Raw genomic sequence first — 57,671 nt, 5'->3', positions numbered from 1 at the left:
CTGATGAAGAATATTTGGAGCTCGTAGACAAAGCTCAGAAACACTGCAAAAGAGGCGATGTGTTTCAATTGGTTTTGAGCAGAAGATTTGAGCAGAAGTTTAAAGGAGACGAGTTTAATGTATATCGTGCTTTGAGAAATATCAATCCATCCCCTTATTTATTCTTTTTCGATTACGGAAATTACAAATTATTTGGTTCAAGCCCTGAAAGTCAATTAATTATTAAAAACAACAAAGCCATCATCCACCCTATTGCGGGAACTTTTAAAAGAAGCGGAGATTTTGAAACCGATTTACAATCTGCAGAAGCTTTAAAAAAAGACCCGAAAGAAAATGCTGAACATACGATGTTGGTAGATTTAGCCCGAAATGATTTAGGGAAAAAAGGGAAAAATGTGACTGTAACCAAACTGAAAGAAATTCAGCTTTTCTCTCACGTTATTCACATGGTAAGTGAAGTTACTGCTGAATTGGAGGAAAATACCAATCCTTTTGATATTGTTTCTGATACTTTCCCACAGGGAACTTTAAGCGGAGCACCAAAATACAAAGCCCTTCAGCTTATTAATGAATACGAAAAAGATTCGCGCGGCTATTACGGCGGTTGCATCGGGATGATTGGTTTAAATGGCGACTGTAATCAGGCCATTATGATCCGAACATTTTTAAGCAAAAACAACACTTTATTTTATCAGGCTGGAGCTGGTTTGGTTGCAAAATCAATTCCTCAAAATGAGCTGGAAGAAGTGAATAACAAGTTGAATGCACTCAAAAAAGCGGTTGAGAAAGCAGAGAAATTGTAAAAATATTTTGTCATTCTGAACGAAGCGCAGCAAAGTGAAGAATCTCTGAGATTCCTCGTTCCTCGGAATGACAAAGAAAAAATATAGAAAAAATGACAAATATAAACCCATCAACCAAAGTCCTCGTATTCGATAACTACGACAGCTTTACCTACAATTTGGTTCAAATGATTGAGCAAATTACAGGCGAAAAAGTAGATGTCGTTCGAAACGACCAAATCGCACTTGAAGACATTCAAAAATACGATAAAATCATTCTTTCTCCAGGACCAGGAATTCCTGAAGAAGCCGGAATTTTATTAGATGTAATTAAAAAATACGCTCCAACAAAAAGTATTCTTGGCGTTTGTCTTGGTCAACAGGCAATTGCAGAAGCTTTTGGCGGAAGCTTAATCAATCTCACCGAAATTTATCATGGTGTTGCAACGGAAGCAATCCAAATCAGCAAGCATAAAATTTTCAATGATTTACCTCCAACTTTAGAAGTTGGCAGATATCACAGCTGGGCAGTTAATCCTGAAAATTTCCCCGAAGAATTGGAAATTACCAGTACAGACAGCAAAGGAATGATTATGAGCCTAAAACATAGAACATTTGATGTTCACGGCGTTCAATACCACCCTGAAAGCATATTAACTCCCGATGGAGAAACCATTATTAGAAATTTTTTAATTGGTTAATAGATTTTAGTTGATAGTTGATAGTTGATAGAAAATTATTCTAAAAATACTTTAAAACTAACAACCAATTACTAACAACCAGCAACCACTTACCATTATGAAAGAAATATTAGAATATCTATTCAATCACCATACTTTGTCAAAATCGCAGGCAAAAGCTATTATGATTGAGATTGCTCAAAATAAATTTAATGCTACTGAAGTCACAGCTTTTATCAGTATTTTTCTGATGCGGAATATTACTTTAGATGAACTGAAAGGTTTCAGAGAAGCACTTCTTCAAATGGCTGTTCCCGTTAATTTGAATACTAACGATAGCATTGACATTGTGGGAACTGGTGGTGACGGAAAAAATACCATCAATATTTCTACTTTGGCGAGTTTTGTTGTTGCAGGAACCGGACAAAAAGTAACCAAACACGGAAATTATGGTGCGTCAACCATTACAGGTTCATCCAATGTTTTAGAGGCTTTAGGCTATCAGTTCAAAAAAACATCAGACGAACTTAATCAGGATTTAGAGAAGGCAAATATCTGTTTTCTTCACGCTCCGTATTTTCATCCGGCATTACAGTCTGTAGGTACATTGCGAAAATCTTTAGGGTTGCGAACTTTTTTTAATTTACTTGGTCCGTTGGTAAACCCTGCAAAACCGCAGTTTTCTGTGATTGGAGTTTATAATCTGGAGATTGCAAGACTCTATCAATATTTGCTTCAGAAAGAAAATCAGGATTTTGTTTTAGTTCACGGAATGGATGGATACGACGAAATCAGCCTTACTCAAGACAGTAAAATCATCACAAAAAGCGGTGAAAATATTTATTCGGCAGAAGATTTAGGTTTTAAACCGGTTGATTCTGAAAACATAAAAGCAGGAGAAACGATTGAAGAAACTGCACAAATTTTCAAAAATATATTAGAAGGAAATGGTACCGAATCACAAAATGCAGTAGTTTTAGTTAATGCAGCGGTTGCTTTATTGCACACCCAGAAATATGGAACTTATGATGATTGTTTGACTTTAGCAAAAGAAAGTTTGTTTGAAGGAAAAGCGTTGAATAGCTTACAGTTATTAGTTGATGGTTGATAGTTTTTTTATGCTACAAAAGTCCATCAACTAACAACCATTAACCATCAACCTAACAGAATGAATATTTTAGATAAAATCATAGAAAGAAAAAAACAGGAAATAAAAGATTCAAAATCTAAAACTTCTGTGGCGCAACTTAAAGATTCAGAATTTTTTGGAAGAAAAACTTTTTCCCTGAAAGAAACTTTAGCATCAAAATCAGGAATTATTGCTGAATTTAAAAGACAGTCACCTTCAAAAGGTATTATTAATAATCAAATTTCGACTTTAGAAGTTGCTTCCGATTATGAAAAATTTGGAGCAAGCGGAATTTCTATCCTTACCGATAAAGATTTTTTCGGCGGAAGTTTTGATGATATTTTAAGTGTAAGAAATCATATCCAAATTCCGATTCTACGAAAAGATTTTATGGTTGATGAATATCAGTTTTATGAAGCAAAATCAATCGGCGCTGATGTTATTTTATTGATTGCTGCTTGCCTTTCGCCAACTCAGATTCAGGAATTTACAGAACTTTCTCATAAATTAGGATTAGAAGTTTTATTGGAAATCCACACTGAAAAAGAGCTTCAACACATCAATAAAAGCATTGATTTTGTAGGAATTAACAACAGAAATTTAAAAGATTTTAAAGTTGATTTACAACATTCTGTCAATCTAAAAAATCAGCTTCCTGAAAATATTTTATCCATTGCCGAAAGCGGAATTTACAACGAAGATGATTTTAAATATTTAAAAGAAAAGGGATTCAACGGTTTTTTAATGGGCGAATATTTTATGAAAAATGAAAACCCCGGAAACAAATTTTCTGAATTCGTTTCTAATGTAAAAATATAACAGTTTACCAATTTAGCAATGATTGAACGCCAAAAACCATCAACCGAAAATCCTCAACCAAAACTCAAAGTTTGCGGTTTGACACAGCTCAGCCAAATTCGTGAATTAGTGGCATTAAAAATTGATTTTCTAGGCTTCATCTTCTACGAAAAATCACCAAGATATGTTCTGAATCATTTAGGCTTAGATGAAATATCAGAAATAAATCATCAAGGAAAAGTTGGGGTTTTTGTGAATGAAGATTTAGAAAAAATAATAGAAATTGCTGAAAAATCAGATTTAAATTTTATTCAACTTCACGGAGATGAAAGTGATGATTTTATTTTGGAATTGAGAAAAAAACTAAAATCTAAAGTTGGAATCATAAAAGTCATTAGAATCGGAAACCAAGAGTCGGAAGTAAGAAGAAAAATTGAAAAAGTATTCGACTCTGCTCAGACTGACAACCAACAACCAACAACGATTAACTATCTCTTATTTGATAAAGATTCAAAAGCATTTGGCGGAACTGGAATAACTTTCGATTGGAATATCCTCAACGAAATTGAAATCCCTCTTCCCTATTTTTTAAGTGGTGGAATTTCTTTGGAAAACTTCCATCAACTAAAAACAATCAACCAACAACCATTTGCTTTAGATATCAACTCAAAATTTGAAATTGAGCCTGGAATTAAAGATTTAGAAAAAATAAAAGAATTTATAAATAAATATAAAAGTCCCAAAGGGACGACTTAACAAAGGATAGGATGCAATCCTATCAAAAACAAACAATAAAAAACACAAAGAAATGCCACAATCCTTAGTCAAAAACTACGTCCATATCATTTTCAGCACAAAGCACAGAAATGATTTTATTGATGAGAGTATAGAAAAAGAATTGTTCTCATATATTGCTGCATTATGCAAAGATTTTGAAAGCACAGCATTGCAAATAGGAGGAACAGACAATCATATCCATATTCTCTGTCTGTTGTCTAGGAAAATTGCTTTGATGAAATTGGTTCAGGAAATAAAAGCAGTTTCATCAAAGTGGATAAAGACGAAAGGAAAAAAATATGAAGATTTCTTTTGGCAGGAAGGTTATGGAGCTTTTTCAGTGAGTCCAAATAACATTTTTCCAGTTTCTGAATATGTTAAAAATCAAAGAGAACATCATAAAGAATTTGATTTCAAACATGAGATGATTAATTATTACAAAAAATACAAAATAGATTATGATGAAAAATATATTTGGGATTAATGTTATTTAAACAATTGTTAGATTCATAGGAGTGAATTCCTATGCTTTGTTAAATCGTCCCTTTGGGACTCTTTTAAACTTAAAATATTTCATATGAAAAACCATCAATACAAATCAAAAATAAAATGGACGGGAAACACTGGTGAATCCACAAAAAATTATCGTTCGTATGAAAGAAGCTATATCATATCGGTTGATGGAAAAGCTGAAATCGAAGGTTCTTCAGACCCTGCATTTTTAGGCAATCCTGAACTTCATAATCCTGAAGATTTGTTGTTAGCTTCCGTTTCTTCGTGTCATCTTTTGTGGTATTTACATTTTTGTTCGGTCAATAATATTCTGGTTTTAGAATATCTAGATTTTGCAGAAGGAACAATGATAGAAAGCGAAAACGGAAGTGGAAAGTTCACAGCAATTATCTTAAAACCTAAAATTTTGGTTGCAGAAAAAAATATGATTGTAAAAGCAATCGAACTTCATCAGAAAGCAAATGAATATTGCTTTATTGCCAATTCATTGAATTTTGAAATAAAACATCAACCTGAAATCAATTACAAAAATGATTAAAACAAAATATAAAAACCCAGACAAACAAGGATATTATGGAGAATTTGGTGGAGCCTTTATCCCCGAAATGCTCTATCCGAATGTAGAAGAACTGCAAAAAAACTATCTTGAAATCATAGAATCAGAAGATTTTCAGAATGAATATCAGGATTTGTTGAAAAACTATGTAGGTCGTGCTACTCCGTTATATTTGGCGAAAAATTTAAGCGAAAAATACAATACTAAAATATATTTAAAAAGAGAAGACCTCAACCATACCGGAGCGCATAAAATTAACAATGCTTTAGGACAGGTTTTATTGGCAAAACGTCTCGGAAAACATAGAATAATCGCAGAAACCGGAGCAGGACAACACGGTGTCGCAACCGCAACAGCTTGTGCGCTTCTTGGTTTGGAATGTATCGTTTACATGGGCGAAATCGACATTGCAAGACAGGCTCCGAATGTGGCAAGGATGAAAATGTTGGGCGCAGAAGTTATCCCTGCAACTTCTGGCTCAAAAACTTTGAAAGACGCTGTAAATGAAGCATTAAGAGACTGGATTAACAATTCAACAACAACACATTACGTTATCGGAAGTGTGGTTGGTCCTCATCCGTTTCCAGATTTGGTGGCGAGATTTCAATCTGTGATTTCAAAAGAAATTAAAGAACAGCTTCACGAGCAAATTGGTCGTTCAACTCCTGATTATGTCATTGCTTGTGTTGGTGGAGGAAGCAATGCTGCAGGAACTTTCTATCATTTTGTAGAGGAAGAAAATGTAAAAATTATCGCTGCTGAAGCCGGAGGTTTTGGAATCGATTCAGGGAAATCGGCAGCCACAACTTTTCTGGGAACTTTAGGCGTTTTACACGGAAGTAAAAGCTTGGTTATGCAGACCCAAGACGGACAGGTTATTGAACCCCACTCTATATCTGCAGGTTTAGATTACCCCGGAATAGGGCCTTTTCATGCACATTTATTTAAAGAAAACCGAGCAGAATTTTTCAGCATTAATGATGACGAAGCTTTGCAATCTGCTTTTGAACTAACCAAATTGGAAGGAATTATCCCCGCTTTGGAAAGCGCCCATGCTTTAGCCGTTTTAGATAAAAAGAAATTCAACGAAAATGATATTGTAGTGATTTGTCTTTCTGGTCGTGGTGATAAGGATATGGAAACGTATTTGAAAGTGCTGGATGATGGAAGTCAGAAGATGGATGCTTAAAGATTCGTCTTTAAAATCAAACTGAAATTTGTTCATTAAAAAAAATTAAATCTTAACTAAATCTAAATTTATGCACCAAAATAACACCCAACTTCCTGCTTCCAACACCCAAACTAAACTCCTCAACATCTACTTCACAGCAGGAATTCCACAACTGGAAGATACCTCTGAAATTATAAAACTTATTCAAGATTCCGGAGCCGAAATGATGGAAATCGGGATGCCCTATTCTGATCCTGTCGCCGATGGCCCTGTCATTCAAAAAGCGCACGAACTGGCTTTAAATAATGGAATGACAATTTCAACTTTACTTTCTCAACTGAAATCTGTTAAAAACGAAATCAGAATTCCAATTATATTAATGGGATACATCAATCCGGTTTTGAGTTTCGGGTTTGAAAATTTTTGCAGAGAATGTTCTGAAAGTGGAGTTTCAGGTTTAATTATTCCTGATTTACCGCCGATTGAATTTGAGAAAAATTATCAGCAAATCTTAGAAAAGTACAATTTGAATTTTACGTTTTTGGTAACTCCCGAAACGTCAGATGAAAGAATTTTGCACCTCGATTCTTTAAGTTCAGGATTTCTGTATGCGGTAAGTTCTTCATCTACAACAGGAAATGAGAATGCTGTTTTAAATAATCAAGACTATCTTTCCCGACTTGCCTCTCTCCCACTGAAAAATCCTGTAATGATAGGTTTTGGAATTAAATCTAAAGAAGATTTTGAAAATGTTACCCAAAAAGCAGACGGCGGAATCATTGGTACTGCCTTCGTCAACATCTTGCTCAACGATAAAGATTGGAGAATAAAAGCCATAGATTTTATTAATTCTATAAAAAATTAAAAATCACTAAATTTGTTCGTTAACAAAAGGTATGAATACACATCAAAATAAAGTCGTAGAATTTGAAGATTTAGGCGTTAAAGAATATCAACCATCATGGGATTATCAGGAGACGTTGATGAAAAACATTATTGATCTGAAAATCAAAAATCGCGACTTGCCTGTCGACGAGCAATATACAACCTCCAATCATTTTCTTTTGGTAGAGCATCCTCATGTTTACACTCTTGGAAAAAGTGGTCACGAAGAAAATATGCTTGCCGGAATCGATAAACTGAAGGAGATAGATGCCACGTTCGTAAAAGTAAATCGTGGCGGAGATATTACCTATCACGGTTACGGACAAATTGTGGGTTACCCTATTTTAGATCTTGAAAATTTCTTCACAGATATTCACAAGTACATGAGAAATCTTGAAGAAGTGATCATCAGAACTATTGCCGAATACGGATTGAAAGGCGAGCGTTCTCCCGGAGAAACAGGAGTCTGGCTGGATGTCGGAAAACCTTACGCCAGAAAAATCTGTGCGATGGGGGTAAAAGCTTCGCGTTGGGTTACGCTTCACGGTTTTGCCTTAAACATCAATACCGATATGCGTTATTTTGAATACATCATTCCATGTGGTATTAAAGATAAACAGGTAACTTCTTTGAAAAGAGAGTTGGAAAGAGAACTTACTCCCGAAGAAATGGAAGATATTAAAGCGAAAATCAGGAAGCATTTTGTGGATGTCTTTGAGGCGGAATTGGTGAGTAAATAATATTGATAATTGTGTAATATTATCACTGAAAATTATAGCAAAAAATAAAATTGTTTTGCATTATTAAAGCTGAAGTGAGAACTTCAGCTTTTTTCATTTTTAAATGAATATAACTGCTTTAGCGAAATATCTTTTGACAATATATATTAAAATTACACTCATATCATAAATTTAAACAATAGCAAATGATTGAATTTCTAAATTCTTTTTCAACAGAGAAATTTCTATTCTTTTTTGGACTACAATTACTTTTTCAATTCTAATATTCATAGCAAAAAATGAGTTCTTTAATGTTTTAAAAGCTTTCTTCATTATAAAATACTTACCCTAGCTAGTGCGAGCGTCCCACTCGTATTAGCAACAAAAACAAAAGCATGATTCTTGCGAAAGCAAAGAAAATAGTAAATGTAAAACCTCGCTCCAATAAAGTTCTCTCATAAAAGATCACAATACCCATTCTTTTCTATCTGAAAAAAATCTATATTTGTTACACTAACAAACTAAACACAAATGACTTATGGCATCAACCACAGAAACCGGTCATGCAAAGAACATTGCAAATTTTCAGACCATGATCGAATTTTTAACGGGCTACGGCTCATCCTACAATCCCTCAAAGAGCAACTTGCGGTTACCTGCACTCATAGCTTTGAAAGATTCTGCCGAACTTGCTTTAGCAGATGTTTTATCTAATAATACGATCTACAATGGGAAAGTAAGCGAAAGACAGGTCGCTTTCAGCGGCATCAAAATAATGTCGACAAGATTCGTCAATGCGATACAGGTTTCAGACGCATCTGAAGGCAGTATTAAAGAAGCAAAATTCCACAATCGAAAATTACAGGGCAAAAGAGCATCTCCTCCAAAGACTCCTGTCAATCCCGGGGAAACGGCTACCGCTACTATTTCTGCGAGCCAGCAATCTTATGACCAGCTCATTCAGCATTTATCAGGGCTAAAAACGGTCCTGGACAATGAGCCCGATTATCAACCCCATGAGCCGGAATTGCTTGTAGATACCCTTGTCTCAACCATCACAGATCTACAAAATAAAAATCTGGAGGTAGCAAGAACTTATGCCAATCTCAGTAATGCAAGAATCGCAAGAAACAAACTTTTGTACGGTGATGAGATCGGGATTTGCGAGACTGCTTCAGACGTTAAAAAATACATCAAGGCTATATTCGGAGCTACCAGTCCTGAGTTTGCACAGATAAAAGGTTTAGAATTCGTTAAAATTAAAAATTAAAACCGTCAGTTCTTTTTCTCTTTAAGGAAAATAAGATCCTAAAAATAAGATCCGCTTTTAATGCAAGAGGATTTTTCGTATCAGAAATAAAAATAAAGCTACTTCAGAAAGAGTTTAAATAACTTGAAAAAGAATTATCCCTACTAAAAAAAGAAATAAGACAACTAAAAAAAGAATTTTGCTCACTCTAGAAAGACATTTTATAATCTGGAAAACAATTATATCAATTCAAATTAGAAATGGAACAACTTAAAGCCTATTAAAATTTTAAGTTTAATTTTTAATGCTTGCCCACAGTTCCTCATATTTTTATGACTTTTTGTATTTCTTTGCTAGGTTTACGCCTTTGTATAACTTTAAAACAGTCAAATTTTTAATATTCTTTGTTTGCCTTTGTGTTAAATTATAGCTTATTAGTAAAAACGGATAGACATAATTTTTATCCATAAAAACTATAAAAAATCCTTTCAAAAAAATTGAAAGGATTTCCTTTGATACAATATGAATTAAACTAAGTGTGCTCTATTTTACTGAACAATAATTTTAAAATTGCTATTCAATTCCTCTCCTGAAACATTCAGAAAATAATTTCCTGAAACTTTTTTACCGGCAATATTTAAATTAAATACTCCGTTTCCATTAGCATTTAATTTCTCTTTAACGATTACTTTTCCCGTCATATCTAAAATTGTGGCAGTTAAACTTGATTTTTTATATTCAGGAAGCTTAATGAAAATCTGATCTTTTACAGGATTCGGATAAACCGTTCCCACATTTTTACTGATACTGAATTCTGCATTGCTCAACACCGCCTGATTGTACAAAGCAGATATTTCCGTCGGAGATAATGCATAATTATACATTTTAAGTTCATCAAAAGCACCTTTATAAGGAGCTGGAGAATTGGTCGTTGATAAAAACTCAAGTTCACCAATATTTCCGATGATTAGATCACTTGCTTCACCAATTCCTGTAACCGCGGTTTCGTCTCCTTCAGCACTTAAAACACCATTCGTATAAATTCTCATTTTATGCGCTGTAATATCCCTCTGAATTACAACATGTACCCAGTTATTGGTAAAATAATTGGCAATGGGTGAGGTGATTTCCTTTTTCGTAACGTCATCATCGATGGCATATCGCAGCTGGCCGCCTTTTATTTCTACGTTAAAACGCTTTCCTGTAGCTCCTGTTGCCGTATTTTTAGTAAACGAACCTTTACACAGAACATACAGACTGGTTGCCGAAGACGATGGGATCATACTTGTCGGAGCTTTCATCCAGTACGAAACCGTAAAAGAATTAGTATTAAATAAAATCTGATCCTGATGCGGAATACTCGCTATGTACGGCGTATTGGGTGAAGTTGCCAAATCTAGGGCATAATTTTCTTTTCCTGTAACTCTCACATTAGCATTATCATAGGCTACATTTAATGTTCCGTGATTGGCATAAGACGTTAAATCTGCAATCTGCTCACCAGATAAGGGAGCTTCTGAGAATGGCCAGTTCCCAACAAGACTAGGCGTCAATGCACGGAAACTCCAAACATCTCCTGTTACAGAACCTAATGCATTAGACGAATCAATTCTCCAGTAATAATTAGTTGCCGTATTTAAATTACTCAACTGATACGATGGTGTTGCAGCATAAGGAACTGTAGCCACATTGCTTAAATTTTGAGGATCGGTTCCAAAATAAACGGTGTAGGTAGTAGTGTTGGAACTTCCTGTCCATTTTAAAAGTAAATTTCCATTGGTCAGCTGTACGTCATTAAATCCATTGGCAGGATTTGGATTAGCTGCTTTGGTAGGCGCTGACGGAACAGGCGGTGTAGTGATTGAAGCATTTGAAGTATACACAGAAGATTCTGTGGCACTCACCGCTTTCACTCTGTAATAATATTGAGTGTTGGGCGTTAAACCCGTTTCATTATAAGTCGTTGTATTCGCAGGCAATGTTGCAATGACTGTAAACGCTGTGCCATTGGGAGAACGTTCCAATACATAATTTGTTTCATTGGTTGCATTATCACTCCAGTTAACCGTTAATGAGCTTGAAGCCGGAGTTCCCGTTGTCACTGGATTTGTGAAATTTAAATTGGATGGCGGAATAATAAAATCCGGAGCTGCTGTATTATGCAGACCATTAATATATACCTCAATATTCAGATATGGAGCATGCGTTGTACTTACTGCCAAAGCATCAAAAACATTAGGATTCAGTCCGTTTGCAGTTTCCCAAGCATCGGGCATTCCGTCATTATCGGTATCTAAAGGAGCCGGAGCGCCATAAACGTGACCTGCTCCGCCATTGGTAAACCCGAATTGAGTTGTTAAATCGCTTTGTACATAAACATAAGTTGCGGTTGTTCCTTTCGACATCAGATCTGAAATCATCAACTGATCCACCTGATCACGCCTTGGATAGGAAGCGCCTACTTTTGAAACAATATTATCAAAAGCTCCTTGTGCAGTCAAGGTCGGGTTTTTCATCGGATAATCATACGAAGTTGTTTGAATCGCATTGATATCTCCAACAGGATATCCTGTTAAATTCTCAGGAACTAAAGTTCCGTCCAAAACTCCGTTTTTATTGTTGTCGAAATAATTTCCGGAACCATATAAATTAAAGTTGGCATTTCCTACGCTGAAAGGGGTAGAAACCGTACCGCTCGTATTGGGCCCTCCGATAAAATAATTGTTGATGATATTGGCATACGAAGCACCTGCAGAATCTCCACCCATAATATATGCTTCTCCAGATTGGGTGTGGCCATAGGTATTTCCATAATTCCCCCAATTGTACACCACATTGTTTACAAACTCGTTGATGCCTTTTATTTTATTATTACGGGTTTTATTACAGATATATAAATTTCCTATCAGACTGATTTTTCCACCTGCTGGAGGTTGCATTAATCCTCCTGCGGAATGATTGTGACGGTGCATTCCCTGTCCGATAATCGAGTTTTGAATTGTAATGTTATCAGGACTTGTTCCGTTATTATCCCAGTTTACAGAAAATACCTCATCTGTACCCCATGTAAAAGTCATGTGATCTAAAATGATATTCGCTCCGTTGGCAATTCCTGACGCATCCTGATTTTGAGAAGTTCCTCCATAACGGATACGCAGATATCTCGCAATCGTATTGTTGGCTCCGGTAAATGAAACTCTCGGACCGAGAAATAAAATCCCTTCTCCAGGAGCAGTCTGTCCTGCAATTGTAGTATTGGCTGCGACAGCAACCACAGATTGTAAATTAACAATACCTCCTACTTTAAAAATAACAAAACGCCCCGGTTGACTTACCGCATCACGAAAAGAACCGGCACCGCTGTCATTCAAATTAGTCACCAAATAGATTTGAGGATTGGCTGCACCTCTCGCTCCTGTAGTAAATCGACCAAAACCGGTAGCTTCCGGAAATGCCAATGTCTGAGCATCTAAGCCAGCAGCGGATAAGGTCAATCCACCTAACAACAATGTTTTTAAAGCCTGCTTAATCAGTAAAGATTTATTTTTCATAAATATTAATTTTGTGTTAACCAAGCTAAACACAAACGTAAATATGAGCATCCTGCACAATCCTGCTGGTTACTATAAATCAATAAAGTAGCTCAAAATTTCATTAAAATAATTTGATTAATATATATTGAAATTGAAGAGTGATCACTTTTTAATACAACAAAGACACAGTCGGAAAATTTGACTCAGAAAAGAAATAATTCTTTAGGGGAAGGAAAGTAATATGCACCCAAATAACTATGTGAAGAATAATAAATAATAGCTGAAAATTAGCGAACTATATAAATTATTCTTATCTTTTTAAACATAAAACACAACACATATGACTAAAAAATTACTACTTAGCTATTTTTTAATGATAGCATTTTTCCTCGTTTCGTGTGGAAAAGAATACACTACAACAAGTGAAATTTCAATCAAAACAGTATCAATTATTACTTTTATTTTTGGAGGAATTATAATGTTAATTGTCTTTACTTCCAAAAAAAGGTAATTTAAAATTTGAATAAAAAAATCCCTTTCAAAAACTGAAAGGGATTAATTATATAAAAAAACTTTTAATTACATATAAGCTTCAATCGGCTCACAAGTACAAACTAAGTTTCTGTCTCCGTAAGCTTCATCAACTCTGGAAACTGAAGCAAAGAATTTGTGATCTCTCACCCAATCCAAAGGATAAGCGGCTTTCTCTCTGCTGTATGGTTTATCCCAAGAATCAGAAATAACCAATTGCTCAGTGTGAGGAGCATTTTTCAATACGTTGTTTGCCTGATCAGCTTCACCGTTAGCAATCTCATCGATCTCATGTCTGATCGCAATAAGAGCTTCTGCAAAACGGTCGATTTCAGACTTGCTTTCAGATTCTGTTGGCTCGATCATCAATGTTCCTGCAACCGGGAAAGAAACCGTTGGTGCGTGGAAACCATAATCCATCAATCTTTTTGCAACATCAGCCACTTCAATTCCTAAAGATTTGAACTGACGGAAATCTACGATACACTCGTGCGCTACTCTACCTTCTGTATTTGAATATAAAATAGGGAAATGCTCTGCTAATATTTCTTTTAAATAGTTTGCATTTAAAATTGCGTGCTCAGTAGCTTTTTTCAAACCTGAAGTTCCCAACATTTTGATGTAAGCGTAAGAAATATTTAGGATCAATCCGGAACCGTAAGGTGCAGCAGAAATACCTTCAATTGCTTCTTTAGAACCAACTTTAATGTTTGCATTGGTAGGTAAGAAAGGAACTAAATGCTTAGCAACACAGATCGGACCAACTCCAGGACCTCCGCCTCCGTGAGGAATAGCGAAAGTTTTGTGAAGATTAAGGTGACAAACGTCTGCCCCGATGTTTCCAGGACTTGTATATCCTACCTGAGCATTCATGTTGGCACCGTCCATATAAACCTGTCCGCCATGATCGTGAACCAATTGAGTAATTTCTTTAATGTTAGCATCAAAGAATCCGTACGTTGACGGATACGTGATCATTACACAAGAAAGATTTTCAGAATGCTGCTCTGTTTTCGCTTTGAAGTCTTCGAAATCAATTTCTCCGCTTTCAAGGTTTTTAACAACAACAATCTTCATTCCTGCCATTGCTGCAGAAGCGGGGTTTGTTCCATGTGCAGACTGAGGAATCAACACCACATTTCTGTGACCTTCGCCTCTTGAGATATGATATTCTCTGATTACCATCAATCCTGCATATTCTCCCTGCGCTCCTGAATTTGGCTGAAGAGAAGTTCCTGCAAATCCTGTGATTTCAGAAAGATCTTTCTCCAATTCTTTGATCATTTCCTGATAACCTCCTGCCTGATTTACCGGTACAAATGGGTGAATACTTCCCCATTCTGCCCAAGAAAGCGGCAACATCTGAGTCGCAGCATTTAGCTTCATGGTACAAGAACCAAGAGAGATCATTGAATGTGTTAATGATAAATCTTTTCTTTCAAGACGTTTGATGTAACGCATCAATTCGGTCTCTGTATGGTATTTGTTGAATACTTCTTCCGTCAGAATCTCATCTTTTCGAAGATTTTCTTCAGGAATGCTGTATCCTTCTTTTATTTCTAATTTAAATGTCTGCTTATCTTTAAACTGAGCAAAAGAAGCCATCAAAACATTTAGTTTTTCAAGCGTCGTGCTTTCGTTGATTGCAATGCTCACAACTCCTTCTGTAAAGTAGTTAAGATTCAATTTGTGATCAAGCATCATTCTGCATAATCTTGTTTTCTCATCTTCACTCATCACAATTTTTACAGTGTCAAAGATGGGCTCTTCAACCGTCTGATAACCTAAAGCTTTTAATCCTCCTTTTAATGCATTCGCTTTAAAGTGAATCTGGTCAGCGATATAGTTTAATCCTTTCGGACCGTGATAAACTGCATACATACCTGCCATTACAGCTAAAAGAACCTGAGCAGTACAAATATTTGAAGTCGCTCTTTCTCTTTTTATATGTTGCTCTCTTGTTTGTAAAGCCATTCTCAATGCACGTTTTCCGTACATATCCTGAGAAACCCCGATGATTCTTCCCGGAATATCTCTTTTGTAATCTTCTCTGCAAGAGAAAAATGCAGCGTGAGGACCACCATATCCCAATGGAATACCAAATCTCTGAGAAGTACCAACAGCACAGTCAGCGCCCATTGAAGCCGGAGATTTCAATTTAACCAAAGCCATAGGATCACAAGCTACAACAACCTGCAAGTCTAATTTTTTGTACTCAACGATGTCTTCCGTATAATCTAAAACAATTCCGTTTTTACCAGGATATTGCAATAAAACTCCGTAATAAGATTCGTCGAACGGGTGAGTTTTGTGATCACCAACTACAATTTCGATTGCTAAACCTTCAGCTTTTGTTTTAAGAACAGAAACGGTTTGAGGTAAAACCAAATCAGAAATAAAGAACTTATTAGCTCCTGCTTTCTTCTGATCTTTTGTCCTGTTGTTGAAGAACATGTGCATTGCTTCTGCAGCTGCTGTAGATTCGTCCAATAAAGATGCGTTTGCCAAAGCAAAACCTGTCAAATCGCACACAACAGTTTGATAATTAAGCAAAGCTTCTAATCTTCCCTGAGCGATCTCTGCCTGATAAGGCGTGTACGCTGTGTACCAGCTAGGGTTTTCAAAGATATTTCTCTGAATTGCCGATGGCAACAAGGTATTGTGATATCCAAAACCGATATAGCTTGTATAATCCGTGTTTTTCGATGCCAATTCTTTCGAATGATTCAACATTTGATACTCCGAAAGTGGCTCTGAAATGTTCAGATCATTTTCTAAACGAATCGATGATGGAATGGTTTGAGAAATTAATTCTTCGATACTTGAAACGCCAACTTTTTCCAACATCGCCTGTTTGTCGGCTTCGTTTAGGGAGATGTGACGGCTCACAAACTGTTCTGTATTCATTTTTTATATTAGATTTTGTTTGTAAAAAAAGATTCGTAAAATTACGATTTTTAAAATGATTTTGCAACCTAAGTAACAATCGGAAATTGGCTTTTTGCAATTGGCTTTAAAATATGGGTTTTGAAACTTCATAATGTGTGATCACAGGCGATAATTTGAATTTATTTAAATCTTCTATGGACGTGATATACCTTCAACTTTCTTATATTTATTTTGTTAGTATGTTAATTTTAAAAGATGAGTACTGATAACTTTCTTAAAAAATCCACAGAAAAAATTTTGAATACATTTTTCTTTTCCCAAACCCTAAAGGCCGGAAAAATGAATTGAAAATTTCCTCAAAATTACTCCCTTTAGGGTCGGGGAAATAATTTTGAGAAAATTTTCATGCACTTAGTTTTTTTATACTACTAACTTTCTTATGATTCATAAAGCCGTTTGACTTCGTTTAATCTTCGATTTCACTTTTTAAAGCTCACACGGTATTTCGGGTAAGGTAATGATGCCAATTTCGAGTAAAACAGCACAAAAAACCTTTAAAACCATCTACTATCAGCATTTCAAGAAAGTTTAAATTTTATTATCTATATTTATTCTAAATTAATATATTTGCAGTATGAATATCATCACTCCTTTTAAAGTACCGCCATTATCTCCGGCATTTTCTTTCAAGAATGAAGAAATGTTCTGTGGTGACAAAAAATCTTGTTGCAAAAAATTTAAGAAAGGGAAAAGGTGTAAAAAATGCCCGGGAAATAAGAAATTGGCGTAGTTAGTTAGTTAGTTAGTTAGTTAGTTAGTTAGTTAGTTAGACTACTGATTAAAAAGTACAATGCTAAAGCTAAAAACAGAATCGCCAGGATTATTCTGAAAATTTTTGGCTGTCCTTTAGGATTTGTTACGGTTCGTGGCTGTGACTTAAAAAGTTCTTCTGCTCTGTCTCTGAATTTCTCACCATCAGATTCAAAAACTTCGGTTATTGTAATTCCCTGAACTACGGTTTTATGTAAAAGTGAATTCGTTGCATGAAGCAACAATTGAAACTTTCCGTTCTTAAATTCTGTGATTTTAAAAACTCTTTCTCCGTAAGCTTTCTCAAGACCAAACGGTAAAACCTTCACCACATCAGCATTCTGGGTCTGCCAGGTTATAATAATCTCCTCTCCTTTTTTCGCGTGAATTTTGTTTGCTGTAAAAGTTTTAATAGAAGGCGGAACGGTATATCTGAAAGTTTTCTGCAGGCTTTCTAAATTCTGGTCATATGTGATTCTTCGTCCTTTATCACTTAACGTTTCGTAAGCCTCCTGAATTTCTTTGAACCGGTCTGCAAAAAAATCATCATCTTGATTTTTGTCGGGATGGTATTTTAATGAAAGTTTTCTGTAGGATTTTTTGATGTCTTCATCTGAAGCATCGTGAGGAATACCGAGAAAATAGTAGTAATCTTTCATGTAAGTGAATACAAAAATAAGGATTTTGTCACTGTGGACAAAAATAAAAAAGCCACGAATACACGAATTTTGTCACTGCAAGCGTGATGAAGTGTTTTTTCAACGCAAAGGTCGCTAAGTTTTTTTTAAATTATTGAAAATATTTTTCGTTCGCAGAGACATTTCACTCAGCAAAGAGGAATCTTAATTTTTAAATTTTATTCTCCTTTAAGTTTGTATTGATTTAATGTAAAAAATAATTCGTGCATTCGTGGCAAAAAACTCATTCGCTGCAAAAAAATTCAGGCGCGGGAAGCTTTGCTTTCCGCGCCTGAATTAACAATTTCAATTTAGTTTTATAAAGCTTACGCTTTGCAAGTATTATCTTTTCCGCAACATTTAGCAAATTCTTTTTTGAACTTTCCTTTTAGTTCCTGATATTGCTCATCATCCATTTCTCTGATTTTATCTGCCAATCCGAATGGAGATTTTTCTTTGATTCCGTATTCATCAAAAATACCTCTTACAAATCTTTTTCTTTCGATTACTTTTTTTGCAACTATTGCAACTCCGGCAACAGCAAGCGCTCCTAACACTCCTTTTAATACTGAATTTTTCATTTTCTTAAATTTTAAATTTTACTACTTCTTGTTTTTTATAGAGACGAATTCGTTTTAGTTTTTACTTTACTACTTCTTTAAAAATTCATCAAAATTAATTTCCCCAAACCCTAAAGGGTGTAATTTGATGAAGAAATTTCACTTCCTTTAGGATCGTGGAAAAGAAAATTTCTTAAACTATTCGTTATTTCTGTTGAAGAATCCGCTTGAACATTTCTGTCTCCAGACTTCTTTGAATTTTTCTTTTTCCTCATCAGACATTCCTTCCATTTTATGTCTCATGTGTTTTTCCTTCATATCTCGCATTCCTCTTCCGAATTTCCCATGAAAGCCTCCAAAAAGAATTTTACTTAAAATTAAAATTCCCATTGCCTGCCAATAATTAATGGTTTTTACACCGATAGTTTCGGGAAGAATGCAGTTCCAAAGCCACATCACGATGAGCGCAACGGCAAGGAAAATCAATGGCGGACATAAAATTAAAAGAATCCAGCTTTTTTTATATTTATTGTTCATTTTATTTATTTCTAATTATTTAAATCTTCGTACAATTGTTTCAATCTGTTTCTCAAATGCTTTACCGCATAATTTTTTCGGCTGATAATGGTCTTTATATTTTCACCCTGTTCATCGGCGATTTGCTGTAAAGTTTTATCGTTCAGTTCATTTTCCATGTAGACGAGCTTCTGTTTTTCCGGAAGTTCTTCCAACGCTTCAAACAGTTTTTTCCATATCTCATCCTGAAACATTTTCACTTCCGGTCCTGCGCTGTCGTCTAAAAGCAGAATATCTTTTATGGAAAATGTTCCGTCTTCATCTTCGTAGACAAAATCTTCTAGATTTTCGGTCTTCTTTTTACGGTATTTGTCAGTAATTTTGTTGGCAGTAACGCGGTACAGCCATCCGCCAACATTTACAATTTCAGAAAGATTGGTCAAACTGCTGAACTGATACCAAACTTCCTGCAGAATATCTTCTGCATCTTCGGTATTTTTCACTTTTGGTCGAATAAAAGACATCAACTTTCCACCGTAACTTGTTACGGTCTGAGAAATAATGTTTTCCTTTTCCTTCTGTGGCATTGGTAATTTTTCGACAATCTCCATATTGCTAGGACGACTGTGCTGTTTGTTTTACTTTAATAAATTTAAAATATTTTTTCGGATTTTCAATTTTTCGTTTGTTAATCACATTTTTGCCGTTAGATTTTTTTTCAGAAGCTTATACCGATATCCAATATTACTCCTCGCTCTTCGCTGGGGTAACCGTTTCTATACTGGCTAAAAACCACCCCGTCTCAATTTTCTTTAAAAAATTAATCCACCCCTCCAAAGGAGGGGAATTCTGTATATCTAAACATTGAGGAATATACATTTTGTCTTGCTCTTTCAAATAAAAAAAACGGAAAGCAAAAAGGAGGGGAATTCTGTATATCTAAACATTGAGGAATATACATTTTGTCTTGCTCTTTCAAATAAAAAAAACGGAAAGCAAAATACTTCCCGTTCAATTAATTATAAAAATTGTCTTCTTTTATTTGTTAAAATTCTCAGCAAAGAAACCTAACATCGATTTATAAAATTCAATTCTGTTAGGTTCTTTTCCAAAACCATGTCCTTCATCATATTTTACCATGTAAGGAACTTCAAATCCTTTGCTTCTTAAAGCTTTTACGATTTGGTCAGATTCATTGATGTTTACTCTTGGGTCATTCGCCCCCTGAACCACAAATAATGGTTTTTTAATTTTATCAATCTGAAAAACCGGCGAAACTTCTTTTGCTATTTTGGCTTCTTCAGGATTATCCAAATCATACCAGATTTGCTTTACCATTTCTTTATACGGCTTCCAGTATTCAGGGAAAGAATCGAAGAACGTAAAAATATTGGAAACTCCTACATAATCAACTCCACAAGAGTACAAATCGGGAGTTTTAATTAATCCCATCAATGTAGCGTAACCACCGTGACTTCCACCATAGATGGCTACTTTGTCTTTATCGACCCAGCCTTGTGAGATTGCATATTTTACGCCATCTTCTACATCATCCATCGCTTTACGGCCGATTTGTTTATATCCGGATGTTTGAAACTCTTTTCCGTAACCACCAGAAATTCTGAAATTAACCTGCAAAGTAGCGTATCCTCTGCTTGCAAACAATTGTGTTTCAGGATTGAAACCCCAATCGTCTCTTATTCCTTGCGGTCCGCCGTGAGGATTTACAATCAAAGGGACTTTTTCCCCATTTGTTGCTGCTTTTGGCAATGTAATATACCCGTGAATCGTAAGTCCGTCTCTGCTTTTAAACTCTATGGGACGCATTTCAGCCATATCTTCTTCTTTCAACTGAGGCATCAGATCAAAAAGGAGTTTGGTTGTTTTGGTTTTTGTATCGTATTCATAATACTTTCCATACAGTTTATCACTGTCGACAACAACCAATAGTTTTTCGTTTTTATCATCTGAAGAAGCAATTCCAAACTGTTTATCGCCAAATTCAGAAGTCAGTTTATCATGAATTTCTTTGTAAAATTTACTTACAGGAATGGTTTCATTTTTAATTCCGTTATAGCTGATGTAATCAAGCTCATAATTTCTGCTTTTCCCAGCCTGTGCGATTGAAGAAACATCAAATGTCGGATTGGAATAGACCTCCTTAATAATCGCATTTTTCTTTAAATCATACAATACAATTCTAGATTTATCACTGCCAATATTAGTTACCAGATAAACCTCATCTTTATTCTTAGAATTATCATTAAAACCAATCACGCTAAAAGTATCTTTCCAATCGGTCGACTTAACAAGATTAAATTTCCCTGTCTGCAAATCTTTGTAATACAGTTTGGTCGTCAAACCATTTTCAAGAATTGTGTATCCTCTAAGATTCCCCTGTCTGTCGAAAAGATAATCATCAATCGGACTTTTTACATCTTTATTTTCATACAACTGCGTAATTTCGCCTGTATTAAAATTGATTTTATACGGTTCAAAAATCTGTTTATTGTTCTTGTTCATGCTCACAATAACAAACTCAGTATCTTTAATCAGTCTTACAGAATTTAGCGTAATTCCTTCAAATGGTGTAAGATCTTTTAAGTTTTTACCGTCAATATCAGCGGCGTATAAGTGGATATTTTCGTTTCCACCTTTATCCTGAGTGTAAAACAGGCGTTTTTTATCAAGCCATCCGTAGCTTCTTATTAAATCATCTTTTTCAACCAATGCCTTTGTAATTTCACCAGATTTCAGATCTTTTACATAGACATGATTTTTACTGTCTTTATCCTTTTCTTTATACGACAGGTACTGCCCGTCGGGAGAAAGTTTAAATTGTGAAGCTTTCGGCCTGGCAAAATAATCTTCTACCTTATACTTAAAATTTCCTTTGTCGTAAGAAATAAGCTTTTCTATCGTAGCTTTTGATGAAACCAATGTCGGGTCGCCCGGCAATTTTTTATCAGTAGTTTGTGCATTCATCATGAGACTTGTGATTACCACTTGCGTAATACCTAAAATTTTGGAGTTTAAATTCATATTTCATGGATTTGGTTAAACGATATATTTATAAGACGCTTCAAGTATATGAAACGTTACATCGTTTATCGCTAATTTGTGAAATTAAGTATGAATTTCTCTTAAAAAAATTATTCAACAATAAAATGGAATTGCTGTTTTTTCTAAAAATATCGTGCTTTATTTTTATTATTGATAACGAAAAATTTAGGTTACATATTAAAAAGGAAGTCAAAAATGACTTTCCTATTTTATTTATTGATTATTGATAGATTGCTATATTATCTTTTTCCAACTTGTATCCTGTTTCAGTAGGTGTCAAGATATATTTTCCTTTTTTCCAGATATCTTTTTTACATCTCTTTTTGAGAATAATATTTTCACCGGGTAACAATACTTCAGCTTTTCTCTTATTATCACTAAAGATAATTGCCGCCATCGAAGACGAACTATTTTTCTGATCTATTTGGGTCATTTTAATTTCCTGCTCAAAAACTCTTACACAATTTTCTTTAATTTTCGAATAAGTGTATCCTGCAGAACCAATACAGCCATGAGAATCTCTGTCGCTACCTGTCTGAGCAAAACTAAAAGCGCAAAAGAAAATTGCACCTGATAATATTACTTTTTTCATAATTTGTATGTTTAAAACTGTAACTATAATGGAAAAACTATACCAAAACAAAAAAGCCACTCTCTCGAATGGCTTTGTATAAATTTTATTTTGTCCAGTGGATTTTTGAATGTTTCACCTCTTCAGAATTTGTACCAATCATGATGTCAAATTCTCCGGATTCCCAATCGTATTTTAAATCTCCGTTGTAGAATTTCAGGCTTTCTGGAGTGATGTCAAAAGTAATCTTTTTAGATTCTCCTTTTTTCAACATTACCTTTTGAAATCCTTTCAATTCTTTTACCGGTCTTGTGATGCTTCCCACCATATCTCTGATGTATAGCTGAACTACCTCAGCGCCATCATAGTTTCCTGAATTCGTCACAGTAACTGAAGCCTGAATTGTTTGATTTCCTTTCGGATTTGCATTCGAAACCGTTACATCAGAATAATCGAATTTAGAATAACTCAAACCATATCCAAACGGATATAACGGCGTATTACACTCATCCATATAATTGGAACGGAATCTTTCGTATACACATTTATCTACTTTATCCTGAGCTAAAGGACGGCCTGTATTCTTAGCATTATAATAAATCGGAACCTGACCGAGACTTCTTGGGAACGTCATCGGAAGTTTTCCTGAAGGATTTACTTTACCGAAAAGTACATCAGCAATTGCGTTTCCAGCTTCTGAACCTGCAAACCAGGCATTCAAAATAGCATCAGGAGCATCTTTTACATTGGTTAATGCCAAAGGACGACCTGTGAAAAGCACCATTGCGATCGGTTTTCCTGTTTTTTTCAATTCATTCAGTAAATCAACCTGAGATTGAGGAATTGTAATTTCAGTTCTTGACGAAGATTCTCCGCTCATTTCTGCAGATTCTCCGATTGCCAAAACAATAACGTCAGCTTTGTTGGCAATGTCAACCGCTTCTTTTAATAACGCTTCTTTTGAACGATTATCTCTATCGGTTTTCTTACCGTGAGCCGCATAGATATCTTCTAATTTAGCATCGTAATCAATGTTGGCTCCCTTTGCAGAAAGGAACTTCACATCTTTTCCATAATTAGCCTGAAGACCCTGCATTAAGTTAACAGAGATTGCATGTTTTGTAGCTACACTCCAAGTTCCCGCCATATTCAGAGAGTTGTTTACCAATGGACCAATTACTGCAACAGTTCCTGATTTTTTCAAAGGTAAAACCTGGTTTTCATTTTTCATCAAAACCATCGACTGCGCTGCCGCACTTCTTGCGATATTACGGTTTTCTAAATTGTAAACTTCTTTAGCCGCTAACTTTGCATCGCCGTGTTTGTAAGGGTTATCAAATAAACCCAAATCGTATTTAGCTTCAAGAATTCTTCTTGCTGCCATATCAATTTCGGCCTGCGTTATTTTTCCTTCAGCTAAAGATTTTTTTAAAGTGGTTAAGAATCCTTCACCCACCATATCCATATCAACACCGGCTTTTAAAGCTAAAGCAGAAACCTGCTGAAGATCTCCCATTCCGTGTTCTACCATTTCGTTGATCCCGGTATAATCGGTCACTACAAAACCTTTGAATTTCCACTGGTTTCTTAAAACCTCGGTCTGTAACCATCTGCTTCCTGTTGCAGGAATTCCGTCTACTTCATTAAAAGAAGCCATTACAGAAGCTACACCTGCATCAACAGCTGCTTTATAAGGTGGAAAATATTCATTGAACATTCTTACGTGGCTCATATCCACCGTATTGTAATCTCTACCCGCTTCACCTGCTCCATACAATGCAAAATGCTTTACACAAGCTAAAATATTGGTTCCGTTCGCTAAATCTTTTCCTTGGTAACCGTAGACCATATTTTTAGAAATTTCGCTTCCTAAATACGGATCTTCACCAGAACCTTCTGAAACTCTTCCCCATCTTGGTTCACGGGAAATATCTACCATTGGCGAGAATGTCCAGTTGATTCCGTCTGCTGCAGCTTCTTTTGCAGCAACTCTTGCTGACTGCTGCACCAAATTCATATCCCATGATGCTGCTAAGCCTAATGGAATAGGGAAAGTAGTTTCATACCCGTGAATAACATCCATCCCAAAAATCATTGGAATTTTAAGACGGCTTTTTTCAACGGCAACTTTCTGAACTGCTTTAATTTTATCTGCTCCTTTGATGTTGAATAATCCACCAACTAAGCCTTGTTCTACTTTTTTTCCGATGTCTGAACTTTGAGCCTGACCTGTTGTAAAATCTCCGGAAGTCGGTAAATTTAACTGGCCAATTTTCTCATCTAAAGTCATCTTAGCCAGCAAAGCATCAACAAAAGCCTTTTTCTTTGACTGATATTGAGCGGTCTGATAAGACTGAACCGGCTTTGTTACCATTTCCTGTGCTGAAAACACGGGAGCTAATGCTAAAGTCGCAATTACAATAAACTTTTTCATATATCTTACTTCTTAAATTATATTCCTTTTTGTTTTATCAATGATTCTATTTAAAGCAAAGAAAAACTAAATAGTTAATTTTTCAAAGATTTTTATCATTTAATTACATTATTTATCTTTTTCTTGGACAACATCCAGTCGTACAACGCTGGATTTGAATAAGTAGAGTCCCAAGAATTGTGATTATCGTTCGGGAAAATTATCAATTCGGCAGATGGGTTCACCGGATGAAGTGCTTGGTAAAAATTAAATGCATTTTCCGGCAGCACGACATCATCCATTCCGCCGTGATAAATTTTCATGTTTAAATCTTTGTATTGATGAATATTGGCATACATCACACGATCTGTCGGTGCACAGACAGAAACCACAGAAGCAAACATTTCGGGATGTTCCATTGCGAGTTTTAATGTTCCCCATCCTCCCATCGAAAGCCCGGTGAGGTAAATTCTGGAAGCATCTATTTTATATTTTTTCTGAATTTCTTTAATCAAATTATAAACACTTACCGTATCCCACCAAGTATTTTCAGGACATTGAGGCGCTAAAATTGCCACGGGTTCTTTGATCAGATTTTTGTATGTAAAAGGACTGTGCGCTTTTACCAACTCGAGATTACTACCTCTTTCTCCTGACCCATGAAGAAAGACAATCAAAGGAACGTTTCCTTTTGCTTTTTGAGGATAATCTAAAATATATGAGATCTTTTCGACTCGTTTAACTTCTTTATTCAGTTCTGCTTTGATTTCCTGAGCATTTAAGCTTAAAGAAAATGGTAAAAGCAAAAGTGGTAAGTATTTTAGTTTTAAATTCATATTTCTTTAGGTTTTGGCTAAAGCCGTTTGATTTTTGGTTTTGGTTAAAAGGGCTAAAGCCCGTTTCTATTGATAAACGTTCTATTCTTACTGCATTTTTAGCCCCGATATGAGCGACATCCTTTTGTTTTGCGACCGGAGCGAAGCGGAGGTCGTAACACAAAAGATACAGCGGATAGCGGGAAATAGCTCCTAAAACTATTTAATATTATATTTTTCTGATGTAAAGCTTAATTTTTTTAATCCTTTCTGGATTTCAGGAGCATTCATGAATAATTTCCATAAAAATCCTGTTCTGTAATTCTCGATCATCGGGGCGATAGTTCCCTGATCAATCGCTAAATATCGTGGCGTCGTCCAATTATCATAATTGATCGATGTTGCATCGTAAGGACCTGCAGAACCGATAAATTCTGGTTTCTGAGTATAGATAAATCTCAAAAAATCCATTGATTCTTTGGGAGTATAAGGAAAACTGCTCAAAGCAGCCGTCGGAGTGATGACTCCGTGATCATTTTGCGGGAAGTGAGCATTATAGCCAACGCTTCCGTCTTTATTTCTTGAGTAACCAGCCGTTAATCCCCAATAATTTGATCCGTAACCTTTCCATTGTTTTGGGTTTTCGACACAGTATTTGTAGTCAATTAAGACCTGATTTTTATTTAAATCGAAGTAATTTTTAATTAATTTATCCGATAAATTGGTAGGATCTAAGCCGATATAGGAATATTGAGCCCAAAATAACGGTCCGCCATATTCTTCGGCTCCGTTGTGTTTTACGTACATCGGAAGACCGTATTTTTCTTTGTCTGAAAGATAGGTTCCGTTTCTTGTCCAGCCTTTGTAATACGTCTCGGCATCGATAGAATATGTAGGCGACGAGGCTGCTAAAATGTAGGTAATTAAACACTCATTATAACCTTCTAAAGGAAAATTCATTTCCCATTGATATTCCGGTGACCAGTGCCAATACAGTACTTTTTCACCTCCTTTAGTATACCAGTTCCACTGAATTCCTTTCCAAAGTTCATCACACTTTTTGGCAAGAGCTTTTTCTTCGGCGTTTCCGTTTTTGAAATATTCTCTCACCTGAATAATTCCTGTGGTAAGAAATGCGGTTTCCACCAAATCTCCGCCATTATCTTTTTTTCCGAAAGGAACGGTTTTCCCGGTTTCTCCGTTAATCCAGTGTGACCAAGCTCCTTTATGGCGATCTGCTTTTGCAAGGAAATCCATAATTGTCATCAATCTTTTCACCGCTTCTTTTCTTGGAACAAAACCTCGCTCAACACCCACTAAAATAGTTGCTAAACCGAATCCTGAACCTCCGGTAGTGATGACATGTTTATCGTTATCCGGATAAATATTGTCTTCATGATAACGCTCTCTGCCCAACATAGAATTGGGTTCTGCATAATCCCAAAAATACTTTAAAGCATCTTTCTGGACTTTATCCATGAGTTGCTCATCAGTAATATTAGATTTTACAACTGATTTTTGGGCAGATTCCTGTTTTGCAATTTGAGAATTTTTGCAAGAAACGGCAAGTAATGACGCGGCTGCAATTGAGAGTATTATCCTTTTCATTATATCAATTTTTAAACTTAAATACTAAAAGAAGAGGAGAACTTTCATTCTCCTCTAAATATATTTGATTATTAATAACCAGGGTTTTGAGCTGATAGCCCACCAGACTCCATAATAAAGTCTTGTGGAAGAGGGAACAACTCATGTTTACCAACTTTAAATACTTTTCCACCGTCAGCTGCCATAGCTGCTACAGCCTGACCTGTTCTTACCAAATCAAACCATCTGTCATGTTCAAAAGCGAATTCTAATCTTCTTTGCTTCCAGATATCTAATCTTACATCAGTTTGAGAAGTAGCAGGAGTATCTCCTATATTAGCTCTATTTCTTACTTGATTTAAGAAAGGAATAGCCGCAGAAGTCTGTCCTAATTCGTTCATTGCTTCAGCTTTTATTAGAAGAACCTCAGCATATCTAAGATAACGAATGTTTACGTCTGTAGATGCTTGGTCATAATATGCTGAAGAGTATGCTTTATAATTATAGTATTTATTTTCAGCGTTGATGTTAACAACTCTGTTGTCATAAAGAGACATTCCTCTGTGCATAATAGTTGCATCTCTCCTTTTATCATCATTAGAATATGCATCATATAATCCTTGTGATGGAGTAGCAAATCCCCAGCCCCAACCTCCGGTACCACGAGGTGACTGAACTTGAGTATATTGTTGTATTGCGCGACCACTAACAGCACCAGATCCTTGAATTTCAAAAATAGACTCTGCATTATTTTCTCCTGAAACTTTATAAATATCAATAAATTCAGGTGTTAAAGAATATCCAACAACTTGGTTTGTTTGATCAAGAGCTAATTGCCATTTTTTCTGATACAAATAAACTTTAGCCAATAATGCATGTGCAGCACCTACAGATGCTCTCCCAGCATTGTTACCTGTATAAACTGATTTACTAGGCAATGCTTCAATAGCGTCTTGAAGATCTTTTTCTATAAATGCATAAATTTGTTCTTTCGAGACTCTCGTAAGCTGCATTTTTTTATCAGCTTCACTATCTGGATTAGGAACGTGATCAATTAGAGGAACTCCACCAAATGATTTTACTAAAGTAAAATACATAAATGCTCTCAGGAATTTAGCTTCACCCATTAATCTAGCTCTGAGAGCTGGATCAGCTTTATCTAATTGAGGAATATATAAAAGAGCTTGATTCGCTCGGTTAATCCCTTGATAATTAGAAGCAAACAATTCTTTAAAAGAAGGGGTGGTAGCTGTAAAGTTTAAAGCATCTAGAATGTCTTTATCTGAACCGTTATCTCCTGAACTAGAACCTTTATCTGCATCATCTGAAACAATAGAGGTAACACCAATCCAAGCAAAAGTGCTCATATTCCAATCTAAAAATTTTGCATAGATAGAATTTACAAAATAAGTGGCACCATCATTATTATTAAATTTTTCAATATCACCAACCGTCATTGATTCTGACGGAGAAACATCGATAAATTCTTCACTACAGCTTTGTGTAAGTGTCCCCGTTATTAATAGCATTAACGAGACAATTAATATTTTATTTCTTTTCATTTTTTAAAAGTTAACGTTTAAACCAAATAAGAACGATCTTAAAGTAGGGTAAGTATTCAATTCTACCCCAGCTAGTCCGTAAGGATTTCCTTCCGCATTAGAATCTGAAGCACTGTATCCAGATAATTCAGAAGAGTATCCCGAGTATTTTTGCCATACTACAGGATTGATTGCGCTTACATATAATCTAATAGATTTTACATTTTTAACGACATCATTGATTGTGTAACCAATAGAAATATTGTTAATTCTAAAGTAATCTCCATCTTCTAAGAAAAATGTAGATGCAATAGGTACAACAGTCGAAGGTGCAGGATTTGCAGCATTTATATTAGAAGGAGTCCAGTAATCATTTGCAACTGATGCTTCGATATTCTCTCCACTTATTCGTTGTGCTTTTTTACCATTATACACTTTGAAACCAAATGCACCATATCCGCTTGCTGCAAAATCCCAGTCTTTATAGCTTAATGCTACATTAATTCCTAAAGTAGATTTTGGAATATAAGAATCAAAATATTTTCTATCACCAGCATCTCTAACTCCATTATTATTTAAATCTTTAAATTTTAAATTCCCTTGTGAGTCATAACCATCTGCTTCATATAAATAGAAGCTTCCTAATGCATGGCCAACTGTTGTAGCATTGAATAATTTAGTCCATTCACCATTACTCAAATCACCTCCACTTAATTGGGCAACATTTTTACTAGTATCAACTCTAGTTAATTCATTTTGGTTCATTGAATAATTTGCACCTACAGAATACTTCCAGTCTTCTCCTATTTTATCGGCCCAGTTTAGAGAGAATTCTAAACCTTTATTTACTACGGATCCCATATGTGAATAATATGTTTCAGACTGTCCAGAAGTTAAATAATTAGAAATCCCTAAAATCAGATTTTTAGTTTCTCTATTATAGGCATCTACTGAACCTGTTAACCTATTATTTAATATTCCGAAATCTAATCCAATGGATGTCTCTTCTGTTATTTCCCAACCTAATAGCGGGTCATATCCTTTATTAACAGTAACACCATTGCTTACAACGCTACTATTTCCAAAACCATAATTATAAACTGTACCTGAATTAAGAGGTAAATAATTTAGCGGGACTCTTTGGTTTCCTAATCTACCCCAGCCTCCTCTTAGTTTTAAAAGATTGAAGAAGCCATCTTTCATGAAATCTTCTTCAGACACTACCCAGCCTGCACCAAATGATGGAAACGTTCCCCATTTTTGGCCTGCAGCAAACTGAGAAGATCCGTCACGCCTTACCGTAGCACTTAATAAATAACGGTTCATTAGTTTATATTGTGCTCTTGCAAAATAAGAAATTGTTGTATTTCTATCTCCCGTTACCGAAGCTAAATTTTGCACATTATTCACATAATCAAAACCACTAAGGTTCCAATAATTTTGGTCGGTTAGCAAAAGATTTCGTCTCGTAAGATTTAAAGATTCAACACCATTAATTACTGTCGCTTCAGTACCTATGGTTGCTTCAATATCATGTACACCAAACCTTTTATTGTAAGTTAAATAATTTGTTAAAGACCAGTTATAATAATCTTCTTTCTTGTTTACTAAAGTATTTCTTGCATTATTGTTATCAAAACCACTAACAACTCTTGTAGGATCTGCAGCCAACCAAACCGCAACTGCATCTGTAAAGTTGTAAGATCTATAATTTCCATACTCACCACTAAACTGAGATGTAAATTTTAATCCTTTCATGATATCAACATCCAGCTTTAATCCTCCTTGCATAATCATACCTTTACTTTGTTGATTATCAAAAAATAACTGACTTGCAGGATTTCCGACATTATTAAATTGAGAACCTGTATAATCAACAATACCACTTGGGTTAACTCTAGGAATACCAAACTGTCCTGAAGCATATCGCACAGGAACTATCGGAGACTGTTTGTAAGCTGTTGTAAAGGCATTTAATGGTTTGGGAGTATCTTTTGTAAAAGCTACACTCAAATTTTGTGATAATGTAATTCCTTTAGCAATTTTAAACTCGTTGTTAGTTCTTATTGTTGAACGATTATAGCTTGTTCCTTTAAGAATTGATTCTTCATCGTAGTTATTAAAACTTAAGAAGTATTTTATAGACTCACCAGCACCTGAAATTGAAACATTATGCTGATTATAAATACCTGTTCTTGTAATTTCTTTATTCCAATCGGTATCAATAGGCTGGTTTAAAGAGAATTTATTTTCTTTAAGTGCAATGTTATTAAAATTAGCAAACTCATTAGCATTAGCCATTTTCACTTTTCTCAAAGGATTTCTAATACCAATTAAACCATCATAAGAAACACTAAGTTTTCCCCTTCCTGATTTTGTAGTAATAATAATAACACCATTTGCAGCTCTGTTACCATAAATAGCTAAGGCAGCTGCATCCTTAAGAATATCGTAAGTTAAGATATCATTAGAATTGATATTGTTGATATTATTGGCAAACATTCCGTCTACAACGTATAGAGGTGTTCTTCCTCCCGTTACCGTACCCATACCTCTTATCATCACAGTAGGAGTAGATCCGGGCATATCAGAAGCCGTTACCTGTACACCTGCTGCTTTTCCTTGAATAGCTTGTGAAGCATTTAAAACTTTTGTTCTAGTAACTTCTTCAGCACTGATTGAGCTAATCGCAGTCGTATTATCTACCTTTTTACGACTACCATATCCAATCATCACAACCTCCTCTATTTTCTGCTCTTTCGTAACAGTGTCTTTAGGAGCAACCTGCCCATTGACATTCATCCCAAAATAGAGAACGGCAATAAGACAAGAGTACTTTAAATTAGTTTGTTTCATATAGTTTAATTTTATCTTGTATAATCAATTTTGAAAAATAAGCCTTTGGTAAATTCTATTTTCTCAAAAGAAGACTTTGTTCAAAAATATAAAAAATATCAACTGATGTTAATTTTAGTTAAATAATTTATTAATTGTTGATTAATTTATCAAATATGTTAAGTAAAACTAAATTTTAATAAATTTCGCAATTGAAAGTTTTAAAAAAAATGAATATTTCATATTGAAGCAAAGCTTATTTTTGACTAAAAAACACCCAAAAACAGCTTTTAAAGTCTAAATTCTATGTAATCACTTTAATCCTCAATTTAAAATCGGTTTTATTACAAACAAATAATTTTTTGTTAAACACACAATTGTAATTACCTTTGGTGCGTTATTTGACAATGATAAAAAAATTGGAAATGAAAAAATATATTATAGCGGCTGCACTGATCTTCGGAACGGGTGCAGTGATTACCACAAGCTTGCATTCTTGCTCTACGCTTGCTACGACAGATCTTGGACTGGCAGTCATTAAAAGAGTTCTATTAGGCGGAATCAACAAAGGAGCCAATATCTACGGTAACAAAGAAGCTTTCTTACAAAATAATTTAGTAGATAAAGCTTTACCAAAAGAACTGAGAGACATCAACACTACTTTAGAAAAAATAGCACCATCCATTGTTGCTAAAGAGAGACAATACATTGCTGAAGCTGCAGTTTATACTGTAAATATTTCAAAACCAATTTTAGAAACAGCAGTAAACAGTCTGAATGCGCAAGACGTTACCAGAATTATTCAAGGTGAAAAAGGAACAGCCACTTTAATTCTGAAAGAAAAAACGCAAACGCAACTTGTTGCCGCAATTGCACCAAGAGTTGAAGAGGAACTTAATAAATATGGCATTGTAAAAACAATTAATACGGCATTATCAGGAACCAATCTTTTGGGTAGTCTTTTGGGCGGCAATAGAACCAATGTGAATGCCGGCGGATTGAGCATGTTGGCTTCAGAGCAAATTGTAAACGGCCTTTTTAATATCATCGAAGATCACGAAAAGCAAAATTCTGCGTCTTTACTCGCGCCGTTTGGAAAATAGGCTGATTTTCGTTAAATTTATACATAATTAAGGAAGAAAATGGAAATATTACAAGGAAATGAAAACACAAATCCTGAAGAATTTTATAAATCATTAAAGGAAAAACTGGAAAATCAACATGATTTCCCGGAAGACTATTTGTTTAAATTTATTATTCCTACAGACCAGGCCAGGCTTACAGAAATTTACAAAGTTTTTGACGGTATCAAGTTTACACTGGGAAACCGTGAAAGTAAAAACGGGAAATATACCGCATGTAATGTGAATGCTTTTGTTTTGGATGCAGATCAGGTAATCAAAATTTATCAGGAAGTGGCAAAAATTGAAGGCGTTATTTTACTTTAATTAAAAATAAGAGCAATAAAAAAGGTTAGTTTTCACAACTAACCTTTTCTTTTTTATACAGATTTTAATCTATTTTTCAATAAAAAACTTTACGTTTTCAAGAGGTCTTCCCAGCATAGCAACCGAGCCTTTTATAATGATTGGTCTCTGTATCAAAGAGGGGTTTTCAGACAAAATCTGAAGCCATTCTTCTTCCGAATGATCTTTTCCTGCAAATTTTTCCAGATAGAGTTTCTCTTCTTTTCTTATAATATGAAAGACACTTTGATTCATTTTCTTCAGAACCGTTTTAAGTTCCAAAACGCTTAAAGGATCTTCCACGATATTGATGATTTCAAACTGAACACCATTTTCGTCCAAATACTCTAAAACAGCATTTGATTTTGAACAATTACCGTTGTGTAAGACCTTAATCATCATAATAAAATTTAAGCTGGTTATTTAAAACAAACCGTTCAGTTCAGCATCTATTTTTTCTAAAACAAATCCGAAATCTTCCGGTCTTTCTACAAAATCAAGATCATCTACTTCTATGATCAATAATTTCCCTTCTGTATAATCTGAAATCCATTTTTCATATTTCTGATTCAGCTTAGAAAGATATTCTATACTGATTGAAGCTTCATATTCTCTTCCTCTTTTATAGATTTTTTTGACCAGATTGGGCACGTCAGATTTAAGATAAATAAGCAAATCGGGTGCCGAAACAAAAGTTTTCATCAGATCAAAAAGCGATGCATAATTTTTGAAATCCCTGTCAGACAAAAGCTTCATATCATTCAGGTTTTCTGCAAAAATGTGCGCATCTTCATAGATTGTACGATCCTGAATTATGTTTTTCCCACTTTCTCTGATTTCCTTTACCTGACGGAATCTGCTTCCCAGAAAATAAATCTGCAATGCAAAACTCCACTTACTCATATCTGCGTAAAAATCTTCCAGATAAGGATTATGATCTACATCTTCAAACTGGGCATCCCAACCGTAATGTTTGGCAAGCATCGTCGTTAAAGTAGTTTTTCCTGCACCAATGTTCCCTGTAACTGCAATATGCATATTTATCTCTTTATTTTGAAATGTTAAAATCTAAAATCCCAAGTCCTGAATTTCATCCATTATTTTAAGAATATCCGATTTTTCAGATCTTTCTTTTTCAAGTTTTTCAATGGATTTTTCAAGTTCTTTTTTCTGGTTTTCGGCTTCTTTAAGTTTTTTAATATCAGCGATATCTTCAAGGCTGTAAAGATAGAGTTTGTTGCCTTTTATTTCAAAATATGATAACGAATTTTTATCCACAATCTGAGCCTCAGGATCTTCAAAAATTTTGACTAATCCTTTTTCAGGAATGTATTTGAATATGGTATTTTTAGCGATAATTAAAATTACTTCATTTTCTCTGCGGAAACGTTTGGCATTTTCCATCGGAGCTTCAAAAATTTTTTCGAACTTTAAATTGTAAACACTGAATTTATTTTTAGATAAAATATATACCTTAGTTTCGAAAACCAAAAGATCAATAACCTCATCAAAACTGGCATCAAAAGGATAAGAATTGATGGTTGTTTCGTTCCTGAAATTGTACTGCAGAAGACGTTTTGCACTTTCATCAAGCAGCCAAATCTGTTGTAGATCTTCTGCGTAAGCGTGTTTTATAAAACTGAATTTCTGCTTAAAATCAAACCTCTGAATATCATTAAGATTTTGATCGACAAATTTTATTTCCTGCGCATTTTCAGAGAAAAGAGCCACAGTTAAAGGATTTTGTACTCCCTGAACTTTATAGGGAACCGTAAACATCATTTTCCCTAACTGTCTTCCCAAAGAATCGTATTTGGTGAAACTGAAATCTTTGTTTCTGTAGAGATATACGCTTCCGTAATCGTCTGCAAACATATCTCTTGTTTCCTTTAGTTTTAACGTATCAAAAGGAAGTACCTTCTGCGCAGAAACCGAACAGAAAATAAATACAAGAAAAAGAGATATTAATTTCAAAAAAAATCTTTTTTACCAAGATAGCGCTCCAAAAGGAACGCTACCAATTTACACACTTTATTTTATTCAATCTGAACTCGCTTTCAATTTTAACTATTTGATGGCAACTTCATAGATTTTAGACCATTTTTTTCCGGTAACTACCATGTTATCACCTTTGAAACCTATTCCGTTTAATACATTTTCGCTGTCTGCCTTGGTAAAAGGATCGGCAATTTTTGTAAAATCAAATTTCCCGACAACTTCTCCGTTTGCAGGATTAATTTTTAAAATTATCGGTTTGTGCCAAACATTTGCATAGATAAATCCTTTATAATATTCCAACTCGTTTAATTGATCATATACTGAAGTATTTCCTGCCACAGAAATATATTTCACCATTTTCGAAGGATCTTTTGCATCTAAAAAGTAAAGATTTTTTGTACCGTCAGAAGCAATAAGATTTTTACCGTCATAAGTTAAACCCCAACCCTGCACCATCATATCCGGGTAGGCAAATTCTGAAACCAGGTTCAAAGTATTTTTATCATAAACAAGTCCTTTTTTGTTTTCCCAAGTCAGCTGATACACTTTATCGCCAGCAATTGTACTTCCTTCAGAAAAAACATCATCAGGTTGTTTTGTTTCTTTTATCGGAGTGTTTTCTCCAAGTTTATAAGTGATCAATCTTGACGAACCGTATTGTCCTTCACTTTCATACACTGTATTGCCATCAATCTGGAAACCTTGTGTAAAGTTTTCCGGATCGTGCGGATATTCAGCAACTACTTCATAGTTTAAGTTTTGCTCAGGGCTTTTGCTGTATACATTAATAGTTGCATCCTGATATAAAGTTTCGCCACCTTTAGTTTTAATATTAAAAGTTACGGCATTATCACCTAGCGTAAAATATTTAGGGTCTACAATAAGGCTTGTAGACTCTTTTTCTCCAAAACTGATGGTAATGCTTTCTGCATTATCTAAAACGTCTTTAGGAATATCCAGCTTATCACCAAAATGGTAACCTGTAGTTTCCATTGATGCGTTATAATCAGCTAAAGAAGTCAATATTTTTTCGTCGTTTTTACAAGACATTACCATAAGTAAAGCTGCAAAACCTACAATTATCTTATTTTTCATTTTTATTTCTAAAATTTCACCAAAAATAGCAAATTTTATTCCTCTCTGCTAATTTATAATGCAGCTTGCTCGATTGAAGAACAGATGTATTTAAATTTAATGGGCAAAACCTGTAATCTTGGCTTCATCAAAATCGAGCTGCATTTCTATCGTTCGCAAAACATGATCGTCAAAAACTTTTTCACGTTTTATGCGATGAAGTTCGTTTCTCTGCGCCTGAATGACTTGTCTCAAAACATCTTTATTTTCATTCATTGCTGATGCATAATCTACCGCCGAGCCCATACATTGTGCTTTATCGGCAATTAATTTCATTTCATTTTCCAGTTTATAAATCTGATGCCTTACGAGACTGTTGTTTTCAGACAATTCGGAGAAATCTGAAGTCAGTTTTTCAAGTGCAGTTTCTTTTAATTTTTTCATTAAAATAGCTTCCTGCTTTTCTTCGGGAAGTTCACTTCCTGCATCTTCAATTTTTAAGAATTTTAAAATTGGCGAAAGCAATAATCCTTGCCCAACCAAAGTAATCAGAATAATAACAAAAGTCACAAACAGAATAATATTTCTGTGTGGAAATGCTTCTCCCGGACTTATATAAACAGGAATTGAAAGTGCAGCTGCCAAAGAAACTACGCCTCTCATTGCTGCAAAACTGATGATAAATGGTTCTTTCCAATCTGGTTTCGGATTTTCCTGCCGTACTTTTTTAGACAAAAGTCTTGGAACATAAACAATCGCATAACTGTAAGCTAAACGTGTGAAAATAATAGCGCCCCCAATCACAATACTGTAAAAAATACCTTCTGAAATTGTGTAATCTTTCATTGCGGCAACTACAATTGGTAATTCAAGTCCTATCAAAATGAAAATAATGGTATTCATTAAGAAAATAATGACACTCCAGACATTTCCGGTCTGAATTCTCGACGTATGGCTTAAATAACAATGCGAATTATAAGACATCAACAAACCTCCAGCAACAACCGCCAAAACTCCTGAAAAATGAAAATGTTCTGCCGCAACATACATTACATACGGAACAATCAGAGTAATTACCGTATCAATATTGGAATTGGAAGGAATTAATCTTAAAAATTTTCCAAAAACAAAACCTGCTCCGATTCCTACAGCGACACCACCAATCGCCATTGTAAAGAAATCGGTTACCGCTTCACGGAAAATAAATTGTCCTGAAATTACCGCAGCCAAAGCAAATTTAAATACAATTAAACTCGATGCATCATTAATCAAACTTTCGCCTTCTAAAATGGTCGTAATTTTTTTTGGAATTTTCATGTTTTTTAAAACAGACGTTGCTGCGACCGCATCCGGAGGAGAATTTACACCACCCAAAAGAAATCCCATTGCAACAGTTAATCCCGGAATAATGGATGACGAAAGATAGGCAACGACAATCGATGTTAAGAAAACCAATCCGAATGCCATTGAAAATATCTGTTTTCGCCATTTATGAAAATCCTGCCACGAAGTAAACCAGGCCGCTTCAAATAAAATGGGCGGAAGAAATATGAGAAATACCAAATCGGGCTCAATTTCTATTTGCGGCATTCCCGGAATGAAGCTTACGAGTAAACCTGCAATCACAAGAAAAATCGGATAAGCTACTTTGAGCTTCTGCCCTACCATCACCAAAATCATCACCGATAAAAGTACAGCGATGGAAATAATTACATAATCGTGAATCATGGTCTGTGATTATTTAGTTGTTATAACAAAGTATTTTAGTTTTTTTGAGTTTTGAAAACTCTTTAAAGATTCTGTTTTTAAAGACCGAATCAACGTCTTTTTTACTTTAATTTTTTGAGACATAAATTTTAACCGCAAAAGCTACAAAAGGAATAATTGAAGAAAGAGGATTTCAAAGGTTGCAAAAGGTAATATTTTACTTCATTTACAATTTTGGAAACTTTTGAACAACTTAAGGCTTATAAAATCTTTTGTTTCTTTTGCGGTTTAAAAAAAATTAATTTTTAGTAAAAGGTATATTATTATAAAAACCGATTTGAATTTGTCCGCGGTTTTTATTTTCCTGCAGCTGATTCATATATCCTGCTTCAATTCTCATATTTTTATTAATGATAAATCCTAACGCTCCATAAACTCGATTTCTATCGAAAACAGGACTGTCTAAATTAAGAAAAATCTCATTATAAGCTGAAAGATACAGTGTTTTGGGCAACATTTCTTTGTTATTGATCGGAATATTCAATCCCAATAAATAACGGAACCTCATCCTGAAATCATCCTGTAAAAAACGTTCTTCTAAACGGTAACGATGCTGTAGATTAAATCTTCCGAACTTCTGTTTTGTAATAAACTGCTGGAAAATACGGTGCTCAATATTTTCTGATTTTTCACCATTTACATAAGGCTGGCTCAAAATAAAACCATAACCCAACAAAACATTATTGTTGTTTTCCGTAAGATCATAACCAATTCCGGTACGGATTAATAACTGTTCCAAATCACCAATTCCATCGAAATTACGGTATTGAATTTCATTATGGAAATTCAGTTTTTTGCTGATTTTATTATTCCCAAAATACATATACCAAGCTCCCAAATCACTTTCCTGAGCAAATGACAGAACGCTTCCAAAACACAAAACAGAAACAGCTAACTTTTTAAAAAACTTCATAATTTTTATTATTACTTTTCTTTTGCCTCGACATCGAAAATTCGGCAAAGTGAAACAAAAGAAACAAAAATTCAAGACCTAAAAATTCGTTGCTAAAACCAAAGGTTTCGATTTTCTTAGTCAAATTAATATTTTACATAATAGAATGAATTATTTCATTCATCTATCGTATTCAACAAAATTAATATTAAAAATCTATAACACCAAAAGAATCATTGATTGAATTTTTTAATAAATCTGAGTTTACTAATTTATTAGTGAATTAAAATCATTGTAATTTTAATTACAATGAAAAATGGATACTGTTTTATTTTTTAACGCAAAGGCGCAAAGTTTTTATTTAAAATGTTTGAAAATATTTTTCGTTCGCAAAGACGTGTCACACATCGAAGAAAAACCAATTTCTTCATCATTAAAGTATTCATAAAACAATAACCGACAGATGATTGCCGGTTATTGTTTTTTTATATTCACATTTAGAATCTAAATTTTATGGATGTTGCTGCATTTTCGCAGGATCATCATAATTTACCATCCAGTTAATGTCAAATTTATCGGTAAACATTCCGAAATACGCTCCCCAGAAAGTGTCTTCAAGAGGCATTGTAACATTTCCACCTTCAGATAGTCCGTTGAAAAGTTTATCGGCTTCCTCTTTAGAATCTGCATTAATAGATACTGAAAAATTATTTCCAACCTTTAAGCTTGAAGACCATTCTCCGCCAGTATCACTTCCCATCAACATTGTTTCTTTTGAAATCGGAAGTGAGACGTGCATAATTTTGTCTTTATCTTCAGAAGACATTTCTTTTACTTCCTGCGGAGGCATTTCTCCAAAAGTTCCGATGTAAGGATATTCGCCGCCGAAAACCGATTTGTAAAAATCGAAAGCTTCTCTGCAGTTTCCGTTGAAGGTAAGATAAACATTTACTGTTGCCATAATATAGTTTTTATTTGATTTTGAGATTGGAATACGGGTCTCGAGATACAAGATTCGGAACGTGCGTTTGGCGTGCGGAACTCGTAACACGAATCTCGAGGCTCGAGTTAACGATGCTGATCGATAAGAATCATGTTTCCATCGGGATCTTTCAAGAAAATATGTTCCGGACCGGAGGTGGTTTCGTCTGCGGTTTTATTTAATTCTACTCCACTTTCTTTCAGTTTTTTCTGAATTTCTCTTACATCATCAAATTCTTCAAGATTCTGAGCATTCTCGTCCCATCCCGGATTGAATGTCAACATATTTCCATCGAACATTGCCTGAAAGAGACCGATTAACGTACTTCCGTTTTTCATGATGAGATAATTATTTTCCATACCTCCGCCCATCGCAGAGAAGCCTAGTTTTTCGTAAAACTCTTTAGATTTAGAAAGGTCTTTTACACTTAAACTTAGCGAAAATACACCTAATTTCATATGTTCTTTTTATTGTTTTTTATTTGCAATATGCATCGCCTTTTTCTGATTGTTTCTGAAGTAATCAAGGCGATTTCATATCTTTTATTTTTTATTTAAAGCCAATTTGTATCCTCCTAAAACCAGTGTCCAAACTAAAATCCCGAGAATCCAAAACCAGATAGGTGTTGGTAAAACCGTCATATTGTAAATCGTAAAAACAAGAAAAACAATTCCGCAAATTATTGCTGCAGTAGGTTTGCCGTCTTTTGAAATTTTAGTAGCAATAAATCCTGCTACCAAAGCGCCCACAGCATAGCCAACAATCACCATAAACTTCCCTAAAAAGGGTAAAGCCTGAACATACGCCTTGAATCCTTCCATGTCATTTGGCTTGATCCCATCAGGATAAGGGAACATCAAATGATTAATCGTTTCAATCGCCCAGATACAAATGGATGCAGCGATAACTCCGGCAAAAACAGCCAGTATTTTTCTTACCATAATTATTGATTTTTTAAGCGTGTTTTAAAATCCAAAGTTTTGTCGTAGCTTTTCCAGTCGCCAATCAATTCGATATATTGGCTTTGAATTTTTTCGGATGTTTTGTTCCATTTAAAAGTATAAATAAATTTACCTGTAAAAACTCCGGAATGTTTGCCTTTGTTTTCTTCTACCAACTCATAATCTCCATAAACAACACCTTTTTTCTTGGCATCTTTGTATTTGGTGATTTTAAGTTTCCCTTCAAATTTTGAGTAGTTATTCTCCACGACTGTATATCCTGAAACGAAATATTCCTGATCGTTTTTCTTATCCTGCTCAGAAATATTTATTTTAAGCTTAATAACTTCTTTATCGTTACCGATCGTTCCTACATAAGGTTTTGAATTATTCAGCCAAACGCTAGAAATATTCGGCATTTGTGCAAAAGCAAAATTGGAAACGAGAATAATGAAGAATAAAATTTTTCTCATGTTTTGTGGTTTTTAAACTCCGAACTGGCTCAGATGGTGATTAAGATGTTTAGCAAGCATATTATTCCATTCCTGAGAATTTAGTTTTCCAAAAGAAAAAGATTCTTTACCGTCAAAAGCTGTAGCACCCAACTGCTGAGTTTTTTGAATGTAGCCGATCAGTCTCTTTTTTTCCTCCTCAAAATTTCGTCTTTCTTTGATTAAAAACTGAGGTGCAGTAGGAGAATCATGCGGATATGCTTTTTCGCCTACCACTTTTGGTTTTACGAAAGTTTTTAAAATAAACTTGGCAATAGCTCCCGGTTTTTTGTGTTTTTCGGGCTCGTAAACCATTTCGTAAGACACGCAACAGTGTGCCAACATCTGATCTACCGTCATTCTCCCCCACAAACCGTGCGTTTCTTCTACAAGATTATTGATTCTATTGATATAATTCTGAGCATCTTTTGCGTCAAATACGTTTTCCATTTTAGTCTAAATCTTTGAAAACAAATATATCAGTTTTTTTGTTTCGTTTAAAGATTTTTTTTGAATTTGAACGGTGAATTATCAATAAAATATTTGGATGAAAAACTTCTCTATTTTTAGTTTGCTTAAATGAAAAGCAAGACAAAGAATAATGTATTAGTGTATTAAAATTAAGCAAATAAAGGCGTTTCAATTATTTTTGAAAGACAAGGATGTAAATACACAACATTTACGAAAAATTGGATAAATAAAAAGCTCCATGTAAATTTACACGGAGCCTAACTATTTATTTTTGAGTTGCTTTTTTCATTGCTGTATCGGGACGCAAAATTCTGTATCGAACTTCTAAGTCTTTAGGTACATAAAAAACCAATGGTAACTTGCTGTTGTATCTTACAATTTCGGGTTGTAATGAAACAAACTTCTTTGTTTTTTTCTGATCCGGACAAGCCATTAAAGTTCCGCCCGTTTCTCCGCTTGATTCTATTTCATAATAACTGTATCCCCAGCCTTGCAAATCTTGAGTGTTTACTTTTCCCATTAGAAAATGCTTATTACAATCCAACATTTTTTCAGCTCCTACAAAGAATTCAACCTTCAAATCGTTTTCATTTTTTGCAACAGGCAATTGGATATAAACTTGCTTAAAACCTTCTTTAGCTTTTGGAAACATCTCTATTTGCAGTTTTTCAAATTTTTCTGTTTTTTTCTTCTGAGCAGACACATTACCTACTACAACCATCATCAATACTACAGATACTGCTTTTAAAAATTTCATAATTGTTTGATTTAAAATTACAAATTCCTTACGCTCAAAAATTATTCCACAATCACTACATTGCTGCCTTTTGTATGCGAATTCATCTGCGGCGCATAGTAGTTTTGAATAGTGGTAATTCCGTTAGAAAATTTCCCTGATGCATTGGCTACATAATCATATTCGAACACATATTTTCCTTTTGGCATATACTGGATATAGAAGTTTGTAGACGCATCTTTCGTCGATTGGTAATATCCCAGACTATTATTCCACTGATAACCGGAAAGCACATTCAATGGCTCAAAACCTGCAGCACGCATATCTTTAATGTGAATAAATTCCATCGCACGATCTGTATTCAATATCATTCTTACCGTTACTTTATCGCCAACTTTCAGCGGAGTATCGGGAGAAATTTTCTGTAATTCTTCACCGTTTACTGATTTTACTTTTTTATACAGTTCTTTTACAACAGAGATATAATTTTCAGAAGATTTTATTTTATCTAAATCTTCATAATATTGCCAGAATAAACCTCCCTGCACAATTCCTGCGCCCGGTTTTGTAACGGTAACCGTTGCAAGATTTTTATCTAAAACATCTGTTTTTACAGCAGATTTCACATAACCTGTTGCTTGAGTTTCCGGTTTCAATTCTTTTCCGCCCCAAATAATGGTTGCTTTATCGCTTTCTGCTGAAGTCCAAGATTTTCCTGAATTTAAAATCGTGAAAATCACTTCTGAAGTTCCTCTTGAGCTTCCCCAAGAATTGACTTCTTTCTGAGTAATCAACCAGATTTTCATGTCTTCGATGAATTTCTGATCGTTTGGTTTAAGTTTATTGAAAGTTTCCAAAGCTCCTGCGTGATTCACAACTTTCGAACTAAACCAACCCCAGTCATCAAGATTTTGTTTCCAATAAATTCCCTGCGTTTTAGAATCTACTGAAGTTTCTTTTAAATAATTTAATAATTTATCTGAAACATCTTTTAAGCCATAATCGTTCATTAATAAAGCTGCACGATGCAATCCGAAGAATGTAAAATCAGTAATTTTGGTTGTTTTAGCTTTTTGTTTTAATAAAGATTTCAGCGTTGTTCCTTTTCCTTTTAAAGGATATTGTTTTTCCCAATAATTGCGGGTATCAAGATAATCTAAAGTCCAGTTATTGATTACATTTTCTTTTTTAACATCAGTGTATTTATTGATTTCACTATCAACATAACCAATCAGTTTTGCTACCAATTCTTTCTGTTCAGAAGACTGATAGTCTTTCACATTATCTTTTAGCCAACCATTTATTTTTCCTAAATTTTTAAGAATATAAAGAGACGTTCCGTACGAACTCGGATACCCCTGATACCAAGAAAAACCACCATCCGGATTTTGCAGTTTTTTGAAATCATTCCAATCCTGATTGATCGCATTTCGCATATTATTCGTATCAAACAACAATGCTAATTTTGCCATCTGCTCCTGTTCGTTTTTACTTTCTAAAACCCAAGGCGTTTCTTCGAGCAACAACTGCTTCAGCTCCTGATTTTTCTCAAGATTTGAGCTTAATAATCCTTTACTTTGATATTCTTCAAAAACTGTTTTCAGTTTCGGATTTGCTTTAAAAATTTCTGAAGCCAAAACATCGGCAAACCATTTATTAAAGACTACATCTGCAGAACTATTCTGGTCATTTTTCAGACTTGGAAGCGCAAACATAATTTCCCAAATCGGATTGGTTGTCAATTCTAAAGTATTTGAAACATTAGAAATGGTTGTCGAGTTTGTATTTTTAAGATTGTCTAAAACAAAAGTTTTCGTTTCACCTTCTTTTACAAAGATCGGAACTGCATCGGTCACCAACATTCTGTTTGGTAAAACCGGAATTGCTTTTTGCTCACCATCAGAATATTTTCCGGCTTTTGCAACGACTTTTAAAATGATTGATGAAACATTATTCGGCACTTTTATTTTCCAGGTTAGTGCAGAGTTTCCATTTTCGTTTAATGAAAAAGCTTGCTCCTTATTATAACCGGAAACTGCCGTCAAAGTACTCAATCCAAACTTCTCTGAAATGTCTTCATTGGTAAATGCATCTAAAATCTGCAGTTGCGCAGAACCATTCATTTTTTTGCTTGTTAAATTTGATAGTTTTGACTGAAGATTCAATTCATCGCCTTCTCTCAAAAATCGTGGATAATTTGGAGTAACGGAAAATTCTTTCTGCGTCACCACTTCTTTTTCCAATGTTGTTGCTCTTGCATCTTTTGTGTGAGCCAAAAACATCAATTTCCATTTTGTAAGAGCTTCGGGAGACGTGAATTCGAAGTTGACACTTCCTTCTGCATCGGTTTTTAAATCAGGATAGAAGAATGCAGTTTCGTTTAAGTTTTGACGAACTGGGATTTCATTTAAATTTTCTTTATCTGTAATATCATAAGAATCTACAAATTGCTTTTTCTCCTCTTCTGTTAATTGTCTTCCTGAATTTATAATATCTATTGCTTCATCATCCATTCTTAGAGATTCCAATTTCATTCTCGCCGTACTTGCTTTTGCTCCTGCAATTGGTGGTGGCGGTGGCGCAGAATATGCTGCTGCTTTTACTCCTTCCTGACTGACCATTCTCGTTGTGGTTTCCAATTGTCTGCTGTAATCTGTAAAGTAAATGTTTCCATCAAACCAATTAAACTGGGGAACTTCTACATATTTCCCATCAAAATACTCCATTCTGCTTTGAAAATATTTTTCTTCAAGGCCGGTACGAATTGCGTAAGAAGATATAAATGAATAAGGTCTGTACAGTTTTTGCCAGTTAAAAGTATTTACAGAAAACTGATCCAACGACATATCGTACATATTGGCTAAAACCTCAGCATTGATTTTTTCTTTGTCGTTACCTGAAACTTTTACCGTCCATTTTTCTTTAGAATTGGGTTCTATTTTATCTCTAAATGTTACCGTTTCTATTTTCAATGGCTGCTCTGTATCTTTAATTTTTAAATTAACCGTTTCGGTCTGAATATCATTAAATGAAGCCAACTGAAACTGAATATTTAAACCCGTTACATTTTTATCATTTGGAATTTCAGTTTCATATTCGAGCACTCCATTTTTAAACTGATGAACTTCGTTAACTGTTTTTCCTAAACCATTTTGCAGGAAAACATTTACTAAAGCATTCGGAATTGATGAATAAACATAAATTTTCGCTTTTTCACCTCGAGAAACCTCATCTTTTGGTTCTAAAACCGTTAAGAAAGTTTTCTGACCTGGCTTTAAAGATTTCTTATCCCAAACACTGAAATTCTGTGAGGTTTTTATCGTGTCTTTACCTTCAATATTATATAATTCTAATTGATAATCTCCGGCTTCCAGTTTCCCTAAATCTAGAGATTCTTCATTTTTTTGTGTTCCATTCAGAATGACAGAAGATGTTTTCCAGTTTCTTAATTCATCATTTTTATCATACAAATCATGTGGAAATTTGCTGATAAACTCTTCTTTTGAAAATTTCGGCAAACTCTGAACTTCTGTTTTGAAGTTATCTCTAAAAATCCTGTTCGGAGTTTCCAGTTTTGAAAGTTTTACCTGATAAGACTTTTTAAGATTTTGATCGTTGTAATTTTTGGTTTCAACTTTTACTTTTATGTTGTCATCTGCAAAAGTATTTTTAATCTCATCTGCTTTTATGTAATGAGAAACCGAAGCCACTTTCAAATTGGTATTCGCAGTTTGTGTTTCGCCGTTGATATCAGTGACAGAAGCGTTGATTTGATAAATATCTATCTGAATTCCTTCTATGTTTTCATCTTTTTTAAGATCTAATTTTATGATAAACTCTCCTTTTTCATTGGTTTTTACTTCGCCGAGAATCGAGTTTTCGTTATCATTATCATTCGGATACCAAGGGAAATATCTCCAACGTATGTTTTGTTTTTTGATTTCGTAGTTAACGTTCGTATTACTCAAAGCCACGCCCGAAAACATCATTGCTTTACCTTTCAGCTCAATCGTTTGACCGTATTTATATTCATCTTTTACAGGATCAAAAGTCACTTCAAATTTCGGACGTTTATATTCTTCAACCTTAATATATTTGTAGCCATTAGAATTTCCATCAGTTGAGATTGTAAAATTTCCGTTCAGTTTTCCTTTTGGCAAACTAAAACTTCCGTGATAAGAACCGAATTCATTAGTTGTGAAATCTTGTACCGAAACCTCCTGATTATTGGCATCTTTCAACGTTATTTTCTGCTTAAAATTTGCTACAACCGATTCTATTTCTTTATCTATTTTGGTATTAATTACTTTAAAATATACGGTCTGTCCGGGCCTGTAAATTGCTCTGTCCGTAAAAATCTGAGCTTTTGTGCGGGTTTGTTTGTTGGGATTATATATTTCCCGATTATTGTTGCCATACATTTGCATCAACTGAAAATCGTTGGTTTTCGGCTGTTGAATTAAAAAAGCTCTGTAGTAATCTTTATTATTGGTCGCTGGAAATTTAAAAACACCTTTATCATTGGTTTTACCGACAACTTTATTTAATGCTTTATTTTCTACAAATTCATAAAATGTAAGATCTTCATTAGTGATTGGCTGGCCGTTTTCTGAGCTGATTAATTTCAATTCATTAGAAAGGGTATTGCTTGCGTTGATATTATGATAAATAATTTTATGATTTGAAACTATAAAATAAAAATTATGATCACTATTCTCTTCAGGTTTCGAACCGGAAACTTCATATTCTGCAACATAAATTCCGGAAGGAAGCGCCTTCATTTCAATCGAAGTTTTATGAACCTGATAATCCTGGGGATCATTCAACTGAAAAACTTCTTTTCTTACCAACGTTTTTTTAACTTTTGAGTACGCATCGTTGTAAGGATTTCTTGCATATTGCATCAACGGTAAAAGATTGTCTTTCACTTCATAGATATTCACAGAAAATTCTTTCACGTTTTTAAACTCAGCAACCAAATGAATCGGAAGATTAGGCTGAGTCTGCTCTTCATATTTGAAACTTAATAAAGGATTAACAATCTGAGTTTCTTTATTCTTGATATTTTGAATGAAAGGCGATTTAGGATATTGATTTTTGAGAGAATTGACAAGCTGAAGTGCCTCTTTTTCTTTATTTCCTGTAATTAATTCATTTATTATTTCTTCTCCAATAAGCACTTTGTAATCACCTTCAATATTAGATTTCATCAGATTCTGAAGCTGTACCAATTTATCTTTACAAGAATTGAAAATACAATTTTCAGACAGTTTCTGATGCATGAAGTAGAGCTTTTGGTTGCCTGTACTTTTAGCAATTAATTCATCAAAAATTGCATTGATTAAAACTCTGTTCTCAGCAAGTTCGTTCTTTGTAAACAATTCGTTATTCGATAAAAAATTCACTTTTTTCAGAGAATACCAGTCCTGCAAAGTAGAGAAATAAGAAATATCTTCTGTATTCGAAAAAATATCTTTGTATTTTAACAAAGATATTTTGTTCATCGCCTGATTTTGTTGGTCAAGCTCCTTAAAATTTTGAATTAAATAATTTTTAAAATCAAGCTTGCTCCATGTTTCAATTTGAGAAACATCTTGAGAATTCATATTGGTTCTGCCGTTGATTTTCCACGAATGCTGATTATAATAATCGAACATAAAACCAGACAACAAAACCTTATACACTAAAAGATCATCGCCTTTCAGATTCTTTTCTGTAGTTTGTAGTTTCGCAAAAAACTTCGATGCCGAATCATTTTTTTCGTCATCAATCGTCTGGTTTACAATACTGAATTCTGCTTTCAGAGAGCGAATCAACTGTAGCGCATTATTTTCTTTCATAGCTTGTTTTTGAATGTCTAAAACAACCGGAAGATTTGATTTGTAAGTTCCTTTTTCGTAGTTTTCTTGTATTTTTTTCCATTGCGTATCGTAATACTTTTGACTAAAAGCATTAGAAAAACACGATAAAAATAGGATCAGGAACAAAACCTTGGAAAATCTTTGCATAAGTGTTATTTTTGATAAATGAATTGTTTAAAAGTACTGAAAAAATATGTCATAGACAGCCAACTTTACGTGTCCTTAATGGGTACAGTTTTCGCAGTATTTTTCATGCTTGAGCAAAACACATTCCGTTTCCCTTCTACTCTTTTGATATTCATCACTTATTTCAGTGGCTATCTTTATACAAAATACCAAAACACAAAATATTTTTACAAAATTTTATTATTAAATATTGTCACCGGAATTATTTCTGCGGCTTTAATTATTTTTAATCATAATGAAATACGTTTGGTAAAATGGTTTGTCATTGTCGTTTTAGGATTATTATACAACAGCTTTTTTTTAGAAACGTATATTCGGAAAATTCCTTTGTTAAAAGTATTTTATGTAGGTTTAGTTTGGGCACTGGTCAATTCATGGCTGACTTTACCTGAATTTAATTTGCCTATATTTTTCATCAGTTTCTTTTTTGTGACGGCACTTGTTTTACCATTCGATATTCGGGATATGAAAAGTGACACAATTGAAACATTCCCAAAATTAATTGGCGTTCAAAACACAAAATATCTTGCTTATCTTTTAGTTTTTCTTGCCTGCGTCTTATCTATTTTTTATTTAAAGCTTCAATTTGCTGCCAGCTTTTTTTTAACCTTAATTTTTACCTTTATTCTTATATACTTTTCGAAGAATTCTAATAAAGATTCGTATTATTCTTTTTGGGTTGAGAGTTGTTCGGGGCTTCCTTTTTTGTTTTTAATTATTTATCTTTACTTAAAATTTTGAGTGATGGAAAATTTACAGTTATTAAGAAGTCGATTAATCGAAAGAATCTCGACGACAAAAAATGTAGTTTTTTTAGAAGCTATTGATAAAATTTTCTCTTCAACACAAATAGATGAAAAGGAAATTGAATTATCTGAAGCCCAGATGAAAATGCTACGAGTTGCAGAAGAAGATATTAAATATGGCCGTGTGATTTCTGAAGAAGAATTAGACAAACTCGACGAAGAATGGATGAAATAAAAATATTTTGGACTAAAATTGCACAAAAACAAAGAGATGTAATTTTTGAATATTATAATAACAGAAATAAAAGTTTCATTTACAGCAAAAAATTAAAATCAGAGATTAAAGAATACTCAAATATCCTGAAACAGCAGCCGGAAATTGGAAAAAAAATTACAAATTCTGATCTGAGAAATATATTCTTTGGAAATTACAGCTTAATCTATAAAAGAAAATTGAATATTATTTACATTGCGGCATTCTGGGATAACCGCCAAAATCCTGAAAAACTATCTGAAATTTTAGGATTATGATCATCAATAAACTTACCCTTTACAATTTTAAAAATCATTCTGAAAAAAAGTTTGAATTTTCCCCGCAAATAAACTGTTTTGTAGGAAACAACGGGGTTGGGAAAACCAATATTCTCGATGCGCTGCATTATCTCTCTGTCGGAAAAAGCTTTTTAGGAAATACTGATACAAACAACATCAAAAAAGATGAAGATTTTTTCACCCTTGATGCTGAAATTCAGAATGAAGATAGTGAAGATACTTTAAAAATATCTCAGCCGAGAGAAGCTAAAAAAGTTATAAAAAAGAATGATAAAAGCTACGACAAAATGGCCGATCACATTGGTTATTTGCCAAGTGTGATGATTTCTCCGTACGATTCAAATCTTATCTCAGATTCAGGGGAAAGCCGCAGAAAGTTTTTAGACTCGATGATTTCTCAGACCGATTCCGGATATCTTTATGATTTGATTCAGTATCAAAAAACCATTCAACAGCGAAATGCTTTACTGAAATATTTTGCAAAAAACAGAGTCTGGGATAAAGATTCTTTGGAGATTTATGATGATCCGATCACAAAATCCGGAACCAAAATTTTTGAAAAAAGAAAAGAATTTGTTGCAAAATTAAACCCAATCGTTCAGAATTTTTATCAGATTATTTCTGGTGGAAAAGAAAGTGTTTCTGTTATTTATGAATCTCATCTATTGGAAGGCTTCGACTCCGCTCAGCCTGCCAGAAAATTTCGTGAACTCTTGATTGAAAGTTTAGAACGGGACAGAATGCTGACCTACACTTCAAAAGGAATTCATAAAGATGATTTGCTTTTTGAAATGGATTCCGTTCTCATAAAAAAAATAGGTTCTCAGGGACAGCAAAAATCGTTTTTAATTTCATTAAAATTAGCTCAAATGAGCTTGATAAAAGAATTAACAAATAAAACGCCCATTCTTTTACTGGATGATATTTTTGATAAGCTTGATGATACACGAGTTGCTCAGTTGATTAAATTGGTCAATCAGGAAAATTTCGGGCAGATTTTCATTACAGATACGCACAGAGAACGTACTGAAAGTGTTGTGAAGAAAATAAATGAAGAGAGTATAATTTTTGAGATATGAAGAAATATTTTTCACTAATAATATTTTTTTTATTTTTTTCATTTTCATTTGGGCAAAAGAAATTTTCCACTAACGAGCTATTGAACATTTATCCATTCAATAAAACAAGCAAAGTGAAAATCATATCTTACAATACGGATTTTGTGAGTGAATTTCCAACTCCATTACCTCCAGTTGGAAAAGATGGTGATTCTACAATAATTAAAAATATAATTGCTAATCAAACATTTCCTATTAAATTAAAAAATATTTTAGGAAATGAAAATCTAAAAGGAATTAAGGACACGAAAACTCTAAATTTCGTAGAAATTTTTGAGTTGTCAAAATTACTTTACAATACTTGTGGAAAATTTTCAAACGATATGCGTGAGGTAAGCAAATGTTTTTTTCCTCGAAATGCCGTTTTATTTTATGATGAAAATGACAAGGTTTTTGAATTTCTAGAAATCTGCTTCGAATGTTATAGAATAGAATATACCTCAGAAAAATCATTAGAAATAAATGGATTATGCAATGATTTTTACTTCAAACTAGAAAACTTATTCAAAAACAACGGCTTAGAAACTCAACATAATCGAAAATACTGATGAAAAAAAATAAAAAACGAGAATTCCAATCTTCTGAACTGGTAAAATCTTTTGCGAGAATTCATGGTTTTGAAGATAAGCTGATTGCTTTTGAAATTAAAGATTTTTTGGAAGATTATCTTGACGAAAGCCTTTTTCAGGAAATTGTCAGTGTCAATATAGACGACAAAATTATTCAGATCAGAATTAATTCACCATTGCTGAAAAATGATTTTAAAATGAGAAAAAGCATTTATCTAAAAAAGTTTCAGGATAAATTTGGGGAAGAAAAATTTATTGATCTTCAGATTTTGTAGGAATTGAATTCTGTACCAGACTATTTGCTTTCAAATCAAAAGTCGATTGCAAAGGGATGAAAAACTTCAACGGATTTCTTACGAAATATCTAAAAATTGCACGGTAAATTTCCCTTACTTCGCCAAAATTCATTTTTCTAGAGCGGAATGCCAAAAACATTGACAAACTGAAACTTACCAGAAAATTGAAAAATCCAATGATGAAAACGGTTATAAAGGAAGTCCAGAAAACTGAAGAATCTACAGTAAAATCTTTTCCGTACAAACCAATTGCAAAGTTACCTGCAGCAAAAGTAATGTGACGAATATCGAGATCGAGACCGAAAAATAGACCGACCGGCGCTGTTGCACCAAGGAAAACTCCAAACCAGAAATTAGAAATAATACCAGCCCAGTTTTTTGCGTAATATTTTGAGAGACTTTTCGCAAAACGAGCTCCAAACATCCTTCTTATAGGAAGATTCTTGGCAATTCGATCCGGAATCTGATAAAACACAGAGTTATTCCCAATATTCCCTGAAATAATCCCTGAAATAAAAAGATAAAACCCTGCAATACAGGCGTGTAAAATTGCTTTAGATTTAAAAGGATCAAGATCTTTCAGCAACCTGTCCGATTTTTCTACCGCCAGATTCTGAGAGAAGAAAACATCCAAACCATAAATAATCAGCAATGCAATCGGGAAGGAAAGAAGTACATTTCCCACAAAAGCAATGAATTGACTTCGGAATAATTTCGAAACCAAATCAGCAAATTCATTATAATTTTGTTTTGTAGTTTCTTGTTCAGACAAGACTTTTGTCATCGTTGCAGCCGTCATTGCAGGCTGTTTTGTTGCCAAAGTAAAGCCCATAAGGTAAATCATCACAAATCCCATTGCATAATTTAATGAATACAAAAATGCGTGGAAAAAGTCACTGCCGGGCATAAAACCATACAGCATTTTCAGAACGCATAAAGCACCAACAATAATTCCGCCGCCGCTTGCTTTATAAAACATTTTCATGTACTGCTTGCGACTTGAGGTGATGTAATGACTTCCGGTTTCTGCGGTGTGGTTCGTAATCAAATGCGAAATCAAACGCGTACTGTCATTGATAAGATCTGAAATATTATTCTTGTGCGATTTGTAGCTCAGAATATTAAAAACCAACTGTTTAGATTTTATAACAACATCTTCATGCTGATCAATAATCAATAAATTGACAATTTCAGAGATTCTCTGTGTCTGCTGGCGAATCTTAAGCAGAGATTGGTTAATCTTTCCTGAAATACCGTATTTTGAAGAATTTTTAAAAGCGATATTTACAAAATTCTGACATTGCTCAGCATAAATTTTGATCTGCTTATAACGGCTGTCTTTGGAATGCAGTTGAATCTCAGGATTGATTTTAAAATCTTCAGCTAAAGCTTCTAATTCGTTTTGTAATGCCAAAAAAGGATTATCAAAATTTCTATATTCAGGAGCCATTCTTACGACATCAACTTCCAGAGCCATTCCCGTGACACGCCACGAAAGGATATTCATTGAAAATATAAGTTCGCTTTTTACGTTTGTTTTTTCGATGAAATCTGAAATTCCTAAAATATTCAGGAATTCATTAACCTCATCTTCAGGAATATTGTGCAGATATTCAATATCTTTTTTTGGACTGAAACTGACATTATCAATAACATACCAAACTGTTTTTTCGTGTTCTACCGGCGGTAAAATTTTATTTAATATCCTTTTTTTAAGTTCGGGAAAGAAAGCGTTTTCCGAGAGAATATTGGCCTCCGTTAAAGAAAGATTGAACGGCCTTTCTTCAAAAATAGTAAAAAGATAATGTCTGAAGTGATTTGCAGAGCTCGGATTTGATTTTAAAAAATCAAGAACATTTTTAAAATCTGTCTTTTTTATTGCTTCTAAAAACTCTGCTAAAGGCTCCAATGAAGAAGTCTCATTCTTAAAAGAAAAATACTTTTTAAGGACAGATTCAAAATTTTTTGTGCTCGAACTCAACAGTCTCATTGGTGCAAAGATACTATTTCAAACTCACATTCCTCATTTGTCTCATAATCCAGTTGTGCTTCTTTCTCAGATAAGCGGACGGATTTTTGGGATCGTATTTTTTAGGATTAGGCAAAACAGCGGCAATCCATGCTGCTTCTGAAGTATTAAGATCTTTGGAAGGCTTCCCAAAATAGTACTGTGCAGCAGCTTCCACCCCGAAAACACCCTGCCCCATTTCAATAGAATTCAGGTATCTTTCCAAGATAATATCTTTAGACCAAACCTTTTCGATGATGAATGTATAAACCGCTTCCAGCCCTTTCCTCACCCAACTTCTGCCTTGCCAAAGGAAAACATTTTTAGCCGTTTGCTGTGAAATAGTACTTCCGCCTCTCAGTTTTTTTCCTTTTTCATTATTTTTCATGGCTTTTTCGATCGCTGTATAATCAAAACCGTTATGATTAAAAAATTTCTGATCTTCTGAGGCAATGACGGCTTTTTTTACGTTCACTCCCATTTCATCGTAAGAAATGTAATCACGGTGCAGTTTTCCGTACTCAAAAAGACCACCAATCTGTGTAATCGTAATGGGTGGATTAAAAAACCTTCCCCAAACAATAAAAACCACATTCAAAATCAGAACAATAAAAATAAACTGTTTTATTTTTTTCCACATATGCTAAAAACTTAACGCAAAAGTATAAAAATACTGCGAGTTACAGTACTTCGTTCATATAAGTCAATTGATAACCGGGCAAAAGCTCAGGATGAAATATTTTGATATAATCTTTTAAAACAACGTCTGAACGCACTACTCCACTTTCAAAAAAATCATTAGCTTTCTGCTTCTCTCTTCCTGAAACACCATAGATTTTTCCTTTGTTGAAAACGTCTAGCTTTCCATAAAACGGATTAATATTCAGCATCTCTTTTTTCGATAAATGATTTCCTGCGTTTACCCAGAACTGAATATTTTTAGATTTTGCAAAAACCTCTTCAAAGCTCATCGTTACAGCTTTTTCTTCAGTATTATCTCTTAAAATATAATGAGCGTTTGCATCTGCAATATAATTGGCTGTAAATGTTTTTCCACCCGGCATATACCAAACATCGCCATACATTTCGTTCGCCAAAATATTAGGCTTTGACGTTGATTGTAAAGCTATTTTTTTTAAATCATTATAATTTTTCTGAATTTGGTTAAATCTTTCTTCCGCTTCTTTTTCTTTTCCTAAAAGTTTCCCAAAAAGTTTGATGTATGAAGTTTTCACCATCGGACTTTGCTCCATATATTCATCCAAAAAGATCACCTGAATATTATTGTTTTTCAAAAGCTGGTAGGTATTATCAAAACTCGCAATGTAGTTGGTGAAAATTGCATCAGGTTTCATAGAAATTATTTTTTCGACATCATATTTCTGTTCATTTCCGACATTCTGAATTTTTCCCGATTTTATTAAACCGTGAATTTTTTCTGAGTAAATATATTCGGGACTTGCAATTCCGATCACTACATTTTCGGCTTCTAATTCAGAAACAAAGCCCATCAAACTTGCATTCAAAAGTATAATTTTATGGAAAGGAACTTTATTTTTTTCAAAACTATAAGTAAAATTACCCGATTTCACATCTAATTTCCCATCATCATCCTTAAACTGGAGTCTAGAAGAAATCACTTCCCAATCGGGGGACGATATTTTTTGTTCTCTTTTACAGTTGGTTAGAAATAAAAATGCGATTATCAGTAAAAAATTTGCTTTCATCTTTCAAAGAAACTAAAAAAGTATTATATTTGCAAACCTTTAAACAAGGCCTCGTGGCGCAACTGAATAGCGCATCTGATTACGGCTCAGAAGGTTACAGGTTTGAATCCTGTCGAGGTCACACACAGCCAAATGGCTCCATTTTAATCTAAATGGAGCTGTTTTTTTTGTTTTTTATGCCAGAGCATAGCAGAATAATGTTTTATAAAACTTTAATAAAATCTATTCAAATATTCATTTTTTGCACAAAAGTTAATTTTTTTTTACATCATTCCTAAAATGCATCTTTTAGGTACATTATTTTTATTGATGATTTCAACATCGCTACAAAAAAGTTCTTTTCATTGATGTTAACGCTGTCCTAGTACTAATAATCTGTTCCTTTTTTGTTGATTGTTTAATTTTGATATAACAATTTATAACGATAAAAATGCTGGACATTTAACCAGTTTAATAAATCACATTTTATATAATTTTTCTATTACTTATGAAACTTTATTAAAAATTGAATTCACCGACTCATTTTGCCCATTCACCGAAAAAGTCATCATTTTTTTAAGATTCATTCTGAACTTTACATCAGAAAAAGAGCAATACCGCTCTTACTTAAATCTTAAAATTATGAAAACAAACATCGGACTTACAGAGCAAAGCACAGAAGCTGTTGCAGAAGAATTGGCAAAATTATTAGCTGACGAAACTGTACTTTACATCAAAACCAGAAATGCCCATTGGAACGTGACTGGCGATAATTTCCACGCCAACCATATTTTCTTTGAAGAACAGTACAAACAGTTGGACGGGTTGATTGACAGCGTTGCAGAACGTCTAAGAAAAATCGGACATTACGCACCTGCCACAATGAAAATCTATCTTGAATTAACCCACCTTACAGAATACAGCGAAAGAACCAATGACGGATTAGGTTTTATGAAAGATTTACTAAAAGACCACGAAAGCATCATCGATTTTCTAAGAGGAAATGTTACACCTTTCGCTGAAAAATACAAAGATTACGGTTCCAGCGACTTCATCACAAGCCTGATAGAAACGCACGAAGAAATGGCCTGGATGATTCGTTCTTACTTCAGAAATTAAAGAAAATAAGAAAAGGAATAATTATATTTGTGTCAACCATAATAAACTATCCCTATGAAAGCCTTGATTGTTGATGATAACGATATCGCAAGAACCACGCTCGCACATTTGGCAAAACAAGTCCCGAATTTGACGATTGTCAACGAATATTCCAACGCGATTGAAGCTTACAATCATTTGCAGAACAATCAGGTAGATTTGATATTTCTCGATATCGAAATGCCGGAAATGACCGGAATCGAACTCACCAAAAACCTTGCAGGAAAAGATATCATCATTATTTTTACGTCTTCAAATAAGGATTACGCACTCGAAGCTTTCGAACTGAATATCGCAGATTACATCCTGAAACCCGTAATGCCTGCAAGATTTTTACAGGCGGTAAGCAAAGCACAATCGATTTTGGAAAGCAGAAAAGAAGATGTTGAAGTGACCAAAGATGAGTTCCTTTTCGTAAGAGATTCCAATATCACAAGGCGTTTGAGGCTCGACGATATTTTTTATGCAGAGGCAATGGGCGATTACGTGAAGTTTTACACACGGGAAAAAATGTTCGCCATCCACGGCAAGATGAAAACGGCGGAAGAACGTCTCCCGAAAGACCATTTTATCAGAGTTCATCGCTCTTACATCGTTTCGGTTGGCAAGATAGACACCCTTCAGGACGGCGGAATTATGATAAACGGAAAATTCATTCCCGTTGCAGATGCGTACAGAAGAGCGCTCAACACCAGAATGAATGTTTTTTAGAATTAGCCAGATTTATTAATTATTTATTTGGGCAGCTTTATCCGCCTTCCGCTCCCAATCTTTTTTGCAGACGATTTCAGTTTTAAATGGAAATTAATTCAAAGCAAAAAAGGATTTCCGCTCAAGTCGGGCTGTGACAATTCGACGTTCCAATTCGAATGTAAAATTCCCCTCCCTTGGAGGGGGTGGCGAAAATTCGAAAGAATTTTTGACGGGTGGTTTTAACAATTCAAAATAAGTATAAACGCTTATGAAAAAAATATCCTCAGTAATGGGAAACAGACGGTTCAGCTATTTCATCATCCTCACATTTATTGCGGGTTCTCTCCTATTGATAGCGGT

At 34.3% G+C, this 57,671-nt stretch carries 51 protein-coding genes and 1 tRNA gene (2 of these 52 cut by a window edge); 23 read left to right on the top strand and 29 right to left on the bottom strand.

From position 1 onward, the window contains the following. The 11 genes from OH814_RS04935 to OH814_RS04885 all read left to right on the top strand — a co-directional run. Nucleotides 1–803 carry the 3' portion of an anthranilate synthase component I family protein gene (locus OH814_RS04935; RefSeq protein WP_308827348.1) on the top strand. The gene continues 613 nt to the left of window position 1, outside the view, so the window shows 803 of its 1,416 coding nt (coding positions 614–1,416); its start codon lies off the left edge, out of view; its stop codon occupies nucleotides 801–803. A gap of 92 nt (nucleotides 804–895) precedes the next feature. Then, the gene (locus OH814_RS04930; protein WP_308827347.1) at nucleotides 896–1,483 is read left to right on the top strand and encodes an aminodeoxychorismate/anthranilate synthase component II; all 588 of its coding nucleotides are present in this window, start codon (nucleotides 896–898) and stop codon (nucleotides 1,481–1,483) included. Nucleotides 1,484–1,580: 97 nt separating this feature from the next. Further along, on the top strand, nucleotides 1,581–2,570 hold the full coding sequence (gene trpD, locus OH814_RS04925; RefSeq protein WP_308827346.1) for an anthranilate phosphoribosyltransferase: 990 nt from the start codon (nucleotides 1,581–1,583) through the stop codon (nucleotides 2,568–2,570). Between the two features lie 60 nt (nucleotides 2,571–2,630). Then, nucleotides 2,631–3,410 (top strand): indole-3-glycerol phosphate synthase TrpC, encoded by a 780-nt coding sequence (gene trpC, locus OH814_RS04920; protein ID WP_308827345.1) that lies wholly within the window; start codon nucleotides 2,631–2,633, stop codon nucleotides 3,408–3,410. 18 nt (nucleotides 3,411–3,428) lie between these two features. Next, a complete protein-coding gene (locus OH814_RS04915; RefSeq protein WP_308827344.1) occupies nucleotides 3,429–4,145 on the top strand; it encodes a phosphoribosylanthranilate isomerase in 717 nt (238 codons plus the stop codon). Nucleotides 4,146–4,197: 52 nt separating this feature from the next. After that, nucleotides 4,198–4,650, top strand: a complete 453-nt coding sequence (gene tnpA / locus OH814_RS04910) for an IS200/IS605 family transposase (RefSeq protein WP_308827343.1) — start codon at nucleotides 4,198–4,200, stop codon at nucleotides 4,648–4,650. Nucleotides 4,651–4,743: 93 nt separating this feature from the next. Further along, nucleotides 4,744–5,217 (top strand): OsmC family protein, encoded by a 474-nt coding sequence (locus OH814_RS04905; RefSeq protein ID WP_308827342.1) that lies wholly within the window; start codon nucleotides 4,744–4,746, stop codon nucleotides 5,215–5,217. Next, nucleotides 5,210–6,424: a tryptophan synthase subunit beta gene (trpB, locus tag OH814_RS04900; RefSeq protein ID WP_308827341.1), complete on the top strand. Its 1,215-nt coding sequence runs from the start codon at nucleotides 5,210–5,212 to the stop codon at nucleotides 6,422–6,424. The genes OH814_RS04905 and trpB overlap by 8 nt, the downstream gene beginning before the upstream one ends. 70 nt (nucleotides 6,425–6,494) lie before the next feature. Beyond that, complete coding sequence (trpA, locus tag OH814_RS04895) at nucleotides 6,495–7,271, top strand: tryptophan synthase subunit alpha (protein ID WP_308827340.1); 777 nt, start codon at nucleotides 6,495–6,497, stop codon at nucleotides 7,269–7,271. Nucleotides 7,272–7,302: 31 nt separating this feature from the next. Next, complete coding sequence (gene lipB / locus OH814_RS04890) at nucleotides 7,303–8,031, top strand: lipoyl(octanoyl) transferase LipB (RefSeq protein WP_201133879.1); 729 nt, start codon at nucleotides 7,303–7,305, stop codon at nucleotides 8,029–8,031. Nucleotides 8,032–8,548: 517 nt separating this feature from the next. After that, nucleotides 8,549–9,280 (top strand): hypothetical protein, encoded by a 732-nt coding sequence (locus OH814_RS04885; protein ID WP_308827339.1) that lies wholly within the window; start codon nucleotides 8,549–8,551, stop codon nucleotides 9,278–9,280. Nucleotides 9,281–9,807: 527 nt separating this feature from the next. On the opposite strand, the gene OH814_RS04880 is transcribed toward OH814_RS04885, so the two are convergent. The 13 genes from OH814_RS04880 to OH814_RS04820 form a co-directional block, all read right to left on the bottom strand. Continuing rightward, on the bottom strand, nucleotides 9,808–12,810 hold the full coding sequence (locus OH814_RS04880; RefSeq protein ID WP_308827338.1) for a LamG-like jellyroll fold domain-containing protein: 3,003 nt from the start codon (nucleotides 12,808–12,810) through the stop codon (nucleotides 9,808–9,810). A gap of 561 nt (nucleotides 12,811–13,371) precedes the next feature. Then, entirely contained in the window at nucleotides 13,372–16,230 is a 2,859-nt protein-coding gene (gene gcvP, locus OH814_RS04875; protein WP_308827337.1) for an aminomethyl-transferring glycine dehydrogenase, read from the bottom strand. Nucleotides 16,231–17,030: 800 nt separating this feature from the next. Continuing rightward, nucleotides 17,031–17,681, bottom strand: coding sequence for a DnaJ domain-containing protein (locus OH814_RS04870; protein WP_308827336.1), 651 nt, complete (start codon nucleotides 17,679–17,681; stop codon nucleotides 17,031–17,033). A 344-nt stretch (nucleotides 17,682–18,025) separates the two neighbouring features. Then, entirely contained in the window at nucleotides 18,026–18,280 is a 255-nt protein-coding gene (locus OH814_RS04865; RefSeq protein WP_076559558.1) for a hypothetical protein, read from the bottom strand. A 177-nt stretch (nucleotides 18,281–18,457) separates the two neighbouring features. Then, nucleotides 18,458–18,796, bottom strand: a complete 339-nt coding sequence (locus tag OH814_RS04860; protein ID WP_308827335.1) for a hypothetical protein — start codon at nucleotides 18,794–18,796, stop codon at nucleotides 18,458–18,460. 11 nt (nucleotides 18,797–18,807) lie between these two features. After that, complete coding sequence (locus tag OH814_RS04855; RefSeq protein ID WP_228418915.1) at nucleotides 18,808–19,362, bottom strand: RNA polymerase sigma factor; 555 nt, start codon at nucleotides 19,360–19,362, stop codon at nucleotides 18,808–18,810. Nucleotides 19,363–19,813: 451 nt separating this feature from the next. Next, nucleotides 19,814–21,817 (bottom strand): S9 family peptidase, encoded by a 2,004-nt coding sequence (locus OH814_RS04850; protein WP_308827334.1) that lies wholly within the window; start codon nucleotides 21,815–21,817, stop codon nucleotides 19,814–19,816. 241 nt (nucleotides 21,818–22,058) lie between these two features. Beyond that, on the bottom strand, nucleotides 22,059–22,430 hold the full coding sequence (locus OH814_RS04845) for a hypothetical protein (protein ID WP_308827333.1): 372 nt from the start codon (nucleotides 22,428–22,430) through the stop codon (nucleotides 22,059–22,061). An 85-nt stretch (nucleotides 22,431–22,515) separates the two neighbouring features. Continuing rightward, a complete protein-coding gene (gene bglX, locus OH814_RS04840) occupies nucleotides 22,516–24,843 on the bottom strand; it encodes a beta-glucosidase BglX (protein ID WP_308827332.1) in 2,328 nt (775 codons plus the stop codon). Nucleotides 24,844–24,938: 95 nt separating this feature from the next. Then, nucleotides 24,939–25,658, bottom strand: coding sequence for a prolyl oligopeptidase family serine peptidase (locus OH814_RS04835; protein WP_308827331.1), 720 nt, complete (start codon nucleotides 25,656–25,658; stop codon nucleotides 24,939–24,941). 198 nt (nucleotides 25,659–25,856) lie between these two features. Then, entirely contained in the window at nucleotides 25,857–27,245 is a 1,389-nt protein-coding gene (locus tag OH814_RS04830; RefSeq protein WP_308827330.1) for a glucoamylase family protein, read from the bottom strand. 71 nt (nucleotides 27,246–27,316) lie between these two features. Continuing rightward, a complete protein-coding gene (locus OH814_RS04825) occupies nucleotides 27,317–28,786 on the bottom strand; it encodes a RagB/SusD family nutrient uptake outer membrane protein (protein ID WP_308827329.1) in 1,470 nt (489 codons plus the stop codon). Between the two features lie 3 nt (nucleotides 28,787–28,789). Next, a complete protein-coding gene (locus tag OH814_RS04820; RefSeq protein WP_308827328.1) occupies nucleotides 28,790–31,621 on the bottom strand; it encodes a SusC/RagA family TonB-linked outer membrane protein in 2,832 nt (943 codons plus the stop codon). Between the two features lie 404 nt (nucleotides 31,622–32,025). On the opposite strand from OH814_RS04820, the gene OH814_RS04815 reads away from it, so the two are divergent. Beyond that, the gene (locus OH814_RS04815; protein ID WP_115622186.1) at nucleotides 32,026–32,703 is read left to right on the top strand and encodes a DUF4197 family protein; all 678 of its coding nucleotides are present in this window, start codon (nucleotides 32,026–32,028) and stop codon (nucleotides 32,701–32,703) included. Between the two features lie 39 nt (nucleotides 32,704–32,742). Further along, entirely contained in the window at nucleotides 32,743–33,048 is a 306-nt protein-coding gene (locus OH814_RS04810) for a DUF493 family protein (RefSeq protein ID WP_076559530.1), read from the top strand. A 69-nt stretch (nucleotides 33,049–33,117) separates the two neighbouring features. On the opposite strand, the gene OH814_RS04805 is transcribed toward OH814_RS04810, so the two are convergent. From OH814_RS04805 to OH814_RS04745, 13 genes are all read right to left on the bottom strand, one after another. Then, complete coding sequence (locus tag OH814_RS04805; RefSeq protein WP_228428903.1) at nucleotides 33,118–33,465, bottom strand: ArsC/Spx/MgsR family protein; 348 nt, start codon at nucleotides 33,463–33,465, stop codon at nucleotides 33,118–33,120. Nucleotides 33,466–33,489: 24 nt separating this feature from the next. Further along, entirely contained in the window at nucleotides 33,490–34,104 is a 615-nt protein-coding gene (locus tag OH814_RS04800) for a deoxynucleoside kinase (protein ID WP_076559525.1), read from the bottom strand. Between the two features lie 30 nt (nucleotides 34,105–34,134). Further along, on the bottom strand, nucleotides 34,135–35,040 hold the full coding sequence (locus OH814_RS04795; RefSeq protein ID WP_308827327.1) for a hypothetical protein: 906 nt from the start codon (nucleotides 35,038–35,040) through the stop codon (nucleotides 34,135–34,137). 93 nt (nucleotides 35,041–35,133) lie between these two features. Beyond that, nucleotides 35,134–36,159, bottom strand: coding sequence for a glutaminyl-peptide cyclotransferase (locus OH814_RS04790; RefSeq protein WP_308827326.1), 1,026 nt, complete (start codon nucleotides 36,157–36,159; stop codon nucleotides 35,134–35,136). Between the two features lie 96 nt (nucleotides 36,160–36,255). Then, nucleotides 36,256–37,866, bottom strand: a complete 1,611-nt coding sequence (locus OH814_RS04785) for a Na+/H+ antiporter (protein WP_308827325.1) — start codon at nucleotides 37,864–37,866, stop codon at nucleotides 36,256–36,258. A gap of 277 nt (nucleotides 37,867–38,143) precedes the next feature. Beyond that, nucleotides 38,144–38,818, bottom strand: coding sequence for a DUF2490 domain-containing protein (locus tag OH814_RS04780; protein WP_308827324.1), 675 nt, complete (start codon nucleotides 38,816–38,818; stop codon nucleotides 38,144–38,146). A 490-nt stretch (nucleotides 38,819–39,308) separates the two neighbouring features. Further along, nucleotides 39,309–39,758 carry a VOC family protein gene (locus OH814_RS04775; protein ID WP_308827323.1) on the bottom strand — a complete coding sequence of 150 codons (450 nt, stop codon included), beginning with the start codon at nucleotides 39,756–39,758 and terminating at the stop codon, nucleotides 39,309–39,311. A gap of 107 nt (nucleotides 39,759–39,865) precedes the next feature. Further along, nucleotides 39,866–40,237, bottom strand: a complete 372-nt coding sequence (locus OH814_RS04770) for a VOC family protein (protein ID WP_115621949.1) — start codon at nucleotides 40,235–40,237, stop codon at nucleotides 39,866–39,868. An 84-nt stretch (nucleotides 40,238–40,321) separates the two neighbouring features. Beyond that, on the bottom strand, nucleotides 40,322–40,720 hold the full coding sequence (locus OH814_RS04765) for a hypothetical protein (RefSeq protein WP_308827322.1): 399 nt from the start codon (nucleotides 40,718–40,720) through the stop codon (nucleotides 40,322–40,324). Between the two features lie 2 nt (nucleotides 40,721–40,722). Then, entirely contained in the window at nucleotides 40,723–41,193 is a 471-nt protein-coding gene (locus tag OH814_RS04760; RefSeq protein ID WP_308827321.1) for a hypothetical protein, read from the bottom strand. A 12-nt stretch (nucleotides 41,194–41,205) separates the two neighbouring features. Next, nucleotides 41,206–41,661, bottom strand: a complete 456-nt coding sequence (locus OH814_RS04755) for a DUF1569 domain-containing protein (protein ID WP_308827320.1) — start codon at nucleotides 41,659–41,661, stop codon at nucleotides 41,206–41,208. Nucleotides 41,662–41,947: 286 nt separating this feature from the next. Further along, nucleotides 41,948–42,439: a serine protease inhibitor ecotin gene (gene eco / locus OH814_RS04750; RefSeq protein WP_308827319.1), complete on the bottom strand. Its 492-nt coding sequence runs from the start codon at nucleotides 42,437–42,439 to the stop codon at nucleotides 41,948–41,950. A 41-nt stretch (nucleotides 42,440–42,480) separates the two neighbouring features. Beyond that, nucleotides 42,481–48,426, bottom strand: a complete 5,946-nt coding sequence (locus OH814_RS04745; RefSeq protein ID WP_308827318.1) for an alpha-2-macroglobulin family protein — start codon at nucleotides 48,424–48,426, stop codon at nucleotides 42,481–42,483. Nucleotides 48,427–48,444: 18 nt separating this feature from the next. On the opposite strand from OH814_RS04745, the gene OH814_RS04740 reads away from it, so the two are divergent. From OH814_RS04740 to OH814_RS04715, 6 genes are read left to right on the top strand one after another with little or no spacing between them, the layout of a single operon-like run. Further along, nucleotides 48,445–49,206: a hypothetical protein gene (locus tag OH814_RS04740; protein ID WP_308827317.1), complete on the top strand. Its 762-nt coding sequence runs from the start codon at nucleotides 48,445–48,447 to the stop codon at nucleotides 49,204–49,206. A gap of 3 nt (nucleotides 49,207–49,209) precedes the next feature. Then, on the top strand, nucleotides 49,210–49,446 hold the full coding sequence (locus OH814_RS04735; RefSeq protein ID WP_308827316.1) for a hypothetical protein: 237 nt from the start codon (nucleotides 49,210–49,212) through the stop codon (nucleotides 49,444–49,446). Continuing rightward, nucleotides 49,434–49,742, top strand: coding sequence for a type II toxin-antitoxin system RelE/ParE family toxin (locus OH814_RS04730; protein WP_308827315.1), 309 nt, complete (start codon nucleotides 49,434–49,436; stop codon nucleotides 49,740–49,742). Before OH814_RS04735 ends, OH814_RS04730 begins: the two co-directional genes overlap by 13 nt. Further along, entirely contained in the window at nucleotides 49,739–50,842 is a 1,104-nt protein-coding gene (recF, locus tag OH814_RS04725) for a DNA replication/repair protein RecF (protein ID WP_308827314.1), read from the top strand. The genes OH814_RS04730 and recF overlap by 4 nt, the downstream gene beginning before the upstream one ends. Beyond that, complete coding sequence (locus tag OH814_RS04720) at nucleotides 50,839–51,429, top strand: hypothetical protein (RefSeq protein ID WP_308827313.1); 591 nt, start codon at nucleotides 50,839–50,841, stop codon at nucleotides 51,427–51,429. The genes recF and OH814_RS04720 overlap by 4 nt, the downstream gene beginning before the upstream one ends. Then, on the top strand, nucleotides 51,429–51,725 hold the full coding sequence (locus OH814_RS04715) for a hypothetical protein (protein ID WP_076559496.1): 297 nt from the start codon (nucleotides 51,429–51,431) through the stop codon (nucleotides 51,723–51,725). The genes OH814_RS04720 and OH814_RS04715 overlap by 1 nt, the downstream gene beginning before the upstream one ends. Here OH814_RS04715 and OH814_RS04710 read toward each other — a convergent pair. Genes OH814_RS04710 through OH814_RS04700 form a run of 3 tightly spaced genes read right to left on the bottom strand, consistent with a single transcriptional unit; the run spans nucleotide 51,703 to nucleotide 55,481 of the window. After that, on the bottom strand, nucleotides 51,703–53,736 hold the full coding sequence (locus OH814_RS04710; protein ID WP_308827312.1) for a recombinase: 2,034 nt from the start codon (nucleotides 53,734–53,736) through the stop codon (nucleotides 51,703–51,705). The genes OH814_RS04715 and OH814_RS04710 overlap by 23 nt on opposite strands. A gap of 13 nt (nucleotides 53,737–53,749) precedes the next feature. Continuing rightward, nucleotides 53,750–54,394, bottom strand: a complete 645-nt coding sequence (mtgA, locus tag OH814_RS04705) for a monofunctional biosynthetic peptidoglycan transglycosylase (RefSeq protein ID WP_308827311.1) — start codon at nucleotides 54,392–54,394, stop codon at nucleotides 53,750–53,752. 40 nt (nucleotides 54,395–54,434) lie between these two features. Next, nucleotides 54,435–55,481, bottom strand: coding sequence for an ABC transporter substrate-binding protein (locus OH814_RS04700; RefSeq protein WP_308827310.1), 1,047 nt, complete (start codon nucleotides 55,479–55,481; stop codon nucleotides 54,435–54,437). A 47-nt stretch (nucleotides 55,482–55,528) separates the two neighbouring features. On the opposite strand from OH814_RS04700, the gene OH814_RS04695 reads away from it, so the two are divergent. From OH814_RS04695 to OH814_RS04680, 4 genes are all read left to right on the top strand, one after another. Next, nucleotides 55,529–55,602, top strand: a tRNA-Arg gene (locus OH814_RS04695). A 500-nt stretch (nucleotides 55,603–56,102) separates the two neighbouring features. Next, complete coding sequence (locus OH814_RS04690) at nucleotides 56,103–56,579, top strand: DNA starvation/stationary phase protection protein (RefSeq protein WP_308827309.1); 477 nt, start codon at nucleotides 56,103–56,105, stop codon at nucleotides 56,577–56,579. 54 nt (nucleotides 56,580–56,633) lie between these two features. Continuing rightward, nucleotides 56,634–57,329, top strand: coding sequence for a LytTR family DNA-binding domain-containing protein (locus tag OH814_RS04685; protein ID WP_076559489.1), 696 nt, complete (start codon nucleotides 56,634–56,636; stop codon nucleotides 57,327–57,329). A 250-nt stretch (nucleotides 57,330–57,579) separates the two neighbouring features. Then, on the top strand, nucleotides 57,580–57,671 hold the start of the coding sequence (locus OH814_RS04680) for an ATP-binding protein (RefSeq protein WP_308827308.1). It continues 2,122 nt past the right edge of the window; only the first 92 of its 2,214 coding nucleotides appear in the window; the start codon lies at nucleotides 57,580–57,582; its stop codon lies off the right edge, out of view.

Source organism: Chryseobacterium sp. CFS15 (assembly GCF_031118795.1).
GTDB lineage: Bacteria > Bacteroidota > Bacteroidia > Flavobacteriales > Weeksellaceae > Chryseobacterium > Chryseobacterium indoltheticum.
Note: the sequence above shows the minus strand (reverse complement) of the source record. Positions and strands in the feature narration are given on the sequence as shown.

What these genes read in the sequence shown, in the direction of transcription:
- OH814_RS04685 (WP_076559489.1), top strand. Translation starts at nt 56,634, where the DNA reads ATGAAAGCCTTGATTGTTGATGATAACGATATCGCAAGAACCACGCTC.
- OH814_RS04870 (WP_308827336.1), bottom strand. Translation starts at nt 17,681, where the DNA reads ATGAAAGATTACTACTATTTTCTCGGTATTCCTCACGATGCTTCAGAT.
- OH814_RS04690 (WP_308827309.1), top strand. Translation starts at nt 56,103, where the DNA reads ATGAAAACAAACATCGGACTTACAGAGCAAAGCACAGAAGCTGTTGCA.
- OH814_RS04770 (WP_115621949.1), bottom strand. Translation starts at nt 40,237, where the DNA reads ATGAAATTAGGTGTATTTTCGCTAAGTTTAAGTGTAAAAGACCTTTCT.
- lipB (WP_201133879.1), top strand. Translation starts at nt 7,303, where the DNA reads ATGAATACACATCAAAATAAAGTCGTAGAATTTGAAGATTTAGGCGTT.
- OH814_RS04790 (WP_308827326.1), bottom strand. Translation starts at nt 36,159, where the DNA reads ATGAAAAATAAGATAATTGTAGGTTTTGCAGCTTTACTTATGGTAATG.
- OH814_RS04845 (WP_308827333.1), bottom strand. Translation starts at nt 22,430, where the DNA reads ATGAAAAAAGTAATATTATCAGGTGCAATTTTCTTTTGCGCTTTTAGT.
- OH814_RS04820 (WP_308827328.1), bottom strand. Translation starts at nt 31,621, where the DNA reads ATGAAACAAACTAATTTAAAGTACTCTTGTCTTATTGCCGTTCTCTAT.
- gcvP (WP_308827337.1), bottom strand. Translation starts at nt 16,230, where the DNA reads ATGAATACAGAACAGTTTGTGAGCCGTCACATCTCCCTAAACGAAGCC.
- trpD (WP_308827346.1), top strand. Translation starts at nt 1,581, where the DNA reads ATGAAAGAAATATTAGAATATCTATTCAATCACCATACTTTGTCAAAA.
- OH814_RS04775 (WP_308827323.1), bottom strand. Translation starts at nt 39,758, where the DNA reads ATGGCAACAGTAAATGTTTATCTTACCTTCAACGGAAACTGCAGAGAA.
- OH814_RS04745 (WP_308827318.1), bottom strand. Translation starts at nt 48,426, where the DNA reads ATGCAAAGATTTTCCAAGGTTTTGTTCCTGATCCTATTTTTATCGTGT.
- recF (WP_308827314.1), top strand. Translation starts at nt 49,739, where the DNA reads ATGATCATCAATAAACTTACCCTTTACAATTTTAAAAATCATTCTGAA.
- OH814_RS04830 (WP_308827330.1), bottom strand. Translation starts at nt 27,245, where the DNA reads ATGAAAAGGATAATACTCTCAATTGCAGCCGCGTCATTACTTGCCGTT.
- OH814_RS04860 (WP_308827335.1), bottom strand. Translation starts at nt 18,796, where the DNA reads ATGAACAATAAATATAAAAAAAGCTGGATTCTTTTAATTTTATGTCCG.
- OH814_RS04710 (WP_308827312.1), bottom strand. Translation starts at nt 53,736, where the DNA reads ATGAGACTGTTGAGTTCGAGCACAAAAAATTTTGAATCTGTCCTTAAA.
- OH814_RS04855 (WP_228418915.1), bottom strand. Translation starts at nt 19,362, where the DNA reads ATGCCACAGAAGGAAAAGGAAAACATTATTTCTCAGACCGTAACAAGT.
- OH814_RS04850 (WP_308827334.1), bottom strand. Translation starts at nt 21,817, where the DNA reads ATGAATTTAAACTCCAAAATTTTAGGTATTACGCAAGTGGTAATCACA.
- OH814_RS04730 (WP_308827315.1), top strand. Translation starts at nt 49,434, where the DNA reads ATGGATGAAATAAAAATATTTTGGACTAAAATTGCACAAAAACAAAGA.
- OH814_RS04880 (WP_308827338.1), bottom strand. Translation starts at nt 12,810, where the DNA reads ATGAAAAATAAATCTTTACTGATTAAGCAGGCTTTAAAAACATTGTTG.
- OH814_RS04720 (WP_308827313.1), top strand. Translation starts at nt 50,839, where the DNA reads ATGAAGAAATATTTTTCACTAATAATATTTTTTTTATTTTTTTCATTT.
- OH814_RS04760 (WP_308827321.1), bottom strand. Translation starts at nt 41,193, where the DNA reads ATGAGAAAAATTTTATTCTTCATTATTCTCGTTTCCAATTTTGCTTTT.
- OH814_RS04815 (WP_115622186.1), top strand. Translation starts at nt 32,026, where the DNA reads ATGAAAAAATATATTATAGCGGCTGCACTGATCTTCGGAACGGGTGCA.
- trpC (WP_308827345.1), top strand. Translation starts at nt 2,631, where the DNA reads ATGAATATTTTAGATAAAATCATAGAAAGAAAAAAACAGGAAATAAAA.
- mtgA (WP_308827311.1), bottom strand. Translation starts at nt 54,394, where the DNA reads ATGTGGAAAAAAATAAAACAGTTTATTTTTATTGTTCTGATTTTGAAT.
- OH814_RS04715 (WP_076559496.1), top strand. Translation starts at nt 51,429, where the DNA reads ATGAAAAAAAATAAAAAACGAGAATTCCAATCTTCTGAACTGGTAAAA.
- OH814_RS04755 (WP_308827320.1), bottom strand. Translation starts at nt 41,661, where the DNA reads ATGGAAAACGTATTTGACGCAAAAGATGCTCAGAATTATATCAATAGA.
- trpB (WP_308827341.1), top strand. Translation starts at nt 5,210, where the DNA reads ATGATTAAAACAAAATATAAAAACCCAGACAAACAAGGATATTATGGA.
- OH814_RS04800 (WP_076559525.1), bottom strand. Translation starts at nt 34,104, where the DNA reads ATGCATATTGCAGTTACAGGGAACATTGGTGCAGGAAAAACTACTTTA.
- OH814_RS04765 (WP_308827322.1), bottom strand. Translation starts at nt 40,720, where the DNA reads ATGGTAAGAAAAATACTGGCTGTTTTTGCCGGAGTTATCGCTGCATCC.
- OH814_RS04930 (WP_308827347.1), top strand. Translation starts at nt 896, where the DNA reads ATGACAAATATAAACCCATCAACCAAAGTCCTCGTATTCGATAACTAC.
- OH814_RS04905 (WP_308827342.1), top strand. Translation starts at nt 4,744, where the DNA reads ATGAAAAACCATCAATACAAATCAAAAATAAAATGGACGGGAAACACT.
- bglX (WP_308827332.1), bottom strand. Translation starts at nt 24,843, where the DNA reads ATGAAAAAGTTTATTGTAATTGCGACTTTAGCATTAGCTCCCGTGTTT.
- trpA (WP_308827340.1), top strand. Translation starts at nt 6,495, where the DNA reads ATGCACCAAAATAACACCCAACTTCCTGCTTCCAACACCCAAACTAAA.
- OH814_RS04915 (WP_308827344.1), top strand. Translation starts at nt 3,429, where the DNA reads ATGATTGAACGCCAAAAACCATCAACCGAAAATCCTCAACCAAAACTC.
- OH814_RS04825 (WP_308827329.1), bottom strand. Translation starts at nt 28,786, where the DNA reads ATGAAAAGAAATAAAATATTAATTGTCTCGTTAATGCTATTAATAACG.
- OH814_RS04740 (WP_308827317.1), top strand. Translation starts at nt 48,445, where the DNA reads ATGAATTGTTTAAAAGTACTGAAAAAATATGTCATAGACAGCCAACTT.
- OH814_RS04785 (WP_308827325.1), bottom strand. Translation starts at nt 37,866, where the DNA reads ATGATTCACGATTATGTAATTATTTCCATCGCTGTACTTTTATCGGTG.
- OH814_RS04780 (WP_308827324.1), bottom strand. Translation starts at nt 38,818, where the DNA reads ATGAAGTTTTTTAAAAAGTTAGCTGTTTCTGTTTTGTGTTTTGGAAGC.
- OH814_RS04885 (WP_308827339.1), top strand. Translation starts at nt 8,549, where the DNA reads ATGGCATCAACCACAGAAACCGGTCATGCAAAGAACATTGCAAATTTT.
- OH814_RS04805 (WP_228428903.1), bottom strand. Translation starts at nt 33,465, where the DNA reads ATGATTAAGGTCTTACACAACGGTAATTGTTCAAAATCAAATGCTGTT.
- OH814_RS04700 (WP_308827310.1), bottom strand. Translation starts at nt 55,481, where the DNA reads ATGAAAGCAAATTTTTTACTGATAATCGCATTTTTATTTCTAACCAAC.
- OH814_RS04735 (WP_308827316.1), top strand. Translation starts at nt 49,210, where the DNA reads ATGGAAAATTTACAGTTATTAAGAAGTCGATTAATCGAAAGAATCTCG.
- OH814_RS04865 (WP_076559558.1), bottom strand. Translation starts at nt 18,280, where the DNA reads ATGAAAAATTCAGTATTAAAAGGAGTGTTAGGAGCGCTTGCTGTTGCC.
- tnpA (WP_308827343.1), top strand. Translation starts at nt 4,198, where the DNA reads ATGCCACAATCCTTAGTCAAAAACTACGTCCATATCATTTTCAGCACA.
- OH814_RS04810 (WP_076559530.1), top strand. Translation starts at nt 32,743, where the DNA reads ATGGAAATATTACAAGGAAATGAAAACACAAATCCTGAAGAATTTTAT.
- OH814_RS04835 (WP_308827331.1), bottom strand. Translation starts at nt 25,658, where the DNA reads ATGAATTTAAAACTAAAATACTTACCACTTTTGCTTTTACCATTTTCT.
- eco (WP_308827319.1), bottom strand. Translation starts at nt 42,439, where the DNA reads ATGAAATTTTTAAAAGCAGTATCTGTAGTATTGATGATGGTTGTAGTA.